A 56051-nucleotide genomic window follows, 5' to 3' on the forward strand; every position below is an offset into this window, starting at 1 on the left:
CGGCTCGTACTGGACGTACTTCCGTGGTCCGACAACGCGGCGAGGTGCCGTGCCGGGCGCCGTGACCCGGTGAACCTTTCCGGCCACAGCACTAGCCCTCGTCCGCCAGCAGGGCGAGGGTCCGGGTGAGTTGGGTGCGTACGGTTTCGTCGGCGATGGTTCCGTCCGCGCCGATCGTTCTGCGGTCCACGGGGATCCGTACGCACGCCGCGTCCCGGATGTCGGCCCCGGTGTAGCCGAGGACCGTCCGCAGGGTGGCCTCCGCGCCCTGGCCGCGGCCCGGGGCCGCCGCGTTCACCCAGGCGACGGGCTTGTCGCAGATCTCGGTGCCGCCGACCGTCCAGTCGAGCAGGTTCTTGAAGGAACCCGGCAGGGTGCCGGCGTACTCCGGGGTGCAGATCAGGATCCCCGCCGCCTGCGCGATCGCCGCGCGCAGCACGGCCACGGGACCCGGCAGCGGGTCGGCGTCCTCGTCGGGGTTGAAGTGCGGGAGGTCCGCCAGCCCTTCGTAGAAGACCGTCCGCAGCCGGGAAGGGGCCGCCGCTTGCGCGGTGCGCAGGACGGTCTCGTTGGAGGAGCCGGCCCGCAGGCTGCCCGACAGCAAGAGGATCACGGGCATCGCAGGTGTGGGCATGTGCCTCAATGTACTGATCCGCGGCGGCGCGGAGCCGCCGGGGTCAGCCGAAGCGGCCCTGGACGTAGTCCGAGGTGCGCGGGTCGGCGGGGGTGGAGAACATGGCCGCCGTGGGTCCGTGTTCCACGATCCGGCCGGGCGTGCCCTGTTCCGCGAGGAAGAAGGCGCACTGGTCGGAGACCCGGGCCGCCTGCTGCATGTTGTGCGTGACGATCACGATGGTGACCTCGTCGGCCAGCTCGCGGACGGTCTCCTCGATGCGGCGCGTGGAGGTGGGGTCCAGGGCCGAGCAGGGTTCGTCCATCAGCAGGATCCGCGGCCGGACCGCGAGGGAGCGCGCGATGCACAGGCGCTGCTGCTGGCCTCCGGAGAGCGCGCCGCCCGGCTGGCGGAGCCGGTCCTGGACCTCCTTCCACAGCCCGGCCTTGGTCAGGCACTCCTCCACGAGCGCGTCCTTCTCGGACCCCGAGGCGCGGATGCCCGTCAGCTTGAGGCCCGCGGTGACGTTGTCGTAGACCGACATCGCCGGGAAGGGGTTCGGCTTCTGGAAGACCATGCCGATCCGGCGGCGGGCGTCGGTGAGGCGGCGGCCGCGGGCGTAGACGTCCTCGCCGTCGAGCAGGACCTCGCCGGCCAGCTCGGCGCCCGGGATCAGCTCGTGCATCCGGTTCAGGATCCGCAGGAAGGTGGACTTTCCGCAGCCCGAGGGGCCGATCAGGGCCGTGACCTGGCCGCCGGGCATCGTCAGGGAGACCCTGCCCAGGACCTTGCGGCCGCCGAACCACGCCGAGATGTCGCGGGCGTCGAGGGTGGACGCGCCGGTGGCGGGGAGCGCGGGGAGGGGGATCGTCTGGGTGGTCATCACGGCCTCGTTCACAGGAGGTTGGGCAGGAGGAGGGCGGCCTGGTCGGCGACCGCCAGACCGAGGGCCGCCAGTACGGGGAAGCCGACCAGCCAGGTGTGCGCGCGGCCCCAGCGGATCCTTGCCCAGGCCAGGGCCGCCGCGGCGAGCAGCAGCGCCTGGGCCCACAGGACGAGCGGGAACCAGGCCGAGGTCTGGCTCCCGAGCGGGGCCTCGTCCGCGGCCAGCCGCCCCGGGGTGCGCCCGCCGGACTGCTGTACGGGCGTGGTGAGTTCGGCGTCCACGTGGACCACGCCGTCCGGCATGTACGGGGTCCCGTCCGCGGTCATGAGCGTGAGCAGGGCCGCGTCCCCGGTCGGCCGGGCCGGCTGCGGGTCGCCCGCGCGGCGGACGCCCAGCACCTTGTACGTGTGCTCGCCCTGGCCGGTGACGACCCGGAAGGTTTCCCCGCGGGCCAGGTCCCCGATGTGGGCGAAGGGGCCGCCGTAGCCCGCCTGGCGGCCCATGAGGATGCTCGTGCCGGGCTGGCCGGGCAGGACCGTGTCGCGCCGGTGGCCGGGCCCGGAGGCCAGCACCCCGGAGGTGGTCGCCTCACGGACCACTTCGCGCAGCCCGATCTGCGGGATCTCCAGCAGGGCGACGGGGGTGCCGGGCTCGGTGGGCCCCAGTGGCGCGGTGGCGTTGGCGAGCTGTTCCCGCAGCTGTGCGTACCCCACCCGGCGGTCCCGCTCGTGCCGGAGGTGTCCGAGGGGGCCCACTTCCGCGACGAAGCCGAGGAGCAGGGCGCCCAGGATGGCCAGGGCCGCGCCGGTGGCCCACAGGCCGGGTGCGCCCGTACGCCCCGCCGGGGCCTCGGGGGCTCCGGCGGGGTCGGGGCGCACGTCCACCGGCGGGGTGGAGGTGGCTGTCATCGTGTCTACTCCGAATGCGGATGCGGATGCGGATGCGGATGCGGATGCGGATGCTGCGGGGGCGCGGGGACGCGGGGGTGCGGGGGCAGCCGATACGGCAGCGGCGGTCAGTTGCCCGAGAAGGTCAGCAGGCCGCGGCGGCGGGCCCACCAGACGAACGCGCCGCCGGTGACGACGAGGCCCGCGCTCAGCAGGCCGAGCGTGGTGGCGTTGGCGCCGGTGTTGGCCAGGCCTCCGCCGGGACCCCCGGAACCGCCGGAGGCTCCGCCCGAGACGTTGGTGGAGACGCCCACGCTGCCGCCGCTCGTGGTCGTGCCCGTGGAGGCGGACACGGACGGGGACGGGGACGGGGAGGCCGTCTCCGACGGAGCGGGGGTCGGGGACGCCGACTCCGAGGGGGTCGGCGTCGGGGTGGGCGTCCCGGTCGGGGTGGGGGTCGGCGTGGGCGTCGCGGTGGGGGTCGGGGTGGGCGACGGCGTGGGGGTGGGCGTCGGGTTCCCCGTCCCCGGGTCCGTCGTCTGGTACTCGGTGTTGGAGGTGAACCACATGGAGGCCGCGAACTCCCCGTAGGTCTCCGTGCCGAAGGCCTTGCGGCACACGACCGTCAGGTCGTAGCGGCCCTCCAGGGTGGTGAAGCCGGCCTGGCTCGCGTAGTCCCGCATGGTCATCGTCAGCGGGATGCTGATGCCGCCCGACTCCGCCGGGGGGTACGTGGTGATGGGCGAGTTGCCGACCACGTTGAGGCCCTCGGCGGGGAAGCCCTTGCCGGCCACCTTCATCAGGATGTGCGTGGAGGGCTCCGGGCAGGCGGCCGACGTGGTCACGTCGACGCTGCTGCCGTCGTTGCCGGTGGCCGGGTTGATCTTCGCCGGGCCGGCCGCGGCGGCGGCCTGGGCCGTCGTCGGTACGGTCAGGGCCAGCCCCACGAGGGCGGCGGCGGCCGCGGTCGCGGCGCCTGCCGCGGAACGCCGGCTGAGGCGGGTGAACTGCACGATGGACTCCTTCTTGGCGTTCTGGCGTTCGTTCGTCTCTGTGGTGGCGCGCCGGCGGGCCGACACGGCGGCCGCGGCCCGGGCCAGGCGCCTGCGGCGCCGGACCCACAGCCCACCCCCGGTGATCACGAGGACCAGCGCGAGCAGCGCCCACGGGACGGTCCACAGCGACACCGACCGGGTCAGCGAGGGGAGTTCGGGGTCCACGCCGTCGCGGGCGGCGACCGGCTGGACGGAGACCACGGCGGAGGACCGCAGCACCTGGGCCACCCCGTCCGCCTTGGCGGTGATCGTCAGCGAGGTGCCGGGCAGCAGGTCGCCGAGGTCCTTCACGCCGTCCGCGGTGACGGAGGTGCCGAACAGCCCGTTGACGCGTACGGCCTGCCGGGCGCCGAGCCGCACGTTGCCGGTGTTGCTCAGGGTGTAGGTGACGGTCGCCGAGCCCTCCGAGAAGGGGTTCGCGGAACCTTCGTACGAGGCGGTGACCTGCTGGACCTCCAGGCGCGGGGTGAGGGTCCCGGCGGCGCGTACGTAGACGCGGGCGCCGACCCGCTGGTCGAGCTTGACCTTGTTGCCCCGGGCGTCCGTGGCTCCGGCTGCGAGCGAGGCGACGATGCCGCCGGTGTGGTCCCCGGGGGTGACCTCGCGGGGGACGGTGACGGTGAAGGGCACGATGACGTTGCCCTTGGCCGGGACGGTCACCTTGTCCTTCTCCAGCTTGATCCAGCTGCCCGCGTCCTTCGGGGCCTGGCCGGCCGGGAGCAGGTCGAAGCCGCCGTCGGCGGTGTTGACCGCGTCGCTCGCGTAGACGGCGAGGGTGAGCGGTTCCTCGCCGTAGTTCCAGATGGCGATCTGGTCGCGCGTCGTGGCTCCGCCGGTGACCCCGTAGGAGAAGTGGGGCCGGGCGTCGGGCCCCTTCGGCCCGGCGGGCTGCACGCCGAAGGTGGACTTGCGGTCCTCCCCGGGAGCGGCCGGAGCCGAGGCCGCGGCCTGGGCCGGCGCCACGAGGACCAGCGCGAGGAGCGCGAGCAGGAGGGCGAGGAGCGGGGCGGCCGCGGCCGGCGGGCCGGGGCGGCGGCCGCGCCGGGCGGCGGGGACGGTGGGTTTCATGGCTCGGGCGTCCGATCCGGAGAAGGAGTGCGGTGGGTCCAGGCGTCAGGGGCGGGGGGGGGGGGGGCGAGGGGGAAGGGGGGGCGCTCCTACTCCGAGCCCCCCTCCCCACCCACAAGAGGGGGGCGTGGGGGGGGGGGGAGGCACCCCTCTCAACCCCGGGGGGGGGGAGGGGGGGGGGGGGGGGGGGGGGGGGGTGGGGGGGAGGAGGGGTCCCCCCCCGGCCCGGAGCTCATGCCTGGATCAGATGGCGGTGAGCGTGAGGGTGGCGGAGTACGTGCCGGCGACCGTGGAGGTCGGGACGTTCAGCGCCAGGTCGGCGGTGACGTGCGCGGTGCCGAGACCGGTGCCGTTGGCGAGCGTGCGGGCGGACTTGAGGCCCGCCGTGCCCGAGTCGCCGGTGGTCACGCCGTTGGCGGCGGGGACGGCGGAACCGGCCGTCACCGTCTGCGCGGGCGCCTTGTCGACGAGCTTCGGGGTCCAGCCCAGGTTCTGGCCGTTGATGGCGTGGGTGGCACCGTCGGAGAAGTCGGTGACCTGGCCGCTGACGGTCCAGCCCGGGTTGCCGGCGCGGGTGTCGGTGAGGGTGACCGGGTTGATGGAGCCGGCCGTGGTCAGCAGGTCCCCGTCGGAGTTGAGCACCGGCGAGGGCAGCGTGACCTGCGGGTTGGCGACGCTGATGGCCAGCGCGCCCGAGTTGACGGTGGTGGTGATCGTCTCGGAGGCGGACACGCCGGCGAAGGCGCCCACCACGTACGGGATCGCGCCCGAGTCGGAGCCCAGGAAGGCGCCCGCGTTGGCCGGGACGAACACGGCGGTGAAGGAGTGGTCGCCCACCGGGAGGCTGCTGGTGTTCAGCACCGCGGTGCCGTTCGCCACCGGGACCGTGCCCAGGGTGACGGTGGAGCCGGCGACGGTGTCGGTGAACTTCACCGCGCCCGCCGCGCCCGCGGGGGTGACCGTACCGGTCAGGGTCACCGGGCTGAACTGCGGCGCGGTGCCGGCCGGGGAGACGGCCAGGGCGGTCGTGGTGGTCGTGGCCGGGACGGCCGTGACCACGTAGGAGACGGCGGAGGAGGCCGAGCCGTTGTACGAGGCGCTCGCCGGCGTGAAGACGGCCGTCAGGCTGTGCGTACCGGCGGTCAGGTTGGACGTGGTGAGCGCCGCGGTGCCGTTGTTCACGGTGACCGGGGTGCCCAGGTCGGCCGCGCCGTCCTTGAACTGGACGGTGCCGCCGGCGCCGGACGGGGTGACGCCCGCGGTCAGGGTGACCGGGGTGCCCGCCTGCGCGGGGCCGGCCGGGGAGAGCGCGAGCGAGGTGACGGTGTCGGTCTTCACCGCCGGGTCGGTGTTCTGGTAGGTCGTGTTCGAGGTGAACCAGATCGCGCCGGTGTAGTCGCCGAGGCTGGTGCCGTTGAAGGCGGTCCGGCAGATCACGGTGAAGTCGTACTTGCCCTGCAGGGTGGTGAAGCCCGCCTGGCTGGCGTAGTCCCGCATGGTGGAGGTCAGCGGGATGACCATGCCGCCGTTGGCGGCGGTCGGGTAGGTCGCGATGGGCGAGTTGCCGACCACGTTCAGACCCTCGGCCGGGAAGCCGGAGCCCGCCACCGTGACCAGCACGTTGGTGGCGCCCGCCGGGCAGGCGGCCGAGGTGGTGAACGCGATGCCGGACGTGTCCGCGCCGGTCGCCGGGTTGGTCTCGAGGGTTCCGATCGGGGCGGCGTACGCGGCGCTCGCCCCGGCCAGACCCGCCGCGAATGCGGCGGTCACGGCGGCGACCCCCAGGGCCATGGTCCGCAGAACTCTGTTCTTCAGCACAACGTCTCCAGAATGTGAAGCTCGGGCGGTGATCAGGGTCACGGGGAGGGTCACGGGGTCTGCTTGGTGGTGTCGCCACAGTTCGGGCTGGTGGCGAAGCCGTAGGTGTTGATCACCGAGGTCTGCTTGCAGATCTCGGAGTTGGGGCCGACGAAGACGGTGCTCCACGGAGCCGTGGCCACCTTGTTGGTCGGGATCACGTTGTAGACGTCGCGCTTCACGCCGAACCCGCTGTTGAGGACCGTGGGCGCCGTGCCGTCGACCGTGCCGAGGATGGCGCGGCCGCGCAGGTCGGCGATCGTCTGCGAGGACTGCGACTGGTACTGGGCGATGGAGAACGGCACGATCGACTTGTCGTCGAGGAGGCGGCCGTCGTGCTCCTGCACCGGGGTGGTGCCCTTCTTGTCCTTGATGCAGGGGTAGATGCCGGCGACCACGTCGGCGTCCGTGATCCCCATCTGGGACTCCCAGAAGCTGCGGGTGCCCGAGCCGGCCTGCGGCAGGTAGACCGTCATCGCGTAATTGGGGCCGGTGCCCACGTAGTTCGGGTCGCAGTGGTAGATCGCCTTCAGATCGGCCAGCGACAGCTTGCGCGGGATCGCCGAACCGGGGGTGATGGCGTAGCTGACGCCGTCGACCGCGAAGGGCACGTAGGTCAGGCCCGGAGCCGCCGCCGCGAGGTTCAGCGAGGAGGAACGGGCGAAGTCCAGACAGCCGTTGCTCGCCTGGAGGGAGGTGAGCAGCGCGGAGCGGCCGGCGCCCGAGCCGTTCGGGCGGGCGATGGTGCAGTTCGCGTTGACCGCCGGGTCCTTGGTGGTGATGTTGGCGGAGCCGGTGGAGTCGTAGGAGCCGATGACCTTCTGGCCGCCCACGGTGATGGTCGCGGCCAGGCCGTTCATGACGTCCTGGGTGGTGTCGGAGCCGACGCCGGAGAGCTGGCGGTACGGCGGCGGGCCCGACGGGTCGGCGGCGGCGAGGCCGGCTCCGGCGATGGTGGCCGCGAGAGCGAAGGCCGAGACGCCGAAGACGATCTTCTTCTTGTTCACTTGGGATGACCCCTCAGCTAGGCTGCGCCCGGGTGGTGCCCGGCGCGCGTGGGATGAAGTTCCGTTGGCGCGGATTGGTCAGACGGTTGTCGCCGGGCACCACCTCCTTTCGTCGTGCGGAGCCGGGACGGGATGCGGGCTCCGGTCAGTCCCGGTCCGGCGGGCTCCAGTCCCGCGGGCCCGCCTTCTTGTGGGTCGCCCAGTCCGCCGGCAGGTCCGCGGACCCGCCGGACGTCACGGCCGCTCCCCCCGCCGCGCCGCGCAGCGACCGCAGCCACGGCACGGCCCTGGGCAGGAAGCGCGGGAGCACCGGTCCCGCGAAGGCCGCGAGCGCCCCGACCACGAGGCAGATCAGCAGGACGTTGCGGATGGCTCCGACCACCCAGTCCGGGGTGGTCCCGGTCGCCTGGGCCGCCGGGGCGCCCGAGGTGCCGGTGGCCCCCGCGCCGCCCGTGGCCGCCGCGGCGGCGCTCGGTGAGGCCGTGGTGGGCGCGGGCACGGCCGCTCCGCCCGCGGCGGAGCCCGCGGCCGAGGCCCCGGAGGCGGAGCTCCCCGTACCGCCCGCGCCGGAATCCGAGGGGGCCGGCGCGCCGCCCGAACCGGACCCCGTGCCGCCCGCGGTGCCCGGGGCCGGGCTGCTCGGTGCCGGGGGCTCCGGCGACGGCGTCGGCTTCTTGCCCGCCTCGGTGCTCACCCGCTGCGCCGCCGCCCGGGTCTGGGCGCGCAGGGCGTCCGGCAGCGGGGCGTAGCCGTGCGGCAGGCTGCCCGCGGACACGCCGGGGGTCTGCCCCTGGCCGGCCGCGTAGGCCAGCATGGCGCCGTAGTCCGTGCCCTCCGCCTCCGTGAGGTCGGCGGGCACGGTGGCGGCGTACGTGAGGACGGTGAGCGGGTACGCCGCCGGGTCCGCTGCCGCCGGGTCGGGGGAACTGACCCCGTCGGCCCCGGCCTTGCGTGCGTTCGCGGCGGCGATCAGGGCGGCCGGCTCCGGGGCGACGAACTTGCCTCCCGCGTTGAGGAGTTCGGCGCGCACCAGGCCGTACCGGTCGGCGGTCGCGGTGTCGGTGACGGCGAGCACGGCGCGCGAGCCGGCGAGCTGCGGCGGGTCCTTCTTGTACGCGGGCGGGGTGGCCGTGGCGTCCCAGGAGGTACGGGCCAGGGTGTCGCCGCGGCTCGCGGCGCGCGCGGCGGCGTGCATGTCGGTGGCGTAGGGGTGCTTGTCCTGGATGCAGAGCGGGGACTCCGGGTGCCCCGGGAAGGGCTGGCAGTACGGGTCGCTCTTGGGGAAGGTGTCCAACGGCAGGGCCAGGCCCCGGTAGTTCGGGTTCACGGCCATGCCGGCGTACGAGGCGTCGCCGTGCGCGCCCGTGTTGTCGGGCGTGCCGTCGAGGAACTCCCGCGCGGCCGGGTCCCGGCCCACCCACTCCCACAGTTGCCGGGTGGTGTCGGCGAGCGGCTGCGGGACCAGGGCGTCACCGAGCCTGCCCGGGAAGTCCAGTCCCGCGTAGTCGGGGTTGTGGTGCATGAACTCCGGGTCGTGTCCCAGGTTCACCGGGTTCTTCTCGGTGCTCTCGGCGAAGCGCGAGTTGCCGTCCTGGTAGGACTCGGTCAGCAGCTTCGCCACGAGTCTCGGGGTGAGCCGCAGGCTGCCGAGCCGGACCCCGTTGCGGGCCCTGACCTCGTCGGGGGCCGAGAATCCGGCCTGGCTCTCGATGAAGAAGCCGATGGTGATGCCGGAGAGGGCCACGGGCGCGTAGACGGGCTTGCGCTCGGGGTCGGCGGGCGCCGGCCGGCCGAGGAAGACCAGTCCGGGCGTGCCGGAGAGCAGTTTGACGCGGGCCGTCTCGTCGGGGACCTGGGCGTAGCCGTAGATGGCCTTGCCGCCGGTCTGGCAGAGGGCGGGCTGCCAGCGGGTGACGGCCTCGGCGGCCATCTCGCTGCCGATGGTGCCGCGTTCCTCGGCGCCGATCGGGCAGTAGCTGCCCAGGGGTTCGAAGCCGAGCGGGACGACGATGCGCTGCTTCCAGTTGGCCGGGCTGAGCGGGGAGGACTGGAGCTGCCCGCTGGACTGCGCGGTGTGCGGGCTGCCGTCGACCTCCTTCTCGCCGCGCGGCACGATCACCAGCCAGCAGCCGCGTCCGGCCACCGCGACCCGGGAGGGTGCGGCGACGGCGGAGCCGCAGCCGAGGCCGGGGGCCTCGACGGCGGTCTGGGTCTCGAACCAGACCTCGCCGGCGCCGCGGGCGTTGGTGCGGGCGTAGGGAACCTCGTTGGTGCTGTTGACGTCGTAGAACTCGTTCCAGTTGCCCGGGCTGACCGGGTCCCCGCCCACCGTGCGGAAGGGGGCGTAGGAGATCCCGCTCGGGGTGGGGGGCGGCAGCGGCTCGTTCTCCGCGTCCTGGAGGTTGGCTCCGTAGTTGAGCTGGCGGGTGTTGGTGTAGGCCCCGGCCTGGTTGCCCGTGCCGAGGGCGGAGGAGCCGCCGAACTGGCACTGGTCGGTGGCGGGCCCGGTGGGCTCGTCGCCCCAGCACTGCATGATCTGCAGGTAGTTGGCGCTGTAGGCGGTGTCGGAGACCGTGGGCTTGCCGCCGGTCCAGGAGATCTTGACGACCTGGCCGACGAGGTTGCGGGTCTGGCCGACCGTCACCTTGAGGTCGGCGAAGTCGCCGGCCCCGGACACGGTGACCTCGGAACCCTCCCCGCCCGCCGCGTACGCGGCCTGCGGGCCGAGGCCCGCGGGCCCGGAGGTGGCGACCACGGGCAGCAGCGCCAGGCAGAGCGAGCCGAAGAGCAGCCGGATCCGGCACTTGCGCAACGGGGTCCGCAACGGAGTCCGCATCAGGGTGCGAAGCGGTGTGCGCATTAGGACCCGCCTCCCGTGCCGCCGCGCCGCGCCAGGCGCCGGGTGAGCAGCGGCGGGGCGACCGTGACGGCCAGCAGGAGCAGGGCGCCGAGCACCATCAGGACGGTCTGCAGGGTCCCGCCGATGCCGGTCGAGGTGGTGACGGGGATCCCGAACAGGTCGGCCGCGCCCGCCGCGAGGGGCTGTCCGGTCACCGGGTCCACTGCCCCGCCGTCCGCGCCGCCGCTGCCCGCGGCCTCACCCGTACCGCCGGTGGCGGCCGCGGCGCCGCTCCCGCCGTCGGCTCCGCCCGTACCGCCCGAGGCCGTGCCCGCGGAGCCGCCCGTGGCTCCGCCGGAGCCCGTGCCGCCCGTGGCGGCGCCGCCTGTGGCACCACCCGTACCACCGCCGGAGGCCGCGGCGCCGCCGGAGGCCGCCGCGCCGCCGCCACCGGAACTGCCGGTCTGGGTCGGGGCCTTGTTGCCTCCCGTGCCGGTCTCGCACTGGGTGGGGCCCTGCTTGTCGCAGGCGGGGGGCATCGGGGCGGTCTCGGCCAGGGTGTTCCTGCCGTCGGACGAGAAGGTGGGGTTGCGGCAGTTCTTGATGTCGATGTTCGCCACGGTCACGCCGGGGATGCGGCGGACCTGCTCCAGTCCGGCCTGGACGAGGTTGATGGGGAGCGGCGAGTAGCCGAGCCGGTCGACGGAGCGCTGGCCCTCGCAGAGGAAGTAGTAGGCGAAGGCGCCGAGCGCCTTGCCCTTCTGCGGGTTGAAGTTCGATTCCTGCGCCGTCGGGATGATCATGTAGCTGTAGCTGGAGAGCGGGTAGGTGCGCTGGTCGTCCCCCGCGTAGACGCCTTCCAGCTTCTGGGTGAGGTCGACGGGGTCGATCTGCGCCTTGCCGAGCGATACGGCGACGTTCTGGGCGGTGGGCTCGGTGTAGTAGCCCGACTTGTTGAGGATCTTGGCGACCGGGAAGCCCGTGGTGGAGACCGCGTAGGAGTACTCCACGTACGTGATCGTGCCGATGTTGCCCTCTTGGGCCACGTAGCCGGAGACCCCGTTGGAGCCGGACTGGCCGACGAACCCGCGGCCCGCGACGGTGGGGAAGTTGGAGGTCTGACCGCAGGGGGTGGAGCGGCCGGCCTTGCTGCAGTAGGCGTCCCACAGCGCCCCGTGCTGCGTGCTCATCCACTTCGTCAGCTGGGCCGTCGTGCCCGAGCCGTCGGAGCGGACGACGGGGACGATCTTGCGGGCGGGGAGGGAGGCGGCGAGGCCCGGGTTGTCGGCCTTGATCGCCGGGTCGTTCCACGTGGTGATCACGCCGGTGAAGATCTTGGCCACGTTCTCGCCGGAGAGGCGGAGGTTGGTGACCCGGCGGTTGCCGATCTTGAGGTTGTACATGAAGGCCGTACCGCCCGAGACGATCGGCATGTAGCCGAACTTCCTTGCGGGCGGCGGGTCGACGACCCCCGAGTCCTTGATCCCGTAGGGGATCTCGGAGACCGCGAAGTCGACGGTGCCGTTGCGGAACTGGTTGCGGCCGTCGGACGATCCCGTACCGCTGTAGTTGACCGTCATGCCGTACTGCTTGACGTTGGCCCGCCACTGGTCGAGGGCGTTCTGGCTCCAGGTGGAACCCGCGCCGGAGACCGGTACGTAGCTCTCGGCGGCGGCGGGCGCCACGCCGGGTAGGACGGCGGCCAGCGCCGCGAGGACCAGCGCGAGTCCGCGGACGAGCAGGCGTCCGCGCGGGGCGGGTGCGCGGTCGCCCGAAGGGGCACGCACGGGGTATGCCGGGGGTCGTCCGGGCATGGGGAACTCTCCTGATCGGTCACGGATCGTACGAATGGACGCGGCGCGGGCCGCGAGGAGCGGGGCGGGCTACGCCCGGGGCGGAGGCACCGTCTTCCACCCCTGTGGCTGCGGCCCCCCGGCTTCCTCTTCGGTCAGGGCGAGGTCCCGCTCGGCTGCCCGGGCCCGCATCCGCTCCAGGTCACGGGCCGACGCGAGAACCCGGCGGTGCTGGGCCCCGCGGCTGAGCTGACCCGGGGCCTTGCCGCCGATGAGACGGGCGATCACGAAGAGCAGCAGCACCAGCGCCATCAGCAGGGCGGCGCAGCCGAACCCCCGGGCGATCATGGATTTCTCCGGGGACTGCACCAGGCTGAAGACCGCGAGCGGAAGCGAGAGTTGCGGCCCCTCGAAGGGGTTGACGTTGAGTCCGTTGGCAATGCCGGAGGTGAGCAGCACCGGGGAGGTCTCCCCGACGCCGCGGGCGGTGCCCAGGATGACGGCGGTGGTCAGTCCGGAGCGGGACGTGGGCAGGACCACCGTCCACACGGTGCGCCACTGTCCGGCGCCCAGGGCGTAGGAGGCCTCCTTCAGCGAGCCCGGCACCAGCCGGATCACCACGTCGGAGGCCCTGATGACGATCGGCAGCATCATCACGGACAGCGCGAGGGCCGCGGCGAAGCCGGACTTGTCGAAGTGCAGGATCAGGATCCAGGTCGCGTAGACGAACAGGCCGGCCACGATCGAGGGCAGCGCGGTCATGGCTTCGACGATGGTGCGGACGAACCGCGCGTAGCGGCCCGGGACTTCGTTGAGGAACACCGCGCAGGCCAGTCCCAGCGGCACGGTCACGGCCAGCGCGATGCCGATCTGCTGCAGGGTGCCGACGATGGCGTGCAGCGCCCCGCCCTGGGTCAGCGGCTCCAGCGGACCGGTGGCCGCCATGTCCTCGGTGAAGAAGTTGAGGTGGGCCAGGGCGTCCCAGCCGCGCATGAGCACGTAGCCGACGACGAACACCAGGGCCCCCATCAGCAGGGCGGCGACGCTGTGTACGAGGGCCTGCGCGAGGCGGGCCCGCACGGTGGCGGAGGGTTCGTCGAGGGACACGAGGACGGCGTAGAGGGCCATGAAGGCCAGGTAGAGGACGACGGTGAAGCCGAGGGGGGCGTTGAAGGGCAGCAGCCGGCCGAAGAGCAGGGCGGTCACGGCGAGCGCGGAGACGGCCGCGCCCGCCATGGCCAGGACGTCGCGGAGGTGCAGGGTCGCGGTGTTGCGCCGGTGTTCGGGCGGGGTGCCGGCGCCGTCGTGCACCACGGGCGGACGGACGGTGGCGGCGCCGGGCGCCTCCGGGGTTCCCGGAGCACCCGGAGTTCCCGCAGCGTCGGCAGCACCCGGGCCGTGCGGCCTGTGCGTGAGGGCGGTCATGCGTCGGCCCCCGCTCCGGAGCGGCTGCGGGCCACGACCGAGGAGGCGATGAAGTTGACCACCAGGGTCATCAGGAAGAGGGTGAGGCCGGCCGCCATCAGGGCGGACATCCCCAGGGGGCTGGCCGAGCCGTAGCGCAGGGCGATCAGGGCGGACACGGAGATGGCGCCGTTCTCGAGGATGTGCGGCTGGATGACGAAGACCGGGGAGATGATCAGGAAGACGGCGATGGTCTCCCCCAGCGCGCGGCCGAGCCCGAGCATGGTGCCGCCGATGATCCCGCCCCGGCCGAAGGGCAGGACGACGGAGCGGATGACGCCCCACTGGGTGGCGCCGAGCGCGAAGGCACCCTCGCGTTCGCCGGGCGGCGCCTGGGCGAAGGCCTCGCGCATCACCGAGCAGGCGATCGGCGTGACCATCAGGGCGACGACCATCCCGGCGATGAAGGTGGAGGAGGTGTAGAAGGTGTTCGGGCTGAGCGGATCGCCCGGGTCGTCCCCGTTGACCGCGAAGGGCGGGAACCAGCCCAGGTAGGTGGTGAGCCAGCGGGACAGGCCGACCACGTGCGGCTGGAACAGGAACAGCCCCCACAGCCCGTAGACCACGCTGGGCACCGCGGCCATCAGGTCGACCAGGCTGATCAGGGTCTGCTTGATCCGGCGCGGCGCGTACTCGGTGATGTACAGGGCGGTGCCCATGGCCAGCGGGAGCGCGAAGAGGATCGCGACACCGCCGACGAGCAGGGTTCCGACCAGGACGGCCGCCACACCGAAGTTGTGGGAGTCGGGTTCCCAGGCGGAGGTGGTGAGGAAGGCCCAGCCGGCATCGTCCAGGGCGAGCATCGCCCGGCCGCCGAGGAAGACGCCGACCAGGGTCATGACGAGCAGGACGGCGGCGCCGGCGGTACGGGCCGAGCCGCGGAAGATCCGGTCGGCCGGATCGCCGCTCCTGGCGAGGGCGCGCGGGGTGACGTGCGCGTCCTCGGGGGCGGCCGGAGGGATCACCGTGGTCGTGGTCACCGCGGGCCTCCCCCGCGCAGGGCCAGCCCCTGGGCTTCCCCGGCACCGGGCAGCCGCAGACCGCGCAGCCGCCGGGTGTGGGTGACGCCGGAGGCCACCTGCGCCTCGACGGAGGCGGACAGGAACAGCTGGAGGCTGTGGCGGCATTCGCGCTGGCGGCGGAAGGTACGGACGGCCACGGCCACGCACTGCCCGTCGAGGACGAGCTGCCAGGTCCAGGCGCCGATGCCGGAGCCAGGGGCGGTGCCGGAACCAGGGCCTATGCCGGAACCAGGGCCGATGCCGGAACCAGGGCCCATGCCGGAGCTCGAGCCGGACGTGGCGCCGGCTCCGGAGCCGGACACGGCACCGCCGGCGGCACCGGAGCCGCCCGGGACCGCATCCCCCACCCCGCGGGAACCCGCACCGGCCACCGCGCCCGTGGACATCGCCACGATCGGGACGGCCTCGGCGATCCGTTCCCGGAGCCGTTCGACGGCCGCACCGCAGGCGCCCAGGGCGCGGTACACGGAAGGACTGCGGCCGAGTTCATGATTGTTGGAGCCGACCAGGCGCCAGGTCACGGCGTCGGGCCCGCCTCCACGGCTCCCGCCGCGTCCGCCGTCCCCCCACCCGCCGTGCGGTCCCCCCGCCGTCGGCGCAGGCGCCTGACGTCTTTCTACGTCCACCCAGGACACGAACAGAAAACGTGGCTGAGACATCGGACCGCCCCCCTTCCCACAAGCCGTGCGTGGCTGGAAAACGGCCACCCACCCATGGCCGCGGGCATGACAATCCACGGGGCGTAGGGCTCTGGGGCACACGGATCGGTGAAGCAGAAACGGAGAACACGTGAACGCGCAGCGGAGGCGCGTTTCGCCTGCGGCGACCGGAACTTGGCGGGAAGCGGGGCTACGGGAGGCCTCCGCCGGGACCCGCGACCCCGATTCCGACCCGGCGGCGGCCGGACCCCGCAACCGCCCGGCCGGAAGGACCAGCAGGGGCCGCCCCGCGCGGGGAGCGCCCCTCGGGCCCGGCGAACCGGCTCGGCTCACCGCGACCAATTGGCCGAAACGCCACCCGACGCGCAACGCCCCGACACCCACTCGGCGGGCCCTGCCAGCCGCCCGGCCCGTCACCGCGGCCGGCCTGACCGGCACCCGCCCGCCTGACCGGCAACACCCGGCCGGCCCTTCACCCCGGCGGACCCGTCACCCCGTCAGCCCCTCAGCCCCTCAGCCCCTCAGCCCCTCAGCTCCGACAACCCGCGGCTCCGTCAGCCGTGCATGCGGGCTCCCTTGAGCACCTTGTCCACGGAGTTGCGCGCCCCGTGGACGGCGATCCCGACCAGGTCGAGCTGCTCCCTGCCCACCGCCGCCACGGCCGCCCGGTTGGCCCGGTCGTGGCCCGTCCCGAACAGGTCCGAGGTGAACACCGCCGTCGACAGCCCGCGCCGCACCGCCCGCTCGTGCGCCGCCGTCACGGTCTCCTTCCCGCCCTCGAAGACCAGTACGGGCTGACGGAACATCGGCAGGTAGGGGGTCCCGTCGGCGTCCTCGTACGGCTCGCCGACCACCTCGGGGGAGGCCGTGCCGAGCCCGCTGACGAGGAACGCGGTGACGTTCAGCCGCTGCCACGTCTCCAGGTCGTCGCGCAGCAGCACCGCGATCTTGGTGTCGAACCGCACGGGCACGTCCCGCTCGCCCGCCGGTTCCATGGTCGCCCCGCTCTTCGTCTCGTCGCTCATGCCCCGAGACTGCCGGGCGTCCCCGCGCGCGGTCTTGTACGTTCTTTGCGTGCAGCCCAAGCAGGAGGTTTCGGCTTGGCGTCCGCGGGTCGCGGGTGTCGTCGAGGTCTTCCACGCCCGCTTCACCGCGCACGCGTACCCCATGCACGTCCACGACGCGTGGACCCTGCTGATCGTCGACGACGGCGCCGTCCGCTACGACCTCGACCGCCACCGGCGCGGCACCCCGGGCGACACCGTGAGCCTGCTCCCGCCGCAGGTACCGCACAACGGCTCCGCCGCGACCCCCGACGGGTTCCGCAAGCGCGTCGTCTACCTCGACACCACCGTGCTGGACGCGCGCTTCATCGGCGCCGCCGTGGACGGTCCCGACCTCGCCGACCCCGTACTGCGCCGCCGCGTCGGGCAGCTCCACCGGGTTCTGGCCGCCCCCGGCGACGAGTTCGAGGCGGAGAGCCGGCTGGCCCTGATCGGCGAACGGCTGCGGACCCTGCTCCGGCCGCGCCTCGATCTCCCGCACGCCCAGGCCCCGTCACCCGGCCCCGGACTCGCCCGGAACCTGCGCGAGCTCCTCGACGCGCGGGCGGCCGACGGCCTGTCCCTGGAAGAGGCGGCCGGTCTGCTCCAGGCCCATCCCGCCCACCTGGTGCGCGCGTTCAGCGCCGCCTTCGGCATCGCCCCGCACCAGTACCTCGTCTCGCGCCGGGTCTCCCTGGCCCGCCGCCTGCTCCTCGACGGCCGCCCGGCCGCCGAGGTGGCCGCCGAGGCGGGCTTCTACGACCAGTCGCACTTCACCCGGCACTTCAAGCGTGCCGTCGGCACCACCCCGGGGCGCTACGCCCGATCCTCCGGGCCCCGATCCTCCGGGCCCCGATCCTCCGCATCCCACTGACGGCGACCCTACGGACGAGTAGGGTGACGATCCATCAGGTCATGTGACCCGGACTCTTGACTCTGTACCCGGCAGTAGCGATTCTCGACCCAATGCTTGCGCGGGACATGACAAACAGGTGCCAGGGCGGCCACGCCTCGGGTGGACCGTGTCCTCGACCGCGCCCTCCGCCGACCGAGGACGTGAGTAGTGGCCCTGACCCGAGAACCACGAAGGCAACAACCGGGGCCCCGCCCCCATCGCCGGCGCAAGCCGCTCGCGATCCTGACCCTGCTCCTCGGCCTGATCGCCATGGCCCTGGGCCCCGTACCGGGAGCGGCGGCCGACAACGGCTGGTGGAACCCCACCGCACGGCCCGCGCCCGACTCCCAGATCAACGTGACCGGCGAGCCCTTCAAGGGCACCGACGCCCAGGGCAACGTCCGCGGCTTCGTCGACGCGCACGACCACATCATGTCCAACGAGGGCTTCGGCGGCCGCCTGATCTGCGGAAAGCCCTTCTCCGACGCCGGCATCGCCGACGCGCTCAAGGACTGTCCCGAGCACTACCCGGACGGCAGCCTCGCGATCTTCGACTTCATCACCAAGGGCGGCGACGGCAAGCACGACCCCGACGGCTGGCCCACCTTCAAGGACTGGCCCGCCCACGACTCGCTGACCCACCAGCAGAACTACTACGCCTGGATCGAGCGCGCCTGGCGCGGCGGCCAGCGCGTCCTCGTCAACGACCTCGTCACCAACGGGGTGATCTGCTCGGTCTACTTCTTCAAGGACCGCGGCTGCGACGAGATGACCGCCATCCGCCTGGAGGCGAAGAAGACCTACGACATGCAGGCGTACGTCGACAAGATGTACGGCGGCGCCGGCAAGGGCTGGTTCCGCATCGTCACCGACTCCGCGCAGGCCCGCGAGGTGATCAAGCAGGGCAAGCTGGCCGTGGTCCTCGGCGTCGAGACCTCCGAGCCCTTCGGCTGCAAGCAGATCCTGGACATCGCCCAGTGCAGCAGGCAGGACATCGACCGCGGCCTCGACGAGCTGTACAACCTCGGCGTGCGCAGCATGTTCCTGTGCCACAAGTTCGACAACGCCCTGTGCGGGGTCCGCTTCGACGAGGGCGCGCTGGGAACGGCCATCAACGTCGGGCAGTTCCTCTCGACCGGCACCTTCTGGAAGACGGAAGCGTGCAAGGGGCCGCAGCACGACAACCCCATCGGCCTGGCCCCGGCGGCATCCGCCGAGAAGCAGCTGCCGGCGGGCGTGAGCGTGCCCTCGTACGCCTCGGGCGCCCAGTGCAACACCCGCGGCCTCACCGACCTCGGTGACTACGCGGTGCGCGGCATGATGAAACGCAAGATGATGCTCGAACTCGACCACATGAGCGTGAAGGCGGCCGGCCAGGCCTTCGACATCCTCGAAACCGAGTCGTACCCGGGCGTGATCTCCTCGCACAGCTGGATGGACCTGGGCTGGACCGAGCGGCTCTACAAGCTCGGCGGTTTCGCCGCCGCGTACATGGGCGGCTCCGAGGGCTTCAGCGCCGAGGCCAAGCGGACCGACGCGCTGCGCGAGAAGTACAACGTCGGCTACGGCTACGGCACCGACATGAACGGCGTCGGCGGCTGGCCCGGCCCGCGCGGGGCGAACACGCCGAACCCGGTCACGTACCCCTTCCGCAGCACCGACGGCGGCTCCGTCATCGACAAGGTGACCACAGGCCAGCGCACGTGGGACCTCAACACCGACGGCGCCTCGCACTACGGCCTGGTGCCCGACTGGATCGAGGACATCCGGCTCACCGGCGGACAGGGCGTCGTGGACGACCTGTTCAAGGGCGCCGAGTCCTACCTGCGCACCTGGGGCAACTCCGAGCAGCACAAGGCCGGCGTGAACCTCGCGTCGGGCGCGGCCGCCTCGGCGAGCTCCGCCGAGTGGAACCCGTTCACCAGCTACGCGCCCGGCAGGGCCGTGGACGGCGACCGGGGCAGCCGCTGGGCGAGCGACTGGAACGACGACCAGTGGGTGCAGATCGACCTGGGCTCCCCGTCCCTGGTCAAGCGGGTCACGCTCGAATGGGAGCGCGCGTACGGGAGGTCGTACCGCATCGAGCTCTCCCCGGACGGCACGAACTGGCAGACGGCCTGGTCCACGGCGAGCGGTGACGGCGGCCTGGACACGGCCCAGTTCTCGGGGGTCCCGGCCCGGTACGTACGCGTCCACGGAGCGGGACGCGGTACCCAGTGGGGTTACTCCCTGTACGAAGTCGGCGTATACAGCAGCTGACGGCGCCCTGCGGGGTGTCCGGGGCCGGTGCGCCCGCGGACACCCCGCTCGGGGCGCACCGGAGCGAAGGGGAACCCGTACATGGCACGGATGCCGTTGACCGACCGGCGCAGGCAGCTGACGGAGGCGGCGATCCGCGCGATGACCCGCGACGGGGTGTCCAGGACCACGACCCGGTCCATCGCGGCCGAGGCGGGCGTCTCCCTGAGCGTCTTCCACTACTGCTTCGACTCCAAGCAGGCGCTCCTGGAGTCGGTCATCGAGACCATCACCGCGCACTACGTCACCCTCGTGAAGGCCGCGATCGTGCCGAGGCCGACGCTCCACGAGACCATCCGGGCCGGCTTCCAGGCGTACTGGGACCACGTGGTGGCCAGTCCCGGCGCGCACATGCTCACCTACGAGCTCACCCAGTACGCGCTGCGCCAGCCGGAGTTCGGGCACCTGGCGCGCAAGCAGTACGAGTCGTACTGCGATACGTACACCGAGCTGCTCGAAGAGCTCCGGCGGATCACGCCGTTCGAGCTGAGCGTGCCGGTGGCCGTGCTGGCCCGCTATCTGGCGGCCATGACGGACGGCGTGACCCTGAACTTCCTGGTCCTCGGCGACGAGAAGGCCGCAGCCGAGATCCTGGACATGGTCACCGATCACGTGGCCGGACTCGTGGTCCGGTCGAACTGACTGACCCTCAGGCAGCCACCCGGAAGCCGATGTTGGACGTGGAGCTATCGGGGGTGTTGGAGCTGCGGGCCGCGACCCGGTAGCGGTTGCAGTACGAGTCGTGGCAGAGGAAGGAACCGCCGCGCATGGCGCGGGAGGGGTGGCCCGGGGCGAACGGGTCGGAGCACCACTCCCAGACGTTGCCCACCGTGTTGTACAGGCCGTGGCCGTTGGGGCGGTAGGACTTCACGGGGACGGTGCCGATGTGGGGGCCGGTGTGCACGGTGGGGAAGTCGCCCTGCCAGATCTTCATCATCGTCCGTCCGCCCGGGGCGAGTTCGTCGCCCCAGGGGTAGCGGCGCTGCTCCAGGCCGCCGCGGGCCGCGTACTCCCACTCGGCCTCGGTGGGCAGTCTGGTCCCGGACCAGGCGCAGTAGGCCGTCGCGTCGTTCCACGAGACGTGCACGACGGGGTGGTTCTGCCGGGAGGCGATGGAGGAGCCGGGCCCCTCGGGCCGCTTCCAGCTCGCCCCGGACACCGCCCGCCACCACGGGACCCCTTCCACGGCCGGTGCGGTGTCGGCGAGTTCCGCCGCGAGCAGGCCGGCGAAAACGAAGGAGAAACCGAAGTCCTCGGCTTCCGTGACGTGTCCGGTGGCCTTGACGAAGGTGGCGTACTGGGCGTTCGTCACCGTGGTCGGTGCGATCCGGAAGGGGGCCACCGCCGCCTCCCTGACGGGCCCCTCCCCGTCGGCCGGGAACCCGTCCGCGTCGTCGGTGCCCATGAGGAAGCGCCCGCCGGGCAGGTCGAGCAGACCGCGGACGGCCCGGGGCGCGGCGACGACCGGCGCGGCGAGCAGGGTCAGGGCCCCGGCCGGGGAGTCGTGGCCCGGGGTGCAGCAGGAGGAGGACATGCGGGGCTCCGGTGGACGTACGTGCGGATGGGTGCGGTCCGGCCGGGCGCACGGGGGCGCGCCCGGCCGGAGGTGGGGGCTAGCCGACCCGGTCGGCGGCGAGCTGAGCGGCCAGGGCGGGGATGCCCAGGTTCCGTTCCTGCGTCGGGGTGGCCTGGTACAGCTTGTTGACCAGCTGGTGCGGGTCGGCGGCGAGGTCGTAGTACTCCCGGAAGGTGACCTCTCCGGTGCCCGACACGGTGCCGTTGGCATCGGTGTGCAGCTTGTAGTACTCCACGTACTGTTTGTCCTTGGCCACGTAGGAGGACCAGGTGCGGTGGTCGGGGGCGGTGCCCTGCTTCCACCATTCGACGAGCAAGTGGTCGCGGCTGTACGAGCTCAGCAGCGACCGGCCGTCCTGCGGAGTGTTCGGGGTGATTCCGGCGGCGTCGAGGATGGTGGGCGCGATGTCGATGTTGGCGACGATGCGGTTGTCCACCGTGCCGGCGCCGAGGCCTCCGGCGGGCCAGGAGAGGTAGAACGGCACCTCGTGGGCGGGGCTGTAGGGCACCGACTTGGCGGTCCAGCCGTGGTCGGCCCAGCCGAAGCCGTTGTCACCGATGTAGATCACGAGGGTGTTGTCGAGCTGGCCGGTGGCCGCCAGCTTGTCCTTGAAGGCCTGGACGGCGTCGTCGACCGAGAGGAGCACCCGCAGCTGCTCCGCGCGGATGCGCTTGCCGTCCTCCAGGGTGCCGGTGGCGTCCTGGATGTAGGGCGGCTTGTCGCTGCGGTCGGCCTCGGTGACGGAGGGGCGGCCGTTCCACTCGGGCACGGGGGTGCCCGCGTACTTGGCCTCGGGCGTGCGGGGTCCGTGCGAGGCGTACGGGGTGACGTAGGCGAACCAGGGTCGGGTGTCGGTGGCCGCCTTGTCCAGGAATCCCAGCGTGCGGTTCTTGATGATGTTCGTGGTGTAGCCGTTGATCGTCTGGACCGACCCGTTGACGTTCCACTTGGCGTCGACATACCCGGGCTGGAGCAGTGCGAAATCCTCGAAATGCGGGGGCGCGTCGGCAATGTTCCACGCATTGAGGTATTTGCCGAAGAGGCCCGTGCGATATCCGGCCTGCTTCAGATAGCGCTGGACGGTGGTGTTCTGGTCCAGGGACGCCGACGCGGCGTTGTTGCGGACCCCGTGGTTGTGGGCGTAGCGGCCGGAGAACACCGAGGAGCGGGAGGGCGAGCACAGCGGGGTGGTGACGTGGCCGTGGTTGAACTTCACACCCTCCCCGGCCAGCCAGCCGATGGTCTTCTGAAGGGCCCAGTCGGTCTGTTTGGGCTGGTCATCGGTGACGATCAGGAGGATGTTCGGACGGCCGGCGGCCGCCGCCGCGGGAGCCGCGGCCGCCTGGCCGATCGCCGGCACGGTGGCGGCGGCCGCAGCCGCGGCGGTGCCGGCGAGGAATCCTCGGCGGCTGACCTGCGTACGGACTCTCTTACTCATGGGTATTTCCTCCTGGTCTCCGAAGGGGGCCCCCTCTACCTCGCGAAAATGGTGTGGCGGCCACTGCCATGCGGAGAGCGTAAAGGGATCCGAATACCCGTTCCATGTACGGAGTATGAAATGAGGTCAGCCTCTGTGAACCGGCGTCAGTCGAGGGTCGGATGGGCTTCCGGATGCTCGTCCCACCAGGCCCGGTGGAAGGGGTTGTTGTCCACGTTGGCCAGGTACGCGTAGACGGCCGACCGGTAGAAGAGCTCCGCCTGGCGGGCCGAGACCGTCGAGCGGTTCCAGGCGAGCCGGATGCGTCCGGTGACCGGCGCCCCGATCAGCGGGCGCATCACCGTGCCCGCCACGGCGGGTGCGGTGGGCTGGCTGAGGGAGATGGCGCGACCGGCGGAGATCAGGTCGTACTGCATCATGCGGTCGGTGATCCGGTAGCGCAGCGCGGGGACGAAGCCGGCTTTGGCGCAGGCCTCGACCAGCGCCTCGGGTCCGCCGTCGTCGTCCTCCACCAGGGTCATCCACTGCTCGTCGGCGAGGTCGGCGAGGTCGAGGGCCTCCAGCCGGGCCAGCGGGTGCCGCGCCGACATCCGGATGCAGAAGGGCTCCTTGGGGACCAGGGTGCGGGCCGTCACCCCCGCGGGCAGCGGCACCTCGTGGTCGTTGACCTCGCCGTAGACGATGACGTCGTAGCGGCCCGCGCCGAGCATCCGCACCAGGGCGGTCACCGAGTCCTCGATGTCCACGGTGATCTCCCGGCCCGGCAGGACCAGGTCCTGCCGGGCGATCAGCCCGTCGATCAGCACCAGCAGGATGCAGCCCAGGCGCAGCGGGGCGTCGGCCGTCCGGGCCCGCGCCTCCGAGCCGAGGGCGTCCATTTCGCTGAGCACCCGGCGGGCCTTGGCCAGGACGAACTGGCCGAGCGGGGTGGGTTCGACGCCGAGCCGGCCGCGGACGAAGAGTTCGCCGCCGGTGACCCGCTCGATCCGGCGCAGCTGGGCGGAGAGCGCCGGCTGGGAGACCCCGAGGATCCGCGCCGCGCCCCCCAGGCTTCCGGTCTCCGCTATCTGGCAGACGGCTTGCAGATGTCTCAACTCCAGCTGCATTCGGGCAGCTTACGCAGCGCCATCCGCCGCCGCCATAACGCCGGTCTTATGCCCGCAGGGATGTCCCGATCTGGTCATGGACACGCCCATACTCGGCCGCGAACAGCCAGACCGAACAGCCGGACCGCCTTCCCCGCCCCTCCCCGTCCCATCCCCCCACCACGATCGGAGTGGACTCTTGCAGCCCACCAGATGGATGGCCGCCCTCACGGCCATGGTGCTGACCACGGGCCTCGCCGGCACGCTGGCCACCACCGCCACCGCCTCGCAGAACGCGGATCCCCTCCCGCCCACCGCTGCCGAACGGGCGGTCGCCGCGGCCGACGCGGCCGTGCGCAGCGGGCTCGACAGCCTGGTCAACTCCCCCCAGCAGCAGTACGACCGCCGTCTGGTCACCCCCTGGGTGAAGGACCTCTACTCCGTCGCGTACGAGCGCAGCTACCGCGGCCTGCCGGTCGTCGGCGGCGACGCGGTCGTCCTCGCCGACGGCCAGGGCCGGGTGCACGCCCTGCAGTCGGCCTCCGCGACCGTGATCGACGTGTCGACCACCGCGTCGTTCTCGGCCAAGGCCGCCGAGGCGCTCTCGCGCGGCCGGCAGGTCAAGACCGACAAGGTGGAGAGCAGCCGGCTGGTCGTCAAGATCAAGGACGACAAGCCGGTGCTGGCCTGGGAGACCGTCCTGATCGGGCGGACCGCCAAGGCGCCCAGCAAGCTCCACGTGTTCGTGGACGCCCGCACCGGAAAGTTCGTCGACAGCTTCGACGAGGTGGTGGCGGGCAGCGGCAACAGCAAGTGGAACGGCCCGAACCCGCTGACCATCGACACCACGGCCTCCGGGAGCACGTACTCCCTGCGCGACCCGAACCGGACCGGACTGAGCTGCGCCGACTACAGCAGCGGCACGGTCTTCTCGAAGTCCACCGACTCCTGGGGCACCGGCAACCCGACCTCCAAGGAGACCGGTTGCGTGGACCTGATGTTCGCGGCGCAGAAGCAGTGGGACATGCTGAGCCAGTGGCTCGGCCGCAACGGCGTCAACGGCAGCGGCCGCAGCTTCCCGGCCAAGGTCGGGCTGAACGACGTGAACGCGTACTGGGACGGCAGCACGGTCACCATCGGGCACAACAACGCCAACGAGTGGATCGCCGGCGTGGACGTGGTGGCCCACGAGTACGGGCACGCCATCGACTCCAACACCCCGGGCGGCACCAGCGGCCAGGAGTCCGGGCTCGGCGAGGCCACCGGAGACATCTTCGGCGCGCTGACCGAGGCTTTCATCAACCAGCCCTCCCCGTACGACACTCCGGACTACCTCGTCGGCGAGACGATCAACCTCGTGGGCAACGGTCCGATCCGCAACATGTACAACCCGGCGGCCGTCAACAACGACCCGGCCTGCTACAGCTCCGCGATACCGGGCACCGAGGTGCACGCCGCCGCCGGCCCGCTGAACCACTGGTTCTACCTGCTCGCCGAGGGCACCAGCCCGGGCGGCGGCAAGCCGAACAGCAGCACCTGCAACCAGTCCACGCTGACCGGCGTGGGCATCCAGAACGCCGGCAAGATCTTCTACGGCGGCATGCTGCTGAAGACCTCCAGCATGTCCTACAAGAAGTACCGCACGGCGACGCTCAGTTCCGCCAAGTCGCTGGACACCACCTGCGGGCTGTTCACCAAGACCAAGGCCGCCTGGGACGCGATCAGCGTGCCGGCGCAGACCGCGGACCCGACCTGCACCCCGAGCGGCCAGAACAGCGACTTCACGCTGGCGCTGAACCCGTCCTCGGGCACCGTCCAGCAGGGCGCCTCGGCCACCACCGCGGTCGCCACCGCCATCTCCACGGGCACGGCCCAGCAGGTCACCCTCACCGCGTCCGGCCTGCCGGCCGGGGTCACCGCCTCCTTCAGCCCGGCCACCGTGCAGTCCGGCCAGTCCTCGACGCTGACGCTGACCGCCTCCTCCAGCGCGGCCCCCGGATCCTCGACCGTCGTGGTCAAGGGCCAGGGCACCAGCCTCTCCCACACCGTGGACTACGCGCTCACCGTCGGCGGCACCACGCCGAACCCCGGCGCGCCGAACATCGACGTGGCCGCCGTCCGGGCGCACCTGACCCAGTTCAACACGATCGCCTCCCAGAACGGCGGCAACCGCCGCGCGGGCAGCGCCGGTTACACGGCGTCGGTGGCGTACATCAAGGGCAAGCTGCAGGCCGCCGGCTACACGGTGACCGAGCAGAACTGCAGCTCGTGCACCTACCCGTCGAACAACCTGATCGCCGACTGGCCCGGCGGCCCCGCCGACCAGACGATCATGTTCGGCGCGCACCTCGACAGCGTCTCGGCCGGTCCGGGCATCAACGACAACGGCTCGGGCTCCGCGACCCTGCTGGAGAACGCGCTCGTCCTCGCCCAGAAGAACCCCACCATGACCAAGCACGTGCGCTTCGCCTGGTGGACCGACGAGGAGCAGGGCCTCAACGGCTCGAGGTTCTACGTCAACCAGCTCACCAGCACCCAGAAGTCCGCCATCAAGGCCTACTACAACTTCGACATGGTCGGCTCGACCAACGGCGGCTACTTCATCAACAACGTCAACTCCACGGCGGCCGCCCCGCTCAAGGCCTACTGGACCTCCCTGAACCTCGCCCCCGAGGAGAACACCGAGGGCCAGGGCCGCAGTGACGACTACTCCTTCCAGCAGGGCGGCATCCCCACCTCCGGCTACGCCGCCGGTGCCAGCGCCCGCAAGACCTCGGCGCAGGCCACGAAGTGGGGCGGCACCGCGAACGCGGCGTACGACCCCTGCTACCACGCCTCCTGCGACACCACGAACAACATCAGCGCCACGGTCCTAGACCGCAGTGCCGACGGCGTGGCCTACACGGTCTGGAACCAGGCCGTCGGCGGCACCACCCCCGGCCCGGACTTCTCGATCAGCGCCTCCCCGGCCACCGGCAGCGCCGCCCAGGGTGCCACCGCCACCTCCACGATCAACACCGCCACCACCAGCGGCGCCGCCCAGAGCGTCGCCCTGACGGTGACCGGAGCCCCGGCCGGCACCACGGCCTCGCTGAGCCCGGCCTCGGTCCAGTCGGGCAGCTCCTCCACGCTCACCGTCCAGGTCGGCGCGAGCACAGCGCCCGGCACCTACACCCTGACCGTCACCGGCACGGGCTCGGTCAGCCACACCACCACCTACACCCTGACCGTCACGGGCACCGGCCCCTCCTGCACCCCGCGCCAGCTCGTCGCCAACGGCGGGTTCGAGAGCGGCACCACCCCGTGGACCACCACCACGAACGTCATCACCAACCAGGCGGGGCAGACCCCGCACGGCGGCACCTACAAGGCCTGGCTCAACGGCTACGGCACGCCCCGCACGGACAGCGCCTCGCAGTCCGTGACCATCCCGACCGGCTGCTCCTCGTACCAGCTCGGTTTCTACCTGCACATCGACACCGCCGAGACCGAGAACACGGTCTACGACACCTTCACGGTCTCGGTGGGCGGCCAGACGCTGGCGACCCTGTCCAACGTGAACGCGGCCGCGGGCTACCAGCTCAAGACGTACAACGTCTCCCAGTTCGCGGGCCAGACGGTCACGCTGAAGTTCCAGGGCGTGGAGGACGCCTCCCTGCAGACCTCCTTCGTCGTGGACGACGTCACGCTCCAGGTGAGCTGACGCCCCCGGCACCCTGAACACCACACGGGCGGCACCCGCCCCGGCCACACGGCCGGAGCGGGTGCCGCCCGGCCGTGCGCGGTGTATGCAGGAGGCATGGCCCCCTCAGCGCCGCCCCCACGCACCAGCCGGTTCCGGGAATCGCGCGCGGTGCTGCTCGCGGTGCCGTTCCTGCTGATCGCCATCGTCACGGTGGTGGACGTCCTGGCCCCGCCGGAGGTCCACCTGGGCCCCTTCCTGGTGGCCGCCCCCGCCCTCACCGCTTCCTTCGCCGGGCCGCGCACGACCGGGTTCGTGGGCGCCGTCGCGGTCCTCGCGCAGGTGGGCGTGGCCATCGCGCGGACTTCCCTGACGGACCTCAACCACACCTTCCAGATCATCGCCCTCATCCTGATCTCGGCCTTCGTCACCTTCTTCGCACACTTGCGCGAAGTGCACGAGCGGCAGCTCACCCGGCTGCGTTCCGTGGCGGTCGCGGCCCAGCAGGTGGTCCTACGACCGCTGCGCGACCGGATGGGCCCGCTGCGGATCGCCTCCGTGTACCTGTCGGCGGAGGCCGAGGCCCAGATCGGGGGCGACCTGTACGCGGCCGCCCGTACCGCCGACAGCACCCGGCTGATCATCGGTGACGTCCGCGGCAAGGGGCTGGAGGCGGTCGGAGAGGCCTCGGTCGTCCTCGGAGCCTTCCGGGCCGCGGCCCACCTGGAGGCCGACCTGCCGGGCCTGGTGGGCTATCTGGAGGCAGCGGTGGCCGCCGACCCGGACCGGGGCGCGGAAGGCCCCGCGGGCCCCGGACGGCCGGACGAGGGGTTCACCACGGCGGCGGTGCTCGACATTCCGGACGGGGAGCCGTCGCTGCGGGTGGTCAGCTGCGGGCACCCTCCGCCACTGCTGCTGCGCGGGGGCCGCGTCGTCCCCCTTCAGGTGGACCGTCCGGCGCCGCCGCTGGGTCTGTCCGAGTTCGCGGACACCGGTTTCACCCCGCAGTCCTTCCCCTTCGAGCCGGGGGACGTGGTCCTGCTGTACACGGACGGCGTCATCGAGGCCCGTGACGCGTCGGGAGCCTTCTACCCGCTGCCCGAGCGGGCCGCGGACTGGCCCGGCGACGGCCCGGAAGCCCTCCTGCGCCACCTCTGCGCGGACCTCCTCGCCCATACCCCGGACGGCCTCCTGGGCGACGACGCGGCGATGGTGGCCATCGAGCGCGTCGGCCCCCTGCCCTGAGCGGGGACCCGTCCGGTGGACGGGCCCCCGCGATGACCCGGCCCGGTGGTTCGGGGCCGGGGCCGGGGCTCAGCCTCCGTCGCGGACCGAGACGATGCCGTTGAAGACGCCCACGTAGGCCGTCCCGTCGGGGCCCAGGGTGATCGGGGCCCAGTTGTTGTCGTACAGCGGGCCGGTGCCGGTCAGCTGACGCCAGCGGCGCTCACCGGTGCGGAAGTCGACGGCCGTGAGGTACCAGGCGTCGATCCCCCAGAAGTTCGGCTCCTTCTCGTAGAAGTAGAGCAGCCCGTTCGCGGTGGAGAGCTTGGGGACCACGGAGGGCGAGCGGATCGCGCTCTGCCAGACCGTGTCGCAGCCGCTGCCGTCGGCGCGGACGTCGATGCGGCTGACGCCGCCGACGACCGACTTGCCGAGGACCAGCGAGGTGACGTTCTCGTAGCCGTAGTTGTTCTCGACGACGATGCTGTTGCCCCAGGTGATCAGGGAGTTGTCGGTGGTCGAGGCGCCCGATCCGAAGACCGGGACCTTGCACACCAGGCGCTGCCCCTCGGGCACGTCCAGGCCCCGCTTGAAGACCAGCACGTTCATCCGGTCGTCGGCGTTGTCGGTGATCGCGACGTAGCCGTTGCCGAAGAGGTCCGGGGTGGTGCCCGAACCCTGGTTGACCGAGCCGGGCTTGGTTCCCGTACCCCGGTCGTAGGTCTGGCGCCACTGCGTGACGGGGGTGCCGTCGGCGGAACCGGTGAAGCTGTAGAGCGCATGGTCGGTGACGATGGAGACCCCGTCCTCGCCGACCGAGAAGGAGTTCTGGATCTCCTCCCCCGCCAGCCGGATCGAGCGGATCACCGAGGTCGCCGGGTCCACGGTGCCGACGCGGCCCTGGCGGGTGACCCACCAGATGCGGCCGTTCCAGTCGGGCATCACCGAGGTGACCGGGTCACAGGTGCCGGTGGGCCACAGGTTGGTCCAGTCGACGCAGTCGTGCGGGACCTGGCCGGTGAGGTCCCAGTCGTTGTCGACCTTGAACTGCCAGGATCCGTCCGGCTGCTGTACGTGCGAGAGCCTCAGGATGTGCTGGCGGGAGTCGGCCAGCACCGCCCGGTCCTGGTTGTCCAGGTAGAAGTAGGCGCCGCCCGAGGTGTCCTTGAAGATCTTCGAGAAGTCGAGCGAGGTGATCGCCTGGACCGTCGAGGAACGCTGCGGGAGCTGGTACTCCGCGAGCGTGGCGAGCGTACGGGGCTCCAGCAGTTTGACCTTGAAGCCGCCGAAGGTGCCGCACACCGTGACCAGCCGGCCGCCCGAGTCGAAGGTGGCGGTGGCGCATTCGCCGCCGAGGGCGGCGATCTTCTCGCTGGTCACCTTCGGGTTCTTGCCGAGCGGTCCCGACCAGGGCGAGGTGGCGCTGCCCGCCGCGTCGGAGTGCATGCCGCTGCGGCCGTTGGGCGCGAGGAAGGGGTGCTGCGGCGGGGCTTCTCCGGGCAGCGGCGCGGCCGTGGCCGGGGCGCCCTCGTAATGGCTGACCAGGCGGTGGCCGGGGGCCAGGGGTATCTCGTCGGCGGTGGCCGGCGAGGCCCCGTACAACACCGCGCATGCGGCGAGAGCCGGCGCCACGGCGCAGTTCAGCGCTCTTCGGAACATCCGGACTTCCTTTCGTCCTCGGACTTATTGACATTGCGTATGACATCGCGCCGCGGCCAGACGCTAGATCGCACTGCCTGAGGAGTCCATGGAAGAGCCGGATGATTCACGAAGGCGCAACAGTTGATCAACGTCAGGGGGTGAGACCGCCGACCACGTTCGCCGTGGCCGAGACCCCGTTGTGGATGGTCTGCGCGAGACTGCTGCTCGCGAGATAGAAGCCGAGCAGGACGCAGACGAGCGCGTGGGACAGCTTGAGGCCGCCGCCGCGCATGAAGATCCATGCGAGGACGAGGAGCAGGACGAGGACGGAGAGGGAGATCACCATCGGAACACCTCCTTACGCGGCGCCATGGTGGCGCAGCGGGAGGGCCCTTCGGGCGAAACTCGTGTCCGCCAAACGGGTGTTGACGGTCCGTGACCGGCGGTCAGTCCTTGACGATCTCGTCCCAGTGCGCCGTTCGCCCGCACCAGCGGTCCAGCAGTACGGGGTCGTGCCCGACCGCCAGCAGGCCCGCGCCGGACTCCGAGCGGTACTCCTCGACCACGCCGACCAGCGCGGCGGTGGTGGACGCGTCGAGCATGGCGGTCATCTCGTCGCACACCAGCCAGCGCGGCCGGAGCACCAAGGCCCTTGCCACACAGGCCCGTTGCAGCTGGCCGTCGCTGACCTCGTGGGGCCGCCGGTCGAGCAGGTCCGCGCCCAGGCCGACCCGGTCGGCCAACTCGCGTACGGTGCTGTCGATTTCGCTACGCCGGCCAGTGGCCCGGAGCGGTTCGGCGACGAGCTCGCGCAGCCTGAGCCTGGGGTCCGCCGCCAGCCGGGGCTGCTGGAACACCATGCCGACGGAGGTGCGCAGGGCGCGCGGCGCCCGGTGCCGGAAGCCGGTCACCGCCGAGCCGTCGAGGGCCACGGTCCCCCGGTCGGGCCGGTGCAGCAGTGCGGCGACCCTGGCCAGGGTGGACTTGCCGCAGCCGCTGGGGCCGAGCAGCCCGAGGGATTCGCCGGGGGCGAGGCTCAGGTGGGCGCCGCGTACGACGGGAGCCCGGTGGTCGTAGCCGGCGGTGATGCCGGTGAGCTCAAGCATGGTGGCAGGCCACCCCTTCGGTGAGCGGGGGCCGCTCGGCCCGGCAGCGGGTGTCGGCGCGGAGGCAGCGGGCGGCGAAGGCGCAGCCGGGCGGGAGCGCGCCGAGCTCGGGCGGGGCGCCCGGGATGGGGGTGAAGGCCCGCTCGGGGAGGGCGTCGAGGAGTCCGCGCGCGTAGGGGTGGCGGGGGCCCGGAGCGCCGAAGAAGGCTCCGGCGCGGGCGGTTTCCACGATGCGGCCCGCGTACATGACGGCCACGGTGTCGGCGATGCGGTGGGCCGCCGCGAGGTCGTGCGTGATCATCAGCAGGGCCCGGCCGGCGTCCCGGGTGTGGGCCCGCAGTTCGTCGACGGTGCGGTGGACGAGGTCCCGGTCGAGGCCGGTGGTCGGTTCGTCGGCGAGCAGCAGGGGCGCGTCGCCGATCAGCGCGAGCGCGGTGGCGGCGCGCTGGGCGAGCCCGCCGGAGAGCTCGTGGGGATGGCGGTCGAGGTGGGTGGCGGGGAAGGCCGCCCGGTGGGCCGCGGCTTCGGCGGCCTCCCGCAGCTCCGCCTTGGCGGCTCCGGTCAGTTCGCGGACCGTCTCCTCCAGGTGGGATCGGATGGTGCGGACCGGGGTGAGGTGCGCGGCCGGGCTCTGCGGCACCAGTGCGACGCGGCGGCCCCGGACGGACCGGGCGAGGGTGCGCTCGTCGAGGGCGAGCAGGTCGGTCCCGTCGGCGAGCCGGGCCGAGCCGGCGGTCGCGGCGTTGCCGGGGAGCAGTCCGAGGAGGGCGGAGGCGAGCACGGACTTGCCGCAGCCGCTCTCCCCGACGAGCGCGAGGCACTCACCGGGGGCCAGGGCGAGGGTGGCGTCGGTGACGGCCTCGACGTACCGGCCGCCGCGCATCCGGAACCGCACGGAGAGCCGGTCCAGTTCGAGGACCGGCCGGGCGGATCCCTGCCCCGGGTGCCGCACGGCACCAGCCGGCTCCGGCTTCGGCTCCGGCTTCGGCTCCGGCTTCGGCTCCGGCGGCGAAGGGGTGTAGGTCCTCACAGGGTCAGCTCCGATCGGCGGCGGGGGTTGAGGCGCTCGCGCCAGGCCCCCGCGAGGCCGGCGATCGCCAGGGTCGGGACGATCAGGAGGAGCCCCGGGAAGAGCGTGGGCCACCAGTCACCGGCGAGCAGCGAGCCGCGGGCCGTCTGGACGAGGTTGCCCAGGCTCGCCTGGTGCGCCGGCAGGCCGAGGCCCAGGAAGGACAGGGCCGACTCGTGCCACATGGCGTGCGGGATCATCAGCACGGCGGCGAGCCCCGCCTGCGGCAGCACGCCGGGCACGAGGTGGCGTACGGCCACCCGCCACCGCGAGGCGCCGCCCGAAACGGCGGCGTCCACGTAGGGCCGGGAGCGGAGCGAGAGGACTTCCGCGCGGACGATGCGGGCCGTGGACAGCCAGTGGGTCAGGGCCACGGAGACGATCACCGGCCACACCCCCGGCCGGAACATCGCCACGATGAAGATGCCGAGCAGCAGGTGCGGGATCGAGGACAGCGCGTCCACCACCCGCATGACGCACCGGTCCGGCCATCCGCCGAGCGCCCCGGCGAGCGCGCCGACGGCCGTGCCGAGGACGGTGGCGACCAGCGCGGCCACCAGCCCGACCAGAAGGGAGACGCGCAGCCCGTACACGCAGCGCAGCAGCAGGTCGCGGCCCACGTCGTCGGTGCCGAAGGGGTGGGACCAGGAGGGCGGCAGGAGCTTTGCCGACAAGTCGACTGCCTGCTGGTCCAGTTGGACCAGCGGCGGCACGAGCAGCACCGCCAGCGCGATGAGGACGACGATCACCGCCGAGGTCCGCACCCGCAGGGTCCGGGTGGAGCTCCGGTCGCGGCCGTGGGAGCGCCAGAGCCGCGTTCCGACCGTGTCGGCCGTATCAGCGGTCTTCATGTCAGCCGTCGTCGTGTCAGCCATCGAAGCCCACCCTCGGGTCCGCCAGCCCGTAGAGCAGGTCGGACAGCAGGTTCCCGGCGAGCACGGCGGCCGTGGCCAGGACCGTCAGCGCGGCCAGCAGCGGGAAGTCCACCGAGGTCGCGGCCTGGACGGTGGCGGCGGCGATGCCGGGCCAGCTGAAGACGGTCTCCACCAGCAGCGCGCCGGTGATCAGCTCCGGTACCCGCGACCCGATCAGCGTCAGCATCGGGAGCATTCCGGCGCGCAGTCCGTGGCCGAGCAGCACCCGCCGCTCCCCCAGGCCCCGCGCACGGGCGCCCCGTACGGGATCCTCTTCCAGCGCGTCGGCCACGCCCTGCCTGACGTACAGGAAGAACCAAGGCAGTTGGGAGATGCCGAGGACCAGCGCGGGCAGCACCAGGTGGCGAGCCACCTGCCCGGCGGTGACCACGTCACTGCCCGCGTCGGTGAGGCCGCCGGACGGAAGTGCGCCCAGGCGCACCGAGAAGAACCAGATGGCGAGCAGGCCCAGCCAGAAGGCCGGGGCCGCTTCGAGGGTGTACGCGAGCCCGGAGACGGCCCGGTCCAGGCGCCCGCCCTGACGCCGCGCGGCCAGGACGCCGAGTCCGGTGCCCAGCAGCACGGCGATGGCGAAGGCGCACAGCGCGAGCAGCGCCGACCAGCCGAGCCGCTGTGCGATGACGTCGGAGACGGGCTGGCGCATGACGGCGGAGGTGCCGAGGTCTCCGGTCAGCGCCGAGGTGAGCCACTCCCACCAGCGCGTGAGCAGGGGCTGGTCCACGCCGAGGTTGACCCGCAGCTGGTCGAGTCCGGCCTGGGAGGCGGTGAGCCCTGCGGATCCGGCGTACGCCTTGACGGGGTCGAAGGGGGACAGCGCGGCGACCGCGAACACGCCGAAGGTCACGACGAGCAGGACCGGGCCGGCGAACAGGGTCCGCCGCCCGGCCATGCGCGCCATCGGCCCCCACGGGAGACGGCGCAGACGGTGGAGACTGCGGAGACCGCTCACTTCTGCTTCGGCTTCCAGCTCTCGATGTTCCACCAGGGGCCGGTTCCGAGGCCGTGGTCGTGCGGCTCGGTCTGGGTGGAGGGCCCGTCCCACCGGTCGCCCACCACGTAGAGGTGGTCGATGTGGGTGAGGTAGACGTAGCCCGGGTTCTTGACCAGCTCGCGCTGGACCGTGTCGTACGCGGCCTTGCGCACGGCCGGGTCGGCGCTGCGGCGGCCGTCGGTCAGCGCCTTGTCCACGGCCGGGTTGGCGTACCGGGCCATGTTGTTGAAGCCGTCTCCCGCGAGGGCGGAGTTCAGCGTCAGGTACTGGTCGAAGTCCGGGTCGGCCGGGGAGCCGCCGCCCGCGAGGACGGCGTCGGTCCGCATCCTGGGTTCGATGACCTCCCAGCTGCCGGACTCGGTGGTGACCTGGATGCCGGCCTTCTTGGCGTCGGAGGCGAAGGCGAGGGCGTGGTCCTGGCGGAGCTTGTCGCCGGAGGGGTACCAGAGCGGGAAGGCGGCGCGGACGCCGTTCCTGGCGCGGATGCCGTCGGCGCCGGGGATCCAGCCGGCGTCGTCGAGGATCTTCTTGGCCTTCGCGAGGTCGTACGGGCGCTCGGTGCCGGCGGTGAACCACGGGCTGCCGGTCGGGACGGGGCCGTAGGCGGCCTTGCCCGCGCCCTCGAGGAGCTTGTCGACCAGCGCGCCGCGGTCCACGGCGATGTCCAGGGCCCGGCGGACGGCCGTGTCACCGGTGACGGGATGCTCGGTCGGCAGGGTCACCTGGCGGTAGTCGTAGGTCTTGGCGGCGTACGTCTTCAGCGACTTGTCGGCCTTGTCGGCCTTGAAGCCCTTGGCCAGGTTCGGCGGCAGGACGGCCGCGTCCAGTTCGCCGGAGCGCAGCCGGGTGGCGCGCACGTCGTCGTCCTTGATGACCGCCATGGTGAACTTCTTCACCGCGGGCTCACCGCCCCAGTAGGACGGGTTGGCCTTGAAGCTCAGCTTCTCGCCCTTGGACCAGGCGGTGAGCACGTACGGTCCCGTGCCGACGGGTTTGGTGGTGAACTCGCCGCTGTTGACGTCCTGTCCGCCCGCGACGTGCTCGGGGGCGATGGGCAGGACGGTCCGCTCGGCGAAGGGGGCGTAGGGGTACTTCAGGGTGAAGACGACGGCGTCTTCGCCGCGCGCCGTGACGTCCGCGACGGCGTCGAGCTCGGACTTGGACGCGTTGTTCGTCTTCGCGTCGAGGATCGTCCGGTAGGTGAAGACGACGTCCTTGGCGCCGAAGGGCGCTCCGTCGCTGAACTTCACGCCCCGGCGCAGCGGGTAGGTGTAGGTCAGTCCGTCCGCGGAGACCTCCGGGAGCGCCTCGGCCAGCGCGGGCTTCAGCTTCATGTCGGCGTCGTGCGCCAGCAGTCCGTCGAAGATCTTCGAGTTGCCGTCCTTGCCGTAGCCCAGGAGCGGGCTGAGGCTCTCCGGCTCGGTGGCTATGCCGACCACGGCGGAATCGGCCGCCCCGGCGCCCGCCGCGGCACCTCCCCCGGGGTTCGAGCAGGCCGCCGCGCCTGTGGCGATCACCGCGGCCGCGGTCGCCCCGGCCATTCCCCGTACGGTCCGGGCCTTCATCTGATGCACTTCCTCCGTTATTGCAAAGAGCTCGCAATAATGCCAGACGGAAACGGAAGCACACGAACCGGGCCGCACGGGCGGGAAGGGGTCGCGCAGGGGTCTTGCCCGGCGGCCGCGGAGCATGCCATATATGTCTAGACCTTTCCGGGAGCCGGAAGAACCGGAAGATCCGCCCCGCCGGCAGATCCACCCCGATGGCAGATCCGCCGCACCGGAGGATCCACCGCACCGGAAGACCCGAGGAACGGAAGAAGAGGGCGCCCGCCGTGCACGACCCCGCACCCAGCACCGCGCCGCACCCCCGGCGCCGCTCCCGGCGGCCGTCCGTACGGGGAACGGCCCCCGCCCTCGCGCTGGCCCTGGCGGCCGCCGCGCTGACGGCGTGCGGCGCCTCCGACACCACGCCCCCGGCGGCCCCGGCAGGGCTCACCGCCCAAGCGGGCAGCGCCACTTCGGTCCACGTCATGTGGCAGTCGCCCGAGCCCGCCGACGGGGTGACCTCCTTCCTCGTCTTCCAGACCGACCGGCTGGTCCGTGAACTGCCCGCCGACAAGACGATGACGGACATCACCGGCCTCACTCCGCAGACGGCCTACGCGTTCACGGTCCGGGCCCGGGACGCCGCGGGGAACACCTCCCCGGCCGGCGCGGCCGCCTCGGCCACCACCCCCGCGGCCACGGCCGAGGACCGGCTGCCCCCGACCGCCCCGCCCCGCACGGAAGGCAAGGCCCTCGGGCCCACCTCCGCCCGGCTGACCTGGGCCGCGGCCGGTGACGACACGGGCGTCACCGCGTACGACGTCTACCAGGGCGACGCCCGCATCCACACGGTCGGCCCCGGCACCACCACGACGGTGCTGGAGGACCTCCGGCCGGACAGCGTGTACACCTTCACCGTCCGGGCCCGCGACGGCGCCGACAACTCCTCCCCCGCCGGTCCCGCCGCGGACGTCACCACCCCGCCCGGGCCCGGACAGCGGGCCGGCACCGCTCCGGCCGAGTTCACGGCGGTGGCCTCGCCGGGCGCGGTCACCCTCGCCTGGACCGCCCCGGCGACCGGCCGGGAGACCACCGAGTACGAGCTCTACGTCAACGGCCGCCCCACCACCGTCATCCAGTTCGGCAAGGGCGCGGTCCCGGCCGGCCGGGCGGAGCACCGCCTCACGGTCGCCGAACCCCCCGGCACCGCATGGACGGTGAAGCTCCGGGCGCGGCTGCCCGACGGCACGTGGGGCGCCTTCTCCGAGGAACGGCGGATCGAACTGGCCTCCTGAAGAGCGCCCGACCGCGCCCCGAACGCCTCCCCAACCGCCTCCCGAACTCCGTTCGGCGGAGCACTTCCTGACAACCTGTTCGTTCGATCTGCCCCGAACGGCACTGCGGAGAAAGAAGATCGCGCAGAATACTCCCGTGTTCGGTGAGTACTCGGTCAACAACAATCAGGCAGATTCCACGGACGGCGATCCTGGGCCAGACTCTGGCGCCGTGCCGGGAAACCTGCCGCCGGAAACGGCGAGCTTCGTGGGCCGTGAGCGTGAACTCGGCCTCCTGTCCGACCTGCTGCGCGAGCGGCGGCTCGTGACGCTCACGGGCGTCGGTGGCGTCGGCAAGTCCAGGCTGGCCCTGCGGGCCGCCGCCGACCCGCGCCAGCGCAGGCCCGACGGGGTGTGGTGGGTGGAACTCTCCCCGCTGCGCGACGCCGAACTGCTCACCGCCACCGTCGCGCACGCCCTCGGCCTCGCCCACCAGTCCCCGCGCCCCCTGGACGAGGAACTGTGCGCGTGGATGGCCGACAAGGAGCTGATGCTCGTCCTCGACACGTGCGAGCACCTGGTGGCCGCCTGCCGGCACCTGGTGGGCGAACTCCTGCAGTCCGCACCGGGCCTGACGGTGCTCATCACCACCCGCGAGCCGCTCGGCAGCCCCGGGGAGGAGCTGGTCGAGGTCAGCCCGCTGCCCAGCGACGGGCCCGACAGCGACGCCCTCGCGCTCTTCCGGGCCCGCGCGATCGCCGCCACCCCGCACGCGGCGGCCGCCTTCGCCGACCCGGACCGGGCGGCCCTCGCCGCGGACGTCTGCCGCCGCCTGGACGGGATCCCCCTCGCCCTCGAACTGGCCGGCGCCCGGATGCGCCTCTGGACCCTGGAACAGATGGCGCAGCGCCTCGAAGGCCGCTTCGACCTGCTCGCCGGCACCACCACCGCCCGGCTCCCCCGGCACCAGACGATGCGCACCGCGATCGGCTGGAGCCACGAGCTGTGCGAGCCGGTCGAACGGCTGCTGTGGGCCCGGCTCTCGGTGTTCACCGGGGACTTCGACGTCGCCGCGGCCCGAGCGGTGTGCTCGGGCGGCCCCCTGCCCGCCGCACGCGTGGAGCGGGTCCTTGCGGGCCTGGTCTCCAAGTCGGTGGTCCGCTGCAGCCGCGAACGGGGCGCGGGCGCCCGCTACCGGCTGCTGGACACCATCCGCGAGTACGGCCAGGACTGGCTGGCGGAACTCGGCGAGGAACGGGTCGTCGCCGACCGGCACGCCCACTGGTACGCGGCGCTCTCCAAGGCCGCCGACCCGGGCTGGATGGGCCCCGGCCAGGTGGACTGGTACCGCAGGATGACCGCCGAGCACGCGCAGCTCCGTACCGCCCTGGAACACCTGCTCCGCTCGGACCCCACGGCGGCCCTGGAGACGGCCGGCGCCCTCTGGTTCTTCTGGTTCTCCTGCGGCCACGTCCACGAGGGCCGGGCCTTCCTCGAGCGGGCCCTGAGCCGGGGCCCCCGCTCGGGAGCCGCGTACGTCCAGGCCCTGTGGGCCCTGGGGCTCACCGCCCTGCTCCAGGGCGACCTGACCACGGCCGAGGAGCTCGGCAAGGAGTGCACCGGGGCGGCGGCCACGCTGGCCGACCCGGAGCCGGAGCTGCGCGCCGCGTACCTGTACGCGGTGGCGGTGCTGATGCCGGGCGATCCCGTACGGGCCCTGGCGCTCGCCGGCCCCCGGGCGCGCGGGGGGCACGGCGGGAGACCCACCGGCGTGGGCTGGCTGCTGTGCCGGCTGGCCACCGGCTACGCCCTGTGCGACCTCGGGCGCTTCGAGGAGGCCGAGCAGGAGGCGCGGGGCCTGCGCGAAGCCTGCGCGGAGCTGGGAGAGCGCTGGCTGAGGGCGTACGCGGACTACATCCTGGCCATGGCGGCGCTGGGGCTCGGCCACCACGGGGAGGCGGCCCGGCACGCGCGGGCGATGCTGTCGGGCAAACGGCTGCTGGGCGACCGCTTCGGGATCGCGCTCGGTCTCGACCTGCTGGCGGCGGCGGTGGCGGCCATGGGAGACGGCGAGCTGGCGGCCCGGCTGCTGGGCACGGGGCACGCCTGGTGGCGCACGGTGGGCCGGCCGCAGATGGGCTCCCCCTCGCTGACGGCCGTGCGCGACCAGGGCGAACGGCAGGCCAGGGCGGCGATCGGCGACGAGGCGTACGAACACGCCTTCCTGGGCGGCGCGGCGGCGTCCACCGGCTGATCCCCCATCCATGGGCTCGATGGGCTCAACCAGTGGCGCCGTGGCGTAACTCCGGGGCTCCCGTCAGTACGGGAGGGGTCTGCCCGACGGTGTACGCAGGTCCAGGTCTCGGGGTGCGGGCTTCGGGACGGGCTTTCGGATCAGCTGCTGGCGCATGCTGCCTCCTCGCTCAGACCAGGGCCGGGCGGCGGGGTTCCACCGTGCGGCCGTCGGGGAGCAGTTCACCTGTGTCATCGAAGACCACGGCACCGTTGCACAGCAGGTTCCAGCCCTGTTCGGGGTGGAAGGCCACGGTGCGTGCGGCGTCGTGGTCGACGCTGTCGGCGGTAGGGCAGGGGGGCTGGTGGGAGCACATGGCGCACCTCCTCGCAGAGTGGGGCGGGAAGGCCGGTGGTCACCCGGTCGAATCCGCGATCCACGGTGGCGGTGAGTATTACTGATCGCCACCCCCGGGCGGAACCCATATTCGCCGCCCAGTTCAGGGTGTGTATGCCCGATTACGATGCGCTCATGCCCGCTATCCGGATCATTCACCGCACACTTCTCGACACCGAGGAGGCGTGGAGGAGGCTGACGGACTGGGAACACCACGCCTCCGTGGTCCCGCTCACCCGGGCGATCATCGAAACGCCGCCTCCGACGCACACCGGAAGCCGTTTCACCATGCGTACGGGCGTGGGGAGCGTCACCTTCGACGACCCGATGGAAGTCACCTTCTGGCAGCCCCCGCAGGGCGGCTCCGCAGGACTGGTCCGGCTCGTCAAACACGGCCGAGTGGTGCGGGGCCGGGCGGAGATCGAGCTCCGCCCCTCACCCTCGGGCGGGTGCGAGGCCGAATGGCGCGAGGAACTGCGCGTACGGGGGCTGGGCCACCCCTTCGACCCCCTGGTCGCGGCGGCGGCGCGCCTCCTCTTCACCCGCGCCCTGAAGGCCCTCCTGCGCCCCTGAGGACGCCACCGGCACACGAAGGGGCCCGGTGCCGCCCTTGAGGACGCCACCGGACCCCTTCCCCGTCCGAGCCCCGCGCTAGCGGATCGGCATGCCCGAGAGCGTGCGGGCGATCACCAGGCGCTGGATCTCGCTCGTCCCCTCGAAGATGGTGTAGATCGCGCTGTCGCGGTGCATGCGCTCCACCGGGTACTCGCGGGTGAAGCCGTTGCCGCCGAGGATCTGGACCGCCTGCGCGGTGACCTTCTTCGCGGTCTCGCTCGCGAACAGCTTCGACATCGAGCCCTCGGCCGAGGTGAAGGGCTTGCCCGCGACCGCCATCCAGGAGGCCCGCCACACCAGCAGCCGGGCCGCGTCGATGGAGGTCCGCATGTCCGCGAGCTGGAAGGCGACGCCCTGGTTGTCGATGATCGGCCGGCCGAACTGCGTACGGGTCTTCGCGTACTCCAGCGCCACCTCGTACGCGGCGCGCGCCGTGCCGACCGCCATGGCGCCGACGGCCGGGCGGGAGGCCTCGAAGGTGGCCATGGCCGCGTTCTTCACGCGCTCCCCGCCGCCGGCCTTGGCCCGCTCACGGGCCCGCGCGAGCCGCTCGTCCAGCTTCTCCTTGCCGCCGAGCAGGCAGGAACCGGGGATCCGTACGTCCTCCAGCACCACCTCGGCGGTGTGCGAGGCGCGGATGCCGTGCTTCTTGAACTTCTGCCCCTGGGACAGGCCCGGGGTGTTCGGCGGCACGATGAAGGAGGCGTGCCCCTTGGTCCCCAGCTCCGGGTCGACGACCGCCACCACGATGTGGACGTTGGCGATGCCGCCGTTGGTCGCCCAGGTCTTGGTTCCGTTGAGCACCCACTCGTCCGTGGCCTGGTCGTACACGGCGCGGGTGCGCATCGCGCCGACGTCGGAGCCGGCGTCGGGCTCGGAGGAACAGAAGGCGGCGACCTTCACGTCGTCGGGGGTGCCGTACATCTGGGGGATCCAGGTGCCGATCTGCTCCTCGGTGCCGTTGGCGACGACGCCGATGGCGGCGAGCCCGGTACCGACGATCGACAGCGCGATGCCCGCGTCGCCCCAGAACAGCTCCTCCATGGCCATCGGGATGCCGAGGCCGGTGGGGTCGAAGAACTGCTGGGCGTAGAAGTCGAGGGAGTAGATGCCGACCTTGGCGGCCTCCTGGATGACGGGCCACGGAGTCTCTTCGCGCTCGTCCCATTCCGCGGCGGCGGGGCGGATCACGTCGGCGGCGAAGCCGTGGATCCAGTCCCGCACCTGCTTCTGGTCGTCGTTGAGCTCCATGGTGAACTCCGCCATGTCCCCTCCAGCTTTCTCTGCACAGTGGTTACCAACGGTAACCCTCACTCCGACTCCAGTCTGTTACCGGCCGGTAAGCACTGTCAAGCAGCAGCGATGACGGACCGCCGATGAGATCACCAGGGTGTGCGGGGTGTTACGTTGCGTGGGCCTGAAGGACATCGCAAGGGCGGGGAGTGACACGGCATGGAGACCACACGGCAGTCCGGCGAGCCGGGAGCGGGCGAGCGCCGGCGGCGGGAGCTGCTGGAGGCCGCCGACCGGGTCGTCCTCAGGGACGGCCCCAAAGCGTCCATGAACGCCATCGCGGCGGAGGCGGGGATCACCAAGCCCATCCTCTACCGCCACTTCGGCGACAAGGCGGGCCTCTACCAGGCCCTGGCCGTCCGGCACACCGACGCCCTGCTCGACTCGCTGCGCGCGGCACTGGACGCCCCCGCCGAACGGCGCAGCCGGGTCGAGGCCACCCTCGACACCTATCTCGCCGCGATCGAGGCCCGTCCCCAGGTCTACCGCTTCCTCATGCACCCGGCCGAGGACTCCCAGGCCCCCGAACGCGGCTTCGACGTCGGCCTGCACTCGGCCCCGCTGCTGCGGCGCCTCGGCGAGGAACTGGCCCAGGTGATCGGCGAACGCGTGGACCTGGGTCCCGGCGGCGAACGCCTGGCCCGGGTCTGGGGCCACGGCATCGTCGGCATGATGCACGCGGCGGGCGACTGGTGGCTCGGCGAACGCCCCTGCGACCGCACGGAACTCGTCAGCGCCCTCACCGACCTCCTGTGGGGCCGCCTGGCCACGGCCGGCAACCGAGCGGACGGCCCGGGCTTCTAGGGCCCGTCGGGCACTCACTCCCCCAGCGCGTGGATCCCGGCCTGCCCCCAGTCGGTCTTCCGGATCTGCCTGCGCAGCTTGCGCGCCCGCAGCCCCGTAACCCGCTCCGCGTACACCCCACCGGCCAGGTGATCGCACTCGTGCTGCAGGCACCGCGCGAAGAACCCGGTCCCCGCCACCCGCACGGCCGCCCCGTCCGAGGTGACCCCCTCCACGACGGCCTCGTCGAAGCGGACCGTGGACGCCTCCAGGCCCGGCAGGGACAAGCACCCCTCGGGACCCGCGAACTCGTCCCCGTCGGCCGACACCAGGCGCGGGTTGACGATGTGCCCGACGTGGCGGACGTCCTCGTCGTCGGGGCAGTCGTATACGAACACCCGCTGCCCGACGCCGATCTGGTTCGCGGCGAGGCCGACGCCCTGGGCGGCGTACATCGTCGCGAACATGTCCTCGATGAGCCGGTCGAGGGCCGGGCCGAACTCGGTGACCTCCGCACAAGCGGAATGGAGCACCGGGTCGCCCAGCAGGCTCATGGTGCGGACGATGCCGGAGGTACCGGGGAGGGGACGCTGTCGCATGGCGGTAAGGGTACGACGGGCGACTATATGAGGAGATCTTCGGCAGACCGGGGGCGCCGCGGTCGGGGCGCGGGCAGGTCATGGATAGGCTGGGGGCGACCGACGCAAGGAGGACAAGGGACGATGGCAGGCAACACAGAGCCGCTTTCGCCGCGGGCCAAGCTGGCCGTGACGGCGGGCAAGGCCGCAGCGGCGGTGTCGCGGGCCGCGGGACGCGGAAGCGGATCGGTGATCGGAGGCAAGGTCGCGCTCAAGCTCGACCCCGATCTCCTCGGCGCGCTGGCACAGCATCTCGACGTCGTCCTCGTCTCGGCGACGAACGGCAAGACCACGACGACCCGGCTCATCGCGGAGGCCCTGCGGGCCAGCGGCCCGGTCGTCTCGAACGCGCTGGGCGCCAACATGCCCGCGGGCATCACCTCCGCCCTGGCGGGCGGCTCGGACGCCCGCTACGGCGTCATCGAGGTGGACGAGAAGTACCTGGCCGGAGTGGCCCGGGACGTCACCCCCAAGGTGATCGCCCTGCTGAACCTCTCCCGCGACCAGCTGGACCGCGCCGCCGAGACCCGCATGCTCGCGGAGAAGTGGCGCGAGGGCCTCTCGGGTTCCAAGGCGGTCGTCGTCGCGAACTGCGACGACCCGCTGATCGTGTGGGCCGCCTCCTCCTCCTCGAACGTGGTGTGGGTCGCCGCCGGCCAGGAGTGGAAGGACGACGCCTGGTCGTGCCCCTCCTGCGGTGGCGTCATGCAGCGTCCGGGCGACGACTGGTTCTGCGGCGAGTGCGGTTTCCGGCGTCCCACCCCGAGCTGGGTGCTCTCCGGTGACCACGTGCTCGACCCGCACGGCAGCGCCTGGCCGATCAGCCTCCAGCTCCCGGGCCGCGCCAACAAGGCGAACGCCGCCACCTCGGCCGCGGTCGCGGCCGTCTTCGGCGTCCCGCCGCAGGTGGCGCTGGAGCGGATGTACCAGGTGCAGGCCGTCGCCGGACGCTACGACGTGGTGAGCTTCCAGGGCCGCGAACTGCGCCTGCTGCTCGCGAAGAACCCGGCCGGCTGGCTGGAGACCTTCTCCCTGATCGACCCGCCGCCGACCCCGGTGATCCTGTCGGTGAACGCACGCGGCGCGGACGGCACCGACACCTCCTGGCTGTGGGACGTGGACTACCCGCGCCTGGCCGGCCACCCGATCTTCGTGATCGGCGACCGCAAGCTGGACCTCGCGGTCCGCCTGGAAGTCGCGGGCCTGGACTTCCGCGTGTGCGAGACCCTCGACGAGGCCGTGCAGCTGGCGCCGCCCGGGCAGATCGAGCTGATCGCCAACTACACCGCCTTCCAGGACGTGCGCCGCCGCGTCGGCAACTAGTACCCATAAGGACAAGAGCATGAGCGACAACAGCCTGCGTCTGGTGTGGGTCTACCCCGACCTTCTCAGCACGTACGGAGACCAGGGCAACGCCCTGGTCGTCGAGCGCCGGGCCCGCCGGCGCGGCCTGGACGTACAGCGCGTGGACGTGCGCAGCGACCAGCCGATCCCGACCTCGGGCGACATCTACCTGATCGGCGGCGGCGAGGACCGGCCGCAGCGGCTGGCCGCGGAGCGTCTGGTGCGCGACGGCGGCTTGGAGCGCGCCGTCGCGAACGGGGCGATCGTCTTCTCCGTCTGCGCCGGCTACCAGATCCTGGGCCAGGAGTTCGTCAACGACGTCGGCGAGCGCCAGCAGGGCCTCGGCCTGCTGGACGTGGTGACCGTGCGCGGCGAGGGCGAGCGCTGCGTCGGCGACGTGCTGGGGGACATCGACCCGCGGCTCGGGCTGCCGCAGCTGACCGGCTTCGAGAACCACCAGGGCGTCACGCACCTCGGCCCGACGGCCAGGCCGTTCGCGCGGGTCACGATGGGCCGGGGCAACGGCACCGGTGACGGCACCGAAGGCGCGTACAACGACACGGTGTTCGGCACGTACATGCACGGTCCCGTGATGGCGCGCAACCCGCAGATCGCGGACCTGCTGCTGAAGCTGGCCCTCGACGTGAACGCGCTGCCGCCCATCGACGACCGCTGGTACGAGGCGCTGCGCGCCGAGCGCATCGCGGCGGCCACGCAGCCCGCGTAGCCCTCGCGGCACCCGTTGTTCGGCCCGGATTCCCCTGGTGGGATCCGGGCCGACGTGTTTTCGTACGACTGATCTGACCAGCATGTGGAGGATGGTTCAGTCCACCCTCGATCCGCTTGTAGGGTGCTGGGTAGTTCCAACCGGACGACGTGGTCCGGTCGTCGGCCCACGTTGCAAAGGTCCTCCCTGCCATGCGCATAGGTGTGCTCACTTCCGGAGGCGACTGCCCCGGGCTCAACGCCGTCATCCGCTCCGTCGTGCACCGCGCCGTCGTCGACCACGGGGACGAGGTCATCGGTTTCCACGACGGCTGGCGCGGCCTCCTGGAGTGCGACTACCGCAAGCTCGACCTGGACGCCGTCAGCGGCATCCTGGCCCGTGGCGGAACGATTCTGGGCTCCTCCCGGGTCCAGCCCGCCCATCTGCGCGACGGCGTGGAGCGGGCCCGCGGCCACGTCGCCGATCTCGGCCTGGACGCCATCATCCCGATCGGCGGCGAAGGCACGCTGAAGGCCGCGAACCTGCTCTCGCAGGGCGGCCTGCCGATCGTGGGCGTCCCCAAGACGATCGACAACGACATCGCCTCCACCGACGTCACCTTCGGCTTCGACACCGCCGTCGGGGTCGCCACCGAGGCGCTGGACCGGCTGAAGACCACCGCGGAGTCCCACCAGCGCGTGATGGTCGTGGAGGTCATGGGCCGCCACACCGGCTGGATCGCCCTGCACTCGGGCATGGCGGCCGGCGCGCACGCGATCGTCGTGCCGGAGCGCCCCTTCGACATCGAGGAGCTGACGGCGATCGTCGGCGAACGCTTCGAGCAGGGCAAGCGCTTCGCGATCGTCGTGGTCGCCGAGGGCGCCAAGCCCGCCGAGGGCAGCTCGATGGCCCTGGAGGAGGGCGGCACCGACATGTACGGCCACGAGCGGTTCGCCGGCATCGGCAACCGCCTCGCCGTCGAACTGGAGGACCGCCTCGGCAAGGAGGCCCGGCCGGTCATCCTGGGCCACGTCCAGCGCGGCGGCACCCCGACCGCCTATGACCGCGTCCTCGCGACCCGCTTCGGCTGGCACGCGGTGGAAGCGGCCCACCGGGGCGAGTTCGGGATGCTCACGGCGCTGCGCGGCACGGACATCGTCATGGTCCCCCTCGACGAGGCCGTGCAGACCCTGAAGACGGTCCCGGCCGAGCGCTACGCCGAGGCGCAGAACGTTTTGTGATCTTTTCCCTCTCCTGACCACCGCCCCCGGACGATTTCCCGTCCGGGGGCGGCATTACTGTGGTGGGGCACCACGGGTCAAGGGAGTGAAGAGATTGAGTTACCTCGCGCACGACGGCATGGACATGCACGACATGGACCTGCCGCCCTTCATCCTCGGGCGCGGGCTGGAGTTCTCCTTCGACGCCTTCTTCCTCATCGGCTCGCTCCTCGGCCTCGCGCTGTACGGGTGGGGCGTGCTGCGGCTGCGCCGGCGCGGGGACTCCTGGCCGGTCGGGCGGACCGTCGCCTTCACCATCGGCGTGCTGAGCGTGGCCCTGGTGATGTGCACCAAGCTGAACGACTACGGCATGGTCATGTTCAGCGTGCACATGGTCCAGCACATGGTGATCAGCATGCTCAGCCCGATCCTGCTGCTGCTGGGCGCGCCCGTGACGCTGGCGCTGCGCGCGCTGGCGCCGGCCGCCCGCGGTCACAAGGGGCCGCGCGAGCTGCTGCTGATGCTCCTGCACAGCCGGTACATGAAGGTGATCACCCATCCGGTGTTCACCATCCCGATGTTCATCGCCAGCCTCTACGGCCTGTACTTCACCCCGCTCTTCGACTTCCTGATGGGGTCCAAGACCGGCCACATCGCGATGATGGTGCACTTCCTCGCCGTCGGCCTCGTCTTCTTCTGGCCGATCATGGGCGTGGACCCGGGCCCGCACCGCCCCGGCTACGTGATGCGGATGCTGGAGCTGTTCGCCGGAATGCCCTTCCACGCCTTCTTCGGCATCGCGCTGATGATGGGCAGCGAGCCGATGATCAAGACGTACGCGAACCCGCCCGCCTCCCTCGGCATCGACCCGCTGCTCGACCAGCAGTGGGGCGGCGGCATCGCCTGGGCCTTCAGCGAGATCCCCTCGGTGCTGGTGCTGATCGCGCTGGTCTACCAGTGGTACCACTCGGAACAGCGGGCCGCGAAGCGCTCCGACCGCTCCGAGGACCGCAACGGGGACCAGGAGCTGGCGGCCTACAACTCGTATCTCGCCTCACTCCAAGCGCGTGGCCAGTAGCGCGGGACGGCCTTGAGGCGCCACCATGGGGCATGACCGGATCCGTGAAGGCGATGGCAGTGATGACCTTCGCCTCTCTGGTGGCGATCGCCACGTATTCCGTGGCCCTCGGAAGCAACGGCTGGCTGTGGTTCGGCTGGGTGGTGCTGGGGCTGCTGACCGCGGGAATGGCTGCCTCGGGCAGTGCCTGAGCATGAACCTGAGTAGGTACCCGAGTAGCCGCACCCTCCACCCTCCTGGTGAGCGCTCCGTAGGATGTCCGTGACCAAGGGACGTCGACGGGAGCCGCCTGGTGTTCTACCACTTGCTCAAGCACGTGATCCTGGGGCCGCTGCTGCGGCTCCTGTTCCGGCCCCGCATCGAAGGACTGGAGAACATCCCTGAGGACGGGGCCGCGATCGTCGCGGGCAACCACCTGTCCTTCTCCGACCACTTCCTGATGCCCGCGATCCTCAAGCGGCGCATCACCTTCCTCGCCAAGGCCGAGTACTTCACCGGACCGGGCGTGAAGGGACGGCTCACCGCCGCCTTCTTCCGCAGCGCCGGCCAGATCCCGGTCGACCGCTCCGGCAAGGACGCCGGTCAGGCCGCGCTCCGCGAGGGGCTCGGGGTGCTGTCCAAGGGCGAACTGCTCGGCATCTACCCTGAGGGCACCCGCTCGCACGACGGGCGGCTCTACAAGGGCAAGGTGGGCGTAGCCGCGATGGCGCTGGGCGCCGCGGTGCCCGTCGTCCCGTGCGCGATGGTCGGGACCTTCGAGATCCAGCCGCCCGGGCAGAAGATCCCCAAGATCCGCCGGGTCACGATCCGCTTCGGCCGGCCGCTGGACTTCTCCCGGTACGCGGGGATGGAGGGCGAGCGGGCCGTGCTGCGGGCCATCACCGACGAGATCATGTACGAGGTCCTCGCGCTGTCCGGCCAGGAGTACGTGGACCGGTACGCCGCCGAGGTCAAGGCGGAGGAGGAGCAGGCACGGAAGAAGGCCCGGCGCAGGACGCGCTGAGCCTCTCCCGTGCGCTGCGGGGGCGTTCCCGCCCGGTCCGGCTAGCGGATGGCCGGGAGTTCGTCGATCGCCCGCTGGTCGGCGGCCGGGGCCGGGGCGATCAGCTTTGCGGCGACGGGGGCCGGGGCCACCGGGGTGGCGTGCGGGTCGCACGTCACGTTTCCGGCGTCCACCTTGCCGGTGAGCAGGTAGGTGTCCACCCGGGTGTTGATGCAGGGGTTCACCAGGTTGGTGACACCGTGCGAGCCGGCACCCTTCTCGGTGATCAGCCGGGAGCCGGCGAGCCGCTGGTTCAGCGAGACCCCGCCCTTGTACGGCGTGGCCGCGTCCCGTTCGGCCTGGACGATCAGCACGGGCGGCAGCCCGCGGTGGGCGCCGACCCCGACCTCGATCGCGTGGTGCTGCTTGGACTTCCAGGTGGCGCAGGGCAGGTTCATCCACGCGTTGGCCCAGGTCATGAAGGGGTACTGGACGTGCAGCCTGGTGTTGTCCCGGTCCCACTTGGACCAGCTGGTGGGCCACTTGGCGTCGGCGCACTCGACGGCGGTGTAGACCGCGTTGCCGTTCTCCGCCGAGGCGTTGCCCTGGATGTCGCTCATGTCGGGGGCGATGGCGTCGATCAGCGCCTGCTCGTCACCGGCGGCGTACGCGGCCCAGGTCTGGGCGACGGGCACCCAGGAGGAGTCGTAGTACGGGGCGCTCTGGAAGAAGCCGATGAGCTCCGCCGGGCCGACGATCCCGCCGAGCGGGTTCGCCTTGGCCTTGGCGCGCAGCTCCAGCCACTTGGCCTCGACCGCGGCGCGGGTGGTGCCGAGGTGGAAGGAGGCGTCGTTCTTGGCGACCCAGTCCTCCCAGTCGTTCCAGCGCGTCTGGAAGGCGACGTCCTGGCCGAGGTTGGCCTCGTACCAGATGTTGTCGCGGGACGGGTCGACCACGCTGTCCGCGATCATGCGGCGCACGTGCGTCGGGAACAGGGTCGCGTAGACCCCGGCGATGTAGGTGCCGTAGGAGACGCCGAGGAAGTTCAGCTTCTTCTCGCCGAGGGCGGCACGGATGACGTCCAGGTCGCGCGCGACGTTCGGCGTGGTCATGAACGGCAGCATCTCGCCGCTGCGTTCCTTGCAGCCGTCCGCGTACTCCTCGGCGAGCTTGCGCTGGGCGTCCTTGTCGGCCTTGCCGTCCGGCACCGGGTCGGCCTTGGGGGCCTTGACGTACTCCTGCGGGTCGATGCAGGAGATCGGCGCGGAGTGGCCGACGCCGCGGGGGTCGAAGCCCACAAAGTCGTACGCTTTGGCGGTGTTGACCCACAGCGGGCTCTTGGTGGTGATGCGGCGGGGGAAGCGCATGCCGGAGCCGCCGGGGCCGCCGGGGTTGTAGACGAGCGCGCCCTGGCGCTCTTCCTTGGTGCCGGTGCTGACCGCGCGGTCGACGGCGAGCTCGATCGTCTTTCCGAAGGGCTTGCTGTAGTCGAGCGGGACCTTCACGAAGCCGCACTGGATGGGCGCCGCGAAGCCCCAGTCGGGCGGGCAGTCCTTCCAGTCGATCCCGGCGCGGGCCGCGCGGGCGGCCGCGATCTGGGTGCCGAACGCCTCGGCGATCGGGTTGTCGCGGCCGGAGGGGCCGGAGGGGCCGGAGGGGCCCGACGAGAACGTCGAGGTGGCCGAAGCCGACGGGGCGAGCAGCAGGCTCGCCGCCAGTGCGCCGGTGACCAGAGTGGCGGCGCTCCCCAGCACCGCGTTGCGTATCACGTGATTGTTCCCCCTGCGTCATCTGCCGCCGTGGGCGGCGTAGTTCGTGCCGGAGTGGACGTGCGTCGGCATGTGCAGGGGATACTCCCGCCTGACCGGGAGCGGGCGACAGAGCACGGGGTCGTTCTTTGCCAACCCGATATCCGGAAATGGGTGTACCGCTGAGCGGTGCCGGGTTCGTCCCGGGTCCGGTGCCCGTCCGCTGTGGCCGCCGCCCGAGGTCACCAGCCGTAGGCGGCGCAGGCGGAGTCGAGCAGTTCGCGGAGCCGCAGTGCGTCCGGGGCCAGGGCCGTGACCAGGACGGCCGGACCGGCCAGCGGGGTGAGCGCCGCGAACTCCCCCAGCATCCGGGCCTGCGGCGGGGCCTTCGCGAACTCCGGGTTCACCACCAGTAGTTGTCCCAGCGCCCGGTGGCCCGCGAGCCCCGCCGGGCCGTCCCAGCCACCAGGTGCGCCGGGTCCGCAGGCCAGCTCCTGGTCCAGCAGCGAGCGCCCGTCCCGGATCACGGTGAGCCGGGCGCGCAGCAGGCCCGGAGCCTCCCCGGTGCGGCCGAGCACCTGTTCCTCGCGCAGCAGGAGCCGGGCGGTGGGGGCGAGTTCGGCGCGAGTGCGGACCCGCAGGTCGCTGCCGCGCACCGAGACGAGGGGCTCCGGCAGCCAGCGCACCGCCGCCCCGTCCCCGAGCCGGAGGCGTACGTCGTACCGCGCGGGTTCCCCGTGCCGGCCGGGCAGGGCCAGGGTGGCCGCCGCCGAGCGGAGCAGCAGCCGGGCGCCCGGTCCGGCGGTGGCCTCGATCGTCAGGTGGTCGCCGCCCAGGGGGGCGCTCATGGCGCCGACCAACATGACGCCCGCCTCGCCGGGCCCGCCCCGCGTGCGGCGCAGGGCGAGCGGTCCTTCTCCGGCCAGCAGCGGCAGGGCGGTGGAGCCCCGCCCGTCGGCGGCGGCGCCGATCCGGGCGGTGGCGCGCAGGCCGGCCGGCGGGCAGGCGGGCGCGCCCGTCGCCGCGGGGAGGGCTTCGGGGATCGCCGTAGGGCTCACCGGGCGGTCCAGGCGGCGATCCGCTCGCGCACCCAGGCGGCCACCGGGGCCACGCCCTCCTCGCCGCGCAGGGACTGGAAGGCGACGGGCAGTTCGCCGCGCTGTGCGGCGGCGTCGCGGGCCATCCGGCCCAGGTCCGAGCCGACGTGGGGGGCGAGGTCGGTCTTGTTGACGACGAGCAGGTCGGCGGTGGTGACGCCGGGGCCGCCCTTGCGCGGGATGTCGTCGCCGCCGGCTACGTCGATGACGAAGATCTGGGCGTCGACGAGGCCCCGGGAGAAGGTGGCGGTGAGGTTGTCCCCGCCGGACTCGACGAGGATCAGGTCGAGCCGTCCGTGCCCGTGGAAGGCCTCCTCCAGCTCCTCCACGGCTTCCAGGTTGGCGGAGATGTCGTCGCGGATGGCGGTGTGGGGGCAGGCGCCGGTCTCAACGGCGCTGATCCGCTCGGGCGGCAGGACGGCTTCGCGGAGCAGGAACTCGGCGTCCTCGCGGGTGTAGATGTCGTTGGTGACCACGGCCATGGACAGCTCCGCGCGCAGGGCCCGGCAGAGGGCGGCGACGGTGGCGGTCTTCCCGGAGCCGACGGGCCCGCCGAGGCCGATGCGCAGGGCCCGGCGGGTCCCGTCCGCCCGCAGCGGCTCGGCGCTGTGGGTGTGGCGGTGCGGGAAGGTCACACCGCCGAGGGAGGGGTCGAGGTGCATGGGGGTCTCCTTGAGCTGAAGCAGGGGGTGCGGGGCGTGCGGGGCGTGCGGGGCACGGTGCGGGGTGCAGGGTGGATCAGGAGGCGAACAGGCGTACCGGCCAGTCGGCATGGGCCTGCGCCGCGATGTCCAGCAGCGGCGAGGAGGCCGCGGGCAGGGTGTGCGTACCGTCGGTGCGGGCCCGCAGCGCGGCCCGCTCCGCGCTCCGGGACACGGAGTCCAGCTCGGGGGCGAGCCCGGCCAGGACCCGGCTCGCCTCGAAGGGGTCCAGGCCGAGCAGCCGCACGGTGGCGGTGGCCGGCCCGCTCGCGCTCTCGTACGCCGCCACGTGCGCGGCGTCCAGCGGCCCGAGCCCCGCCGACCGGGCCGTGACGCCGAGGACCACGGGCTGGTGCGCCCCGCGCGGGAACGCGGCGGCCAGCGCGTCCAGTTCCGCGCCGGGCCAGGTGGTGCGGGCGGCCCGCATCAGCTGGCGGCCGAGCCGCCGGGCGGAGGCGCGCAGCGCGGGCGACGGGGTCCGGGCGTCGGCGGCTTCGTCGAGGGCCGCCGGGTCGATCCCGAGGGCGGCCGCCGCGGCGAGGCCGGCCGCGACGAGCCCGGCGGTGTGCAGCCGGCCCCGGCAGAACTCCGCCAGGGTGTCGGCGTCGTGGATCCGTCCCGCCTTGCAGGCTGCCTCGGCGCCGCCGGAGTGGGCGTGCCCTCCGGCGGGGAAGCGGCCGTCGGCCAGGACGAGGAGGGTGGCGAGGCTCATCGGACGAGGCCCCTTCCCTTCAGGGTTCCCCTCAGGATTCCCATCGGAATCCCTCTCAGGATTCCCCTCTGGATTCCCATCAGAAGAGGAAGTAGCGCTGGGCCATGGGGAGTTCCGCCGCCGGGGCCGGTTCCACCACCTCGCCGTCGATGGTGACGGTGAAGGTGTCGGCGTCGACTTCCACCCTCGGCATGGCGTCGTTGTTGCGCATGTCCGCCTTGGTCACCTTGCGGGTGCTCTCGATGGCGACGAACTCCTTTGCGAGTCCGAGCCGTTCGGGCAGTGCGTCGTCGAGGGCCGCCTGGGCGGTGAAGTTGACGGAGTTGAGCCCGGGGGCCCGCCCGTACGCCCCGAACATCGGGCGCGGCAGGACCGGCTGCGGGGTGGGGATGGAGGCGTTGGCGTCGCCCATCTGCGCGTAGGCGATCTGGCCCCCCTTGATGACCAGTTCGGGTTTGACTCCGAAGAAGGCGGGCTTCCACAGCACCAGGTCGGCGAGTTTGCCGGTCTCGACGGAGCCGATGTCGCGGGCCAGGCCCTGGGCGACGGCGGGGTTGATCGTGTATTTGGCGATGTAGCGCCGGGCCCGGTGGTTGTCGGCGGGTCCGTCGCCGGGCAGGGAGCCGCGCCGCTTCTTCATCACGTGGGCGGTCTGCCAGGTGCGCAGGATCACCTCGCCGACGCGGCCCATCGCCTGGGAGTCGGAGGAGATGATCGAGATGGCTCCGAGGTCGTGCAGGACGTCCTCGGCGGCGATGGTGGAGGGCCGGATCCGGGACTCGGCGAAGGCCAGGTCCTCGGGGACGGCGGGGTTGAGGTGGTGGCAGACCATCAGCATGTCGAGGTGTTCCTCGACGGTGTTGACGGTGTGCGGCCGGGTCGGGTTGGTGGAGCTGGGCAGGATGTTCGGCTCGGAGACCACGGTGATGATGTCGGGTGCGTGCCCGCCGCCCGCTCCTTCGGTGTGGTACGAGTGGATGGTCCGTCCGCCGATGGCGGCGAGGGTGTCGGCGACGAACCCGGCCTCGTTGAGGGTGTCGGTGTGGATGGCGGCCTGGGCGCCGGTCTCCTCGCAGACGGTGAGGCAGGCGTCGATGACGGCCGGGGTGGATCCCCAGTCCTCGTGGAGCTTGAAGCCGAGTGCTCCGCCGCGCAGTTGGGAGTACATGCCCTCGCGGGACATGGTGTTGCCCTTGCCGAGCAGGCCGATGTTGACGGGGTAGGCCTCCAGCGCGGCGAACATCCGGGCCAGGTGCCAGGGTCCGGGGGTGACGGTGGTGGCCTTGGTGCCCTCCGCGGGGCCGGTGCCGCCGCCGACGAGGGTGGTGATGCCGGAGGCTAGGGCCTCCTCGATCACGGTCGGGGAGATGAAGTGGACGTGGGCGTCGACGGCGCCCGCGGTGAGGATCTTCCCGTTGCCCGCGATGATCTCGGTCTCGGGGCCGATCACCAGCGCGCGGTCGACGCCGTCCATGGTGTCGGGGTTGCCGGCCTTGCCGATGCCGCAGATCCGGCCGTCGCGGATGCCGACGTCGGCCTTGACGATGCCCCAGTGGTCGAGGATCACCACCCCGGTGATGACGGTGTCGGCGGCTCCCTCGGCGCGGGTGGTGCGGGCCTGGCCCATGGATTCGCGGATGACCTTGCCGCCGCCGAAGACGGCCTCGTCACCGGCCCGGCCGGGGCCGCCGCCGAGGTCCTGCTCGATCTCGACGAAGAGGTCGGTGTCGGCGAGGCGGATGCGGTCGCCCGTGGTGGGTCCGAAGAGGTCGGCGTAGACCTGGCGCGATATGTCAGCCATCGAGCGGCCCCCCGGTCTCCCCGCGCAGTCCCGGCACGGTCCGCAGGCCGGCCAGCGGTACGAGGCTCACCGCGACCGGGATGCCCGGCTCGAAGCGGACCGCGGTGCCGGCGGCGATGTCGAGGCGCAGTCCGTGGGCTGCGCGGCGGTCGAAGTCGAGGCCGGGGTTGGCCTCGGCGAAGTGGTAGTGCGAGCCGACCTGGACGGGCCGGTCGGCGGCGTTGAGCACGGTGAGTCGGGTGACGGGCCGGCCTTCGTTGAGGCGCACCGGGCCGTCCCCGTAGACGATTTCGCCGGGAATCATGCGGATACCCGCCTGTCGACGATGGGGTCGTGGACGGTGACGAGCTTGGTGCCGTCCGGGAAGGTGGCCTCGACCTGGACGTCGTGGATCATCTCGGGTATCCCCTCCATGACCTCCTCCCGGGAGAGCACGGTCCGCCCGGAGGCCATGAGCTCGGCCACCGTCCGGCCGTCGCGGGCTCCTTCGAGGATGTGTGCGGTGATCAGGGCTATCGCCTCGGGATGGTTGAGGAGCACGCCCCGCGCCCTGCGTCTCTCGGCCACGTCGGCGGCCACGTGGATGAGCAGTCTCTCCTGCTCGTGGGGGGTCAGCTGCACAGCAATCACCAAGCTTCCGGGACATGATCAACATCGCGCCGAGCCGACCCTATGGGCCGTCAACACTTTGTTGACCTGCACATATCCGAGCCAAGCGTGTCTTGCCCAACACAGGGCAAGGCTTTCCGTCCCGCCCACCGCCGCTTTACCGGCCCATGGGTGACCATTGGCGGAAGGAACGTGGCCGTTACGCTAAGGGCCGCGTTTTTCCACTGAGTTAACCCACGTTTCGATCAGGTACCCGGTTCAACTCCGGGCATCGCACAGCCCGGTTCCGTATACGGAACCGGCCACGAGGAGCCGAATGTTCGCGAACCCCGTCCACCACATCACCTTCCACGCGCAGGAGCCGTACGCGCTGGCCCAGTTCTGGTCCGAGGTGACCGGCTGGCCCATTCACCCGGACGACCTGGCGGACGACCCCGAGATCTCGCTGGTCCCGGGGCAGCCGGGGGTCACCGGACTGCTGTTCATCCAGGTGCCGGAGGCCAAGTCCGGCAAGAGCCGGGTCCACTTGGACATCCAGCCGACCACCGGCACCCGCGACGAGAACGTGGAGCGGCTGCTCGGACTCGGCGCGAAACTGGTGTCCGACCAGCGCCGGCAGGACGGCACCGGCTGGGTCGTACTGGCCGACCTGGAGGGCAACGAACTCTGCATAGAGCGCAGCGCCGCGGAGCGCGCCGGGTCCTGACGCCGTGACCCCCCGGCCTGTCAGCAGCCGGTGGCGGTCCTCGCCGGGGCGGCGGCCGGCACCCAGGGCAGGGCGATCCACACGGTCTTGCCACCGTCCTCGGTCGGGCTGACCGAGAGCCGCCCGCCCGCCTCCGCGGCGAGCCAGCGGATGATGACCATCCCCCGGCCGTTGTCCTGCTGGACGGCGGCCGGGAGCCGCTTGGGCCAGCGCGGGTGGCTGTCGGTGACTCCGATGCGCAGCCATTCCTCGCGCTCCAGGCGGATGTCCACGGTGAAGGTCGGCGACTGGCCGAAGGTGTGCTGCACGGAGTTGGTGGCCAGTTCCGAGACGATGAGCCGGATGCTGTCGGCGGCCTCGCTCCCCTCGGACAGTCCCCACTCGCCCAGCACGTCCGCGACGTAGCGGCGGGCGGCCGCGACCGAGGCGGGATCG

General features: G+C 72.2%; 49 protein-coding genes (1 of these 49 running past the window's edge). 16 read left to right on the plus strand and 33 right to left on the minus strand.

Annotated elements, in window-relative coordinates:
• Positions 1-91: 91 nt before the first annotated feature.
• The 12 genes from ACFWBW_RS13875 to ACFWBW_RS13930 all read right to left on the minus strand — a co-directional run bounded on the left by ACFWBW_RS13875 (position 92) and on the right by ACFWBW_RS13930 (position 16175).
• Positions 92-634, minus strand: a complete 543-nt coding sequence (locus ACFWBW_RS13875) for an NADPH-dependent FMN reductase (protein WP_385371703.1) — start codon at positions 632-634, stop codon at positions 92-94.
• Between the two features lie 43 nt (positions 635-677).
• Positions 678-1496 (minus strand): phosphate ABC transporter ATP-binding protein, encoded by an 819-nt coding sequence (locus ACFWBW_RS13880; protein WP_385371706.1) that lies wholly within the window; start codon positions 1494-1496, stop codon positions 678-680.
• 11 nt (positions 1497-1507) lie between these two features.
• On the minus strand, positions 1508-2407 hold the full coding sequence (locus ACFWBW_RS13885; protein WP_385371709.1) for a sortase: 900 nt from the start codon (positions 2405-2407) through the stop codon (positions 1508-1510).
• 107 nt (positions 2408-2514) lie between these two features.
• Entirely contained in the window at positions 2515-4509 is a 1995-nt protein-coding gene (locus ACFWBW_RS13890) for a WxL protein peptidoglycan domain-containing protein (protein WP_385371712.1), read from the minus strand.
• Positions 4510-4752: 243 nt separating this feature from the next.
• Positions 4753-6327: an Ig-like domain repeat protein gene (locus ACFWBW_RS13895; protein ID WP_385371716.1), complete on the minus strand. Its 1575-nt coding sequence runs from the start codon at positions 6325-6327 to the stop codon at positions 4753-4755.
• Positions 6328-6377: 50 nt separating this feature from the next.
• A complete protein-coding gene (locus ACFWBW_RS13900) occupies positions 6378-7373 on the minus strand; it encodes a hypothetical protein (RefSeq protein WP_385371719.1) in 996 nt (331 codons plus the stop codon).
• A gap of 145 nt (positions 7374-7518) precedes the next feature.
• Positions 7519-10233, minus strand: coding sequence for a hypothetical protein (locus ACFWBW_RS13905; protein WP_385371722.1), 2715 nt, complete (start codon positions 10231-10233; stop codon positions 7519-7521).
• Positions 10233-12026, minus strand: a complete 1794-nt coding sequence (gene pstS, locus ACFWBW_RS13910; RefSeq protein WP_385371725.1) for a phosphate ABC transporter substrate-binding protein PstS — start codon at positions 12024-12026, stop codon at positions 10233-10235. The genes ACFWBW_RS13905 and pstS overlap by 1 nt, the downstream gene beginning before the upstream one ends.
• Positions 12027-12095: 69 nt before the next feature.
• Positions 12096-13430, minus strand: coding sequence for a phosphate ABC transporter permease PstA (pstA, locus tag ACFWBW_RS13915; protein WP_385371728.1), 1335 nt, complete (start codon positions 13428-13430; stop codon positions 12096-12098).
• Entirely contained in the window at positions 13427-14449 is a 1023-nt protein-coding gene (gene pstC, locus ACFWBW_RS13920) for a phosphate ABC transporter permease subunit PstC (protein ID WP_385371731.1), read from the minus strand. Before pstC ends, pstA begins: the two co-directional genes overlap by 4 nt.
• Positions 14446-15012, minus strand: a complete 567-nt coding sequence (locus ACFWBW_RS13925) for a hypothetical protein (RefSeq protein WP_385371734.1) — start codon at positions 15010-15012, stop codon at positions 14446-14448. Before ACFWBW_RS13925 ends, pstC begins: the two co-directional genes overlap by 4 nt.
• A gap of 692 nt (positions 15013-15704) precedes the next feature.
• Positions 15705-16175 carry a DUF2000 family protein gene (locus ACFWBW_RS13930; protein ID WP_385371737.1) on the minus strand — a complete coding sequence of 157 codons (471 nt, stop codon included), beginning with the start codon at positions 16173-16175 and terminating at the stop codon, positions 15705-15707.
• On the opposite strand from ACFWBW_RS13930, the gene ACFWBW_RS13935 reads away from it, so the two are divergent.
• The 3 genes from ACFWBW_RS13935 (at position 16174) to ACFWBW_RS13945 (ending at position 20028) form a co-directional block, all read left to right on the plus strand.
• A complete protein-coding gene (locus ACFWBW_RS13935) occupies positions 16174-17067 on the plus strand; it encodes a helix-turn-helix domain-containing protein (protein WP_385371740.1) in 894 nt (297 codons plus the stop codon). The genes ACFWBW_RS13930 and ACFWBW_RS13935 overlap by 2 nt on opposite strands.
• Before the next feature lie 291 nt (positions 17068-17358).
• Positions 17359-19347 carry a discoidin domain-containing protein gene (locus ACFWBW_RS13940; RefSeq protein ID WP_385371978.1) on the plus strand — a complete coding sequence of 663 codons (1989 nt, stop codon included), beginning with the start codon at positions 17359-17361 and terminating at the stop codon, positions 19345-19347.
• An 81-nt stretch (positions 19348-19428) separates the two neighbouring features.
• A complete protein-coding gene (locus ACFWBW_RS13945; protein ID WP_385371743.1) occupies positions 19429-20028 on the plus strand; it encodes a TetR/AcrR family transcriptional regulator in 600 nt (199 codons plus the stop codon).
• Between the two features lie 7 nt (positions 20029-20035).
• On the opposite strand, the gene ACFWBW_RS13950 is transcribed toward ACFWBW_RS13945, so the two are convergent.
• From ACFWBW_RS13950 to ACFWBW_RS13960, 3 genes are all read right to left on the minus strand, one after another.
• Positions 20036-20920, minus strand: a complete 885-nt coding sequence (locus tag ACFWBW_RS13950) for a formylglycine-generating enzyme family protein (RefSeq protein WP_385371746.1) — start codon at positions 20918-20920, stop codon at positions 20036-20038.
• A 79-nt stretch (positions 20921-20999) separates the two neighbouring features.
• On the minus strand, positions 21000-22400 hold the full coding sequence (locus ACFWBW_RS13955; RefSeq protein ID WP_385371749.1) for a sulfatase: 1401 nt from the start codon (positions 22398-22400) through the stop codon (positions 21000-21002).
• A 146-nt stretch (positions 22401-22546) separates the two neighbouring features.
• Positions 22547-23506 (minus strand): LysR family transcriptional regulator, encoded by a 960-nt coding sequence (locus ACFWBW_RS13960; RefSeq protein ID WP_385371752.1) that lies wholly within the window; start codon positions 23504-23506, stop codon positions 22547-22549.
• Between the two features lie 196 nt (positions 23507-23702).
• Between ACFWBW_RS13960 and ACFWBW_RS13965 the strand changes: the two genes are divergently transcribed.
• Together ACFWBW_RS13965 and ACFWBW_RS13970 are read left to right on the plus strand one after the other, a co-directional pair.
• A complete protein-coding gene (locus ACFWBW_RS13965; RefSeq protein ID WP_385371981.1) occupies positions 23703-27188 on the plus strand; it encodes a M28 family peptidase in 3486 nt (1161 codons plus the stop codon).
• A gap of 96 nt (positions 27189-27284) precedes the next feature.
• Positions 27285-28412 carry a PP2C family protein-serine/threonine phosphatase gene (locus ACFWBW_RS13970; RefSeq protein ID WP_385371754.1) on the plus strand — a complete coding sequence of 376 codons (1128 nt, stop codon included), beginning with the start codon at positions 27285-27287 and terminating at the stop codon, positions 28410-28412.
• Positions 28413-28481: 69 nt separating this feature from the next.
• Here the strand turns inward: ACFWBW_RS13970 and ACFWBW_RS13975 are convergent, their stop codons facing one another.
• The 7 genes from ACFWBW_RS13975 to ACFWBW_RS14005 form a co-directional block, all read right to left on the minus strand.
• Positions 28482-30050: a hypothetical protein gene (locus tag ACFWBW_RS13975; RefSeq protein WP_385371757.1), complete on the minus strand. Its 1569-nt coding sequence runs from the start codon at positions 30048-30050 to the stop codon at positions 28482-28484.
• A 133-nt stretch (positions 30051-30183) separates the two neighbouring features.
• Positions 30184-30378, minus strand: a complete 195-nt coding sequence (locus ACFWBW_RS13980; RefSeq protein WP_385371760.1) for a hypothetical protein — start codon at positions 30376-30378, stop codon at positions 30184-30186.
• Positions 30379-30478: 100 nt separating this feature from the next.
• Positions 30479-31138 carry an ABC transporter ATP-binding protein gene (locus ACFWBW_RS13985; protein ID WP_385371762.1) on the minus strand — a complete coding sequence of 220 codons (660 nt, stop codon included), beginning with the start codon at positions 31136-31138 and terminating at the stop codon, positions 30479-30481.
• Positions 31131-32168: an ABC transporter ATP-binding protein gene (locus ACFWBW_RS13990; RefSeq protein ID WP_385371765.1), complete on the minus strand. Its 1038-nt coding sequence runs from the start codon at positions 32166-32168 to the stop codon at positions 31131-31133. Before ACFWBW_RS13990 ends, ACFWBW_RS13985 begins: the two co-directional genes overlap by 8 nt.
• Positions 32165-33058 carry an ABC transporter permease gene (locus ACFWBW_RS13995; protein ID WP_385371984.1) on the minus strand — a complete coding sequence of 298 codons (894 nt, stop codon included), beginning with the start codon at positions 33056-33058 and terminating at the stop codon, positions 32165-32167. The genes ACFWBW_RS13990 and ACFWBW_RS13995 overlap by 4 nt, the downstream gene beginning before the upstream one ends.
• A 16-nt stretch (positions 33059-33074) precedes the next feature.
• On the minus strand, positions 33075-34040 hold the full coding sequence (locus ACFWBW_RS14000) for an ABC transporter permease (protein ID WP_385371768.1): 966 nt from the start codon (positions 34038-34040) through the stop codon (positions 33075-33077).
• Between the two features lie 47 nt (positions 34041-34087).
• Complete coding sequence (locus tag ACFWBW_RS14005) at positions 34088-35698, minus strand: ABC transporter substrate-binding protein (RefSeq protein WP_385371771.1); 1611 nt, start codon at positions 35696-35698, stop codon at positions 34088-34090.
• 269 nt (positions 35699-35967) lie between these two features.
• On the opposite strand from ACFWBW_RS14005, the gene ACFWBW_RS14010 reads away from it, so the two are divergent.
• Both ACFWBW_RS14010 and ACFWBW_RS14015 read left to right on the plus strand, forming a co-directional pair.
• Positions 35968-36975, plus strand: coding sequence for a fibronectin type III domain-containing protein (locus tag ACFWBW_RS14010; RefSeq protein WP_385371774.1), 1008 nt, complete (start codon positions 35968-35970; stop codon positions 36973-36975).
• A 211-nt stretch (positions 36976-37186) separates the two neighbouring features.
• On the plus strand, positions 37187-39208 hold the full coding sequence (locus tag ACFWBW_RS14015) for an ATP-binding protein (RefSeq protein WP_385371777.1): 2022 nt from the start codon (positions 37187-37189) through the stop codon (positions 39206-39208).
• 169 nt (positions 39209-39377) lie between these two features.
• On the opposite strand, the gene ACFWBW_RS14020 is transcribed toward ACFWBW_RS14015, so the two are convergent.
• Positions 39378-39563, minus strand: a complete 186-nt coding sequence (locus ACFWBW_RS14020; protein ID WP_243341733.1) for a DUF5999 family protein — start codon at positions 39561-39563, stop codon at positions 39378-39380.
• A gap of 155 nt (positions 39564-39718) precedes the next feature.
• Between ACFWBW_RS14020 and ACFWBW_RS14025 the strand changes: the two genes are divergently transcribed.
• Complete coding sequence (locus ACFWBW_RS14025) at positions 39719-40156, plus strand: SRPBCC family protein (RefSeq protein WP_385371780.1); 438 nt, start codon at positions 39719-39721, stop codon at positions 40154-40156.
• 78 nt (positions 40157-40234) lie between these two features.
• On the opposite strand, the gene ACFWBW_RS14030 is transcribed toward ACFWBW_RS14025, so the two are convergent.
• Positions 40235-41464, minus strand: a complete 1230-nt coding sequence (locus tag ACFWBW_RS14030) for an acyl-CoA dehydrogenase family protein (RefSeq protein WP_385371783.1) — start codon at positions 41462-41464, stop codon at positions 40235-40237.
• Positions 41465-41650: 186 nt separating this feature from the next.
• Between ACFWBW_RS14030 and ACFWBW_RS14035 the strand changes: the two genes are divergently transcribed.
• Positions 41651-42295: a TetR family transcriptional regulator gene (locus ACFWBW_RS14035; RefSeq protein ID WP_385371786.1), complete on the plus strand. Its 645-nt coding sequence runs from the start codon at positions 41651-41653 to the stop codon at positions 42293-42295.
• 14 nt (positions 42296-42309) lie between these two features.
• On the opposite strand, the gene def is transcribed toward ACFWBW_RS14035, so the two are convergent.
• On the minus strand, positions 42310-42873 hold the full coding sequence (gene def, locus ACFWBW_RS14040) for a peptide deformylase (protein WP_385371789.1): 564 nt from the start codon (positions 42871-42873) through the stop codon (positions 42310-42312).
• 123 nt (positions 42874-42996) lie between these two features.
• Between def and ACFWBW_RS14045 the strand changes: the two genes are divergently transcribed.
• The 6 genes from ACFWBW_RS14045 to ACFWBW_RS14070 all read left to right on the plus strand — a co-directional run bounded on the left by ACFWBW_RS14045 (position 42997) and on the right by ACFWBW_RS14070 (position 48263).
• On the plus strand, positions 42997-44235 hold the full coding sequence (locus ACFWBW_RS14045; RefSeq protein ID WP_385371792.1) for a MurT ligase domain-containing protein: 1239 nt from the start codon (positions 42997-42999) through the stop codon (positions 44233-44235).
• Between the two features lie 19 nt (positions 44236-44254).
• The gene (locus tag ACFWBW_RS14050) at positions 44255-44983 is read left to right on the plus strand and encodes a type 1 glutamine amidotransferase (RefSeq protein ID WP_385371795.1); all 729 of its coding nucleotides are present in this window, start codon (positions 44255-44257) and stop codon (positions 44981-44983) included.
• A 191-nt stretch (positions 44984-45174) separates the two neighbouring features.
• Entirely contained in the window at positions 45175-46203 is a 1029-nt protein-coding gene (locus ACFWBW_RS14055; protein ID WP_385371798.1) for a 6-phosphofructokinase, read from the plus strand.
• 118 nt (positions 46204-46321) lie between these two features.
• Complete coding sequence (locus ACFWBW_RS14060; protein WP_385371987.1) at positions 46322-47260, plus strand: cytochrome c oxidase assembly protein; 939 nt, start codon at positions 46322-46324, stop codon at positions 47258-47260.
• A gap of 32 nt (positions 47261-47292) precedes the next feature.
• Positions 47293-47451, plus strand: coding sequence for a hypothetical protein (locus tag ACFWBW_RS14065; RefSeq protein WP_385371801.1), 159 nt, complete (start codon positions 47293-47295; stop codon positions 47449-47451).
• 101 nt (positions 47452-47552) lie between these two features.
• Positions 47553-48263, plus strand: a complete 711-nt coding sequence (locus ACFWBW_RS14070; protein ID WP_385371804.1) for a lysophospholipid acyltransferase family protein — start codon at positions 47553-47555, stop codon at positions 48261-48263.
• A gap of 41 nt (positions 48264-48304) precedes the next feature.
• On the opposite strand, the gene ACFWBW_RS14075 is transcribed toward ACFWBW_RS14070, so the two are convergent.
• The 7 genes from ACFWBW_RS14075 to ACFWBW_RS14105 form a co-directional block, all read right to left on the minus strand.
• A complete protein-coding gene (locus ACFWBW_RS14075; RefSeq protein WP_385371807.1) occupies positions 48305-50011 on the minus strand; it encodes an alpha/beta hydrolase in 1707 nt (568 codons plus the stop codon).
• Positions 50012-50232: 221 nt separating this feature from the next.
• Positions 50233-51033 (minus strand): urease accessory protein UreD, encoded by an 801-nt coding sequence (locus tag ACFWBW_RS14080; RefSeq protein ID WP_385371990.1) that lies wholly within the window; start codon positions 51031-51033, stop codon positions 50233-50235.
• Positions 51034-51044: 11 nt separating this feature from the next.
• Positions 51045-51749, minus strand: a complete 705-nt coding sequence (gene ureG / locus ACFWBW_RS14085) for an urease accessory protein UreG (protein ID WP_385371810.1) — start codon at positions 51747-51749, stop codon at positions 51045-51047.
• 76 nt (positions 51750-51825) lie between these two features.
• Positions 51826-52500 (minus strand): urease accessory protein UreF, encoded by a 675-nt coding sequence (locus ACFWBW_RS14090; protein ID WP_385371813.1) that lies wholly within the window; start codon positions 52498-52500, stop codon positions 51826-51828.
• 79 nt (positions 52501-52579) lie between these two features.
• Positions 52580-54301 (minus strand): urease subunit alpha, encoded by a 1722-nt coding sequence (locus ACFWBW_RS14095; RefSeq protein ID WP_385371816.1) that lies wholly within the window; start codon positions 54299-54301, stop codon positions 52580-52582.
• On the minus strand, positions 54294-54605 hold the full coding sequence (locus ACFWBW_RS14100) for an urease subunit beta (protein ID WP_385371819.1): 312 nt from the start codon (positions 54603-54605) through the stop codon (positions 54294-54296). The genes ACFWBW_RS14095 and ACFWBW_RS14100 overlap by 8 nt, the downstream gene beginning before the upstream one ends.
• Positions 54602-54922 (minus strand): urease subunit gamma, encoded by a 321-nt coding sequence (locus tag ACFWBW_RS14105; protein WP_385371993.1) that lies wholly within the window; start codon positions 54920-54922, stop codon positions 54602-54604. Before ACFWBW_RS14105 ends, ACFWBW_RS14100 begins: the two co-directional genes overlap by 4 nt.
• Positions 54923-55226: 304 nt before the next feature.
• On the opposite strand from ACFWBW_RS14105, the gene ACFWBW_RS14110 reads away from it, so the two are divergent.
• Positions 55227-55616 carry a VOC family protein gene (locus ACFWBW_RS14110; protein WP_385371822.1) on the plus strand — a complete coding sequence of 130 codons (390 nt, stop codon included), beginning with the start codon at positions 55227-55229 and terminating at the stop codon, positions 55614-55616.
• A 20-nt stretch (positions 55617-55636) separates the two neighbouring features.
• Here ACFWBW_RS14110 and ACFWBW_RS14115 read toward each other — a convergent pair whose 3' ends face one another.
• On the minus strand, positions 55637-56051 hold the 3' portion of the coding sequence (locus ACFWBW_RS14115; RefSeq protein WP_385371825.1) for an ATP-binding protein. Its footprint extends 38 nt past the window's final position; only the last 415 of its 453 coding nucleotides appear in the window; its start codon lies beyond the right edge, outside the window; it ends in the stop codon at positions 55637-55639.

This window comes from Streptomyces sp. NPDC059957, assembly GCF_042730015.1.
Classification (GTDB): domain Bacteria; phylum Actinomycetota; class Actinomycetes; order Streptomycetales; family Streptomycetaceae; genus Streptomyces.

Excerpts from the sequence above, each read along its gene's own strand:
- ACFWBW_RS13875 (WP_385371703.1), bottom strand. The coding sequence starts at position 634 with ATGCCCACACCTGCGATGCCCGTGATCCTCTTGCTGTCGGGCAGCCTG.
- ACFWBW_RS13880 (WP_385371706.1), bottom strand. The coding sequence starts at position 1,496 with ATGACCACCCAGACGATCCCCCTCCCCGCGCTCCCCGCCACCGGCGCG.
- ACFWBW_RS13885 (WP_385371709.1), bottom strand. The coding sequence starts at position 2,407 with ATGACAGCCACCTCCACCCCGCCGGTGGACGTGCGCCCCGACCCCGCC.
- ACFWBW_RS13890 (WP_385371712.1), bottom strand. The coding sequence starts at position 4,509 with ATGAAACCCACCGTCCCCGCCGCCCGGCGCGGCCGCCGCCCCGGCCCG.
- ACFWBW_RS13905 (WP_385371722.1), bottom strand. The coding sequence starts at position 10,233 with ATGCGCACACCGCTTCGCACCCTGATGCGGACTCCGTTGCGGACCCCG.
- pstS (WP_385371725.1), bottom strand. The coding sequence starts at position 12,026 with ATGCCCGGACGACCCCCGGCATACCCCGTGCGTGCCCCTTCGGGCGAC.
- pstA (WP_385371728.1), bottom strand. The coding sequence starts at position 13,430 with ATGACCGCCCTCACGCACAGGCCGCACGGCCCGGGTGCTGCCGACGCT.
- ACFWBW_RS13935 (WP_385371740.1), top strand. The coding sequence starts at position 16,174 with ATGCCCCGAGACTGCCGGGCGTCCCCGCGCGCGGTCTTGTACGTTCTT.
- ACFWBW_RS13930 (WP_385371737.1), bottom strand. The coding sequence starts at position 16,175 with ATGAGCGACGAGACGAAGAGCGGGGCGACCATGGAACCGGCGGGCGAG.
- ACFWBW_RS13940 (WP_385371978.1), top strand. The coding sequence starts at position 17,359 with ATGGCCCTGGGCCCCGTACCGGGAGCGGCGGCCGACAACGGCTGGTGG.
- ACFWBW_RS13945 (WP_385371743.1), top strand. The coding sequence starts at position 19,429 with ATGGCACGGATGCCGTTGACCGACCGGCGCAGGCAGCTGACGGAGGCG.
- ACFWBW_RS13950 (WP_385371746.1), bottom strand. The coding sequence starts at position 20,920 with ATGTCCTCCTCCTGCTGCACCCCGGGCCACGACTCCCCGGCCGGGGCC.
- ACFWBW_RS13955 (WP_385371749.1), bottom strand. The coding sequence starts at position 22,400 with ATGAGTAAGAGAGTCCGTACGCAGGTCAGCCGCCGAGGATTCCTCGCC.
- ACFWBW_RS13960 (WP_385371752.1), bottom strand. The coding sequence starts at position 23,506 with ATGCAGCTGGAGTTGAGACATCTGCAAGCCGTCTGCCAGATAGCGGAG.
- ACFWBW_RS13965 (WP_385371981.1), top strand. The coding sequence starts at position 23,703 with ATGGCCGCCCTCACGGCCATGGTGCTGACCACGGGCCTCGCCGGCACG.
- ACFWBW_RS13970 (WP_385371754.1), top strand. The coding sequence starts at position 27,285 with ATGGCCCCCTCAGCGCCGCCCCCACGCACCAGCCGGTTCCGGGAATCG.
- ACFWBW_RS13975 (WP_385371757.1), bottom strand. The coding sequence starts at position 30,050 with ATGTTCCGAAGAGCGCTGAACTGCGCCGTGGCGCCGGCTCTCGCCGCA.
- ACFWBW_RS13980 (WP_385371760.1), bottom strand. The coding sequence starts at position 30,378 with ATGGTGATCTCCCTCTCCGTCCTCGTCCTGCTCCTCGTCCTCGCATGG.
- ACFWBW_RS13985 (WP_385371762.1), bottom strand. The coding sequence starts at position 31,138 with ATGCTTGAGCTCACCGGCATCACCGCCGGCTACGACCACCGGGCTCCC.
- ACFWBW_RS13995 (WP_385371984.1), bottom strand. The coding sequence starts at position 33,058 with ATGAAGACCGCTGATACGGCCGACACGGTCGGAACGCGGCTCTGGCGC.
- ACFWBW_RS14000 (WP_385371768.1), bottom strand. The coding sequence starts at position 34,040 with ATGGCGCGCATGGCCGGGCGGCGGACCCTGTTCGCCGGCCCGGTCCTG.
- ACFWBW_RS14005 (WP_385371771.1), bottom strand. The coding sequence starts at position 35,698 with ATGAAGGCCCGGACCGTACGGGGAATGGCCGGGGCGACCGCGGCCGCG.
- ACFWBW_RS14020 (WP_243341733.1), bottom strand. The coding sequence starts at position 39,563 with ATGTGCTCCCACCAGCCCCCCTGCCCTACCGCCGACAGCGTCGACCAC.
- ACFWBW_RS14025 (WP_385371780.1), top strand. The coding sequence starts at position 39,719 with ATGCCCGCTATCCGGATCATTCACCGCACACTTCTCGACACCGAGGAG.
- ACFWBW_RS14030 (WP_385371783.1), bottom strand. The coding sequence starts at position 41,464 with ATGGCGGAGTTCACCATGGAGCTCAACGACGACCAGAAGCAGGTGCGG.
- ACFWBW_RS14035 (WP_385371786.1), top strand. The coding sequence starts at position 41,651 with ATGGAGACCACACGGCAGTCCGGCGAGCCGGGAGCGGGCGAGCGCCGG.
- def (WP_385371789.1), bottom strand. The coding sequence starts at position 42,873 with ATGCGACAGCGTCCCCTCCCCGGTACCTCCGGCATCGTCCGCACCATG.
- ACFWBW_RS14045 (WP_385371792.1), top strand. The coding sequence starts at position 42,997 with ATGGCAGGCAACACAGAGCCGCTTTCGCCGCGGGCCAAGCTGGCCGTG.
- ACFWBW_RS14050 (WP_385371795.1), top strand. The coding sequence starts at position 44,255 with ATGAGCGACAACAGCCTGCGTCTGGTGTGGGTCTACCCCGACCTTCTC.
- ACFWBW_RS14055 (WP_385371798.1), top strand. The coding sequence starts at position 45,175 with ATGCGCATAGGTGTGCTCACTTCCGGAGGCGACTGCCCCGGGCTCAAC.
- ACFWBW_RS14060 (WP_385371987.1), top strand. The coding sequence starts at position 46,322 with ATGGACATGCACGACATGGACCTGCCGCCCTTCATCCTCGGGCGCGGG.
- ACFWBW_RS14065 (WP_385371801.1), top strand. The coding sequence starts at position 47,293 with ATGACCGGATCCGTGAAGGCGATGGCAGTGATGACCTTCGCCTCTCTG.
- ureG (WP_385371810.1), bottom strand. The coding sequence starts at position 51,749 with ATGCACCTCGACCCCTCCCTCGGCGGTGTGACCTTCCCGCACCGCCAC.
- ACFWBW_RS14090 (WP_385371813.1), bottom strand. The coding sequence starts at position 52,500 with ATGAGCCTCGCCACCCTCCTCGTCCTGGCCGACGGCCGCTTCCCCGCC.
- ACFWBW_RS14095 (WP_385371816.1), bottom strand. The coding sequence starts at position 54,301 with ATGGCTGACATATCGCGCCAGGTCTACGCCGACCTCTTCGGACCCACC.
- ACFWBW_RS14100 (WP_385371819.1), bottom strand. The coding sequence starts at position 54,605 with ATGATTCCCGGCGAAATCGTCTACGGGGACGGCCCGGTGCGCCTCAAC.
- ACFWBW_RS14110 (WP_385371822.1), top strand. The coding sequence starts at position 55,227 with ATGTTCGCGAACCCCGTCCACCACATCACCTTCCACGCGCAGGAGCCG.